Origin of the sequence: Inhella proteolytica (assembly GCF_016093275.1) — a bacterium.
GTDB lineage: Bacteria > Pseudomonadota > Gammaproteobacteria > Burkholderiales > Burkholderiaceae_C > Inhella > Inhella proteolytica.
The window spans coordinates 1-46,896 of the sequence record NZ_JAEDAK010000023.1; the positions used below are offsets into that span (position 1 = coordinate 1).

The window sequence follows — 46,896 nt, forward strand, 5'->3', positions numbered from 1 at the left end:
CTGTCAACACCTGGATCGAAAATTTCTTCGCAACCCAAACTCAACATCCTTTACCAACCGACCTCCATCAGGAGTTGCCCGAGGGCGTTTCGATCAGCGAAGCCCGCCACTATAGCAAGGATTTTGAGAACGGCGCAAGCGCTCTCCGAATGCTGCGCTCGAATGCCTGGCATCAGGGGCAGCGAGGGGGTCCTGGCTCAGGGTGAGCCCCTCTCTTTCACAGGCAGGTGCAGCGTGGGGCGATTCGACAGACTCCGGCTTGCGCCGAGCCCGAACGATCACGCTTCTTTATAAGCAAGCACGCCGCCCTCAGCCCGATCGCGCGTTGTCGATCAGCGCCAGGATGCGGCGATTGGCATTCAAGGGCACCAGTTCCACGCTGCGGTGGTTCATGCCGAACACGCGGAAGAGCTCGTCGGCAAACGCGTGCCCGATGTCGGGCACGCCATCGAAGTCAATCTCTGCGCGCTTGAAGCGCTCCAGGCGCGCGGTGACGCGGCGCGCCTGCGCCCGGCTGTCGAGCGCCTGGCCGGGGCCGGCCAGCAGGCGCAAGCTGATGACCGTGCGGTCGAAGGCAATGCCGCTGCCGTCCAAACTCCAGGCACCCAGCACCTGATCCAAGGTGCGCGTGGTGTCGAGCGCCACCGCAAAGTAGATGCTGGTGCCTTGGCGCGGCAGCGCCTTGCCAGGACGCCAGCCGCTGCTGTCCCAGGCGCGGCGCTGGTAGGCCGTGCCGTTGGCGTGCAGATCAAATACGTCGGCCAGCTGGCTGCTGAAGAACAGCCCACGGCCGGTGTGCTCCTGCGGCGCGGTGGTCAGGCGGCCCTTGCTGAGCTCCAGCATGGCCAGGCTGGGGTCTGCGATGTCGTACGTGCCAGCGATCTTTTGGAAGACGCCACAGCCGTCATCGCTGACCAGCAGCTGCACGTGGGTGGGGGTCTGGCGCAGGCTGACGGTGACCGAAGTTCCTCCGCTGTGATCAATCGCGTTGTTCAGCAACTCGGTGAAGGCGTGCTGAACCATGCGGCCGACATGCGCTGGCAGGCTGAAGTTGGGGGCGTAGTCGCGCTGCCAGGGCAAGTCTTCCTGCAGCCCGTACAGGGGATAGCTGCGCACCACCTGGCGCAGCGCGCCCGGGCTGTAGACCGGCCGGCTGAAGCCGCCCTCGCGCTGCAGCCAGCCGGCATCCACCAGGCGCTTGAGCATGGCTTGGGCAGCGCGCCGGCTCGCGCCCGTCCGTTCGACCACATGGTCTGCCAGCTGGTGCGAATGCTCGCGCGCCGCGGCGGTGATCCATTGGGTGAAGTGGTCGAAGTTCAGGCGTGTGCTCATGCCGGCAGCCTAGCCCGGCGCGGCGCCGGGCGGCAATTGGTTCTTGTGCCGGTCCAGCCAGGCCCGAAATTCGCTGGCCGGAATGGCGGGGGCCAGGTGGTGCCCCTGCAGCGCGCCCACACCCAGACTGATCAGCATGCGCGCCTGCACCGCGGTCTCTACCCCTTTGGCCACGGTGTTCAGGCCACAGGTTCCGGCCAGCTGTACCAGGGCGGCGAGCCAATCGGCTTCGCGGCTGCCTGGCCGCAGATCGGCCAGGAGCTCGCGTGAGAACTTGAGCTGGCTCAGGCCGGGATGGCGCAGGCTGTGCAGCATGCTGTCGCCGGCGCCGAAGTCGTCCAGCGCCAGGCCGATGCCGGCGGCGCGCAGCGCGGGGAGCTGCATGAGCCCGCGGATCTGCGGGTCGCGCAGCTGGGCTTCGCGCAGGTCCAGCACCAGGCCGGAGCCCGGCACTCCCAGGCGCAACAGGCGCGCCGCCCAGTCCGTAACGCTGCAGCCCCATTCGCGCAGCTGCGTGCCGGACAGGTTCACTGCCAGGCTGAGCTCGGGTTGCAGCTCCCGCCGCCAGGCCTTGAGTTGCGCCGCCGCGTCCTGCAACACCCAGGCGCCGATCTCGCAAATCAGACCGCTGCTCTCGGCAAGCGCGAGAAAGGAGCCTGGGCCCAGCAGGCCCAGCACCGGGTGGCGCCAACGGAGCAAGACCTCGGCCTGCGTGCAGGCCCCGCCGTCGGCCGGCAGCACCGGCTGGAAATGCAGGCAGAACTCCTGGCGCTCCAGCGCTAGTCGCAGTTCGGCGCCAAGCCGGCTGCGTGCCTGGGCGGCCTCATGCACGGCCCGCCCCGCAAAGCGGTAGCCATTGCGCCCAGCATGCTTGGCGGCATAGAGGGCCTGATCGGCGCGCTTGAAGAGATGCTGGGCATCGTCCGCGTCCGCCGGAAAGAGGGCGATGCCCACGCTGACCGAAACGGTCTGCTGGCTGTCGGCCAGCGCGAAGGGCTGCGCAAGACTGTTCACCAGGGCGTTGGCCACGCGCTCCACGCTGCTGGGCTCACCCTGCAGATCGGCCAGCAGCACGATGAACTCGTCACCCCCCAGGCGCGCCACCATGTCCACCTCCCGGATGCAGTTGGCGATGCGCCGGGCCGCCTGGCGCAGCAGTTCGTCGCCGGCGTCATGTCCGAGGCGGTCGTTCACTTCTTTGAAGCGGTCCAGGTCCAACGCCAGCAGGGCCAGGTGGCGGCCCTCGCGCCGCACCTTTTTCATCTCGTTGCCCAGGCGCTCGGCCAACAGGCGCCGGTTGGGCAGGTCGGTGAGGGCGTCGTAGTTGGCCTGTCGCCAGGTCAGCGCCTCGACCCGTTTGCGCTCCGTGATGTCGGTGTGAGTGCCCACCATGCGCAAGGGCCGCCCCTGCTCGTCGCGCGCGATCACCATGCCGCGGGTCTGCACCCACTTCCAGCTGCCGTCCTTGCAGCGCACCCGGTGCTCGTTGCTGTAGACCGGCGTGAGGCCGTCGAAGTGGGCCTGGCGGTCGCGGCTCATCTGCTCGCGGTCGTCGGGGTGGGTGAGCGAATCGATGATGGCCGGGTTGGCCTCCAGATCGTCGGGGCTGTAACCGTAGATCTGCAGGAAGCCGGCCGAGTAGAGCTCGACGCCGGCCTGGATGTACCAGTCCCATACGCCATCGCCGCTGGCCTCCAGGGCGAGCTTCCAGACTTCGTCGGCCGCGTGCAATTGGTGCACGGCGGCCGCCAGCGCGGCCTGAAGCGGATCGGGCTTGCTCACGGTCACGGCGGATGGCGCGGTTTTGCAACCCGGCAAGCGTCGGCCAAGAACCCTCGTCTGGCAAGGCCGGCAACCCGAGCCCGGCCGCGCTAGCGGGAGCGCTGCACCGCCTCGGCTGGCGCCACCCGGGTCAGGTCCAGGCAAGCGCCCGAGGTCCACTGGGTCTCGCAGGCTGCCATCAGCCCCAGCAGTTCGCGCTCCTGGGCGTCCAGTTGTTCGCGCAGCGCCGCAATCTCGTCGCGCCGGCGCTGCAGCTCACGCAGGATCTCTTCCTTCGGCAGCGCGCCAGGCCGGGCGGCGGCAAACAGGCCGCGCAGGGTTTCGAGCGAAAAGCCCAGACGCTGCGCGAGTTGGATCATCTGCAGGCGCTTGAGCGCGGCATCGTCATAGTCGCGATACCCATTCGCGCCGCGCCGCCCCTCGGGCAGCAGACCACTGGCCTCATAGAAGCGAATGGCCGAGGCGCGAATGCCCACTGCAGCCGCCAATTCACCGATGCGCATGGATCCCCCTTGACCTTCAAGCTGGCTTTAATCCTACGCTCGCGGCTTTCCTGCCACGACGCCCGGGGCGCCGCGGCGTAAGGTGCGCCCATGCCCGTCCTTGAAATCAACCGCCACACCCAGGATCTGAACCTGGAACCCGACATGCCCCTGCTCTGGGCGCTGCGCGACGAACTGGGCCTGACGGCCACCAAGTTCGGCTGCGGCGTCGCCGCCTGCGGCGCCTGCACCGTGCACCTGGACGGCGAAGCCGCCCGCAGCTGCATGCTGCCGCTGGGCGGCCTGCAAGGCCGGCAGGTCACCACGCTGGAAGGCTTGCGCGACGACGCGCTGATGCAACGCCTGCAGGCCGCCTGGCTGGCCGAGCAGGTGCCGCAATGCGGCTACTGCCAGAGCGGCATGCTGATGGCGGCGCACGCCTTGCTGCGCCGGCACCCGCAGCCGAGCGAAGCGCAGATCGAAGCGGCTATGACCAATCTCTGCCGCTGCGGCACCTACCCGCGCATCCGCCGTGCCCTGCGGCGCGCTCAGCTGCCATGAAGCGGCGCGGCTTTCTGATTGCCGGTGCGGCGGCAGCCGGTGGCGCCCTGCTCGTGGGGGTGGGCCTGCAGCCGCCCGACGCCCGCAGCCGGCTTGGGACGGGCCGCGGCGCGCCGCAGCCCCCGCAGGGCGACGGCGTGGCGCTAAATGCCTGGGTCCAGATCGGCCGCGATGGGCGGGTCAGCGTGGCCGTGCCGCGCGCCGAAATGGGCCAGGGCGTGCACACCGCGCTGGCGCAACTGCTGGCCGAGGAACTGGACGCGGACTGGGCGCAGGTGGGCGTGCATGACGCCACCGGGGCTCCCGTCTACGCCAACGCGGCCTTGCTGCTGAATGTGCTGCCCCTGCAGCCCGATGACGACGGCGCGCTCGCCCGCTTCGCACGGGGCGCCGCGCAGCGCCTGGGCTACAGCCTGGGCCTGCAGGTCACCGGCGGCAGCAGCAGCGTGCGCGATGCCTGGGAGCCGCTGCGCCTGGCCGGCGCCGCGGCCCGCAACCTGCTGCTGCAGGCCGCCGCGGCGCGCTGGCAGCGGCCCCTGGCGGAGCTCAAGACGGCGGGCGGCTTCGTGCTGCACGGCGAGCGCCGCCTGGGCTATGGCGAGCTCGCCGCCGAGGCGGCGCAACTCAGCCCGGCGCACGAACTGCCGCTCAAGCGCCGCGAAGACTGGAGCCTGATCGGCCGCAGCCCTCCGCGCCTGGACCTGCCGGCCAAGGTGCAGGGACTGGCCCGCTACGGCATCGACGTGCAGCTGCCCGGGCTGCGCCATGCAGCCTTGCGCCAGGCGCCGAGCTTCGGCGGCAGCGTGGTGCGTTTCGAGGTCGAAGCGATCCGGCAGCGACGCGGCGTGTTCGACGCCTTCCTGCTGAATGAAGGCAGCGCCGTCGTCGTGGCCGACAGCTGGTGGCGCGCCGAAGCCGCACTCAAGGCCCATCCCCCACGCTTCCATGCGGGCCCGCGCGCCGGGCTGGACACGGCCGGCATGCGCCAGACGCTGCAGCGCGCGCTGGACCAGCACAGCGGCACCGGTTTTCGCAATGACGGCGACGCGCGCGCCGTGCTGGCGCGGGCCGGTGCGGTGCTGCGCGCCGAGTACGAGGCCCCCTTCCTGGCCCATGCGGCGCTGGAGCCGCTGAACTGCACGGCCCAGGTGAAGGACGGCCAGGTGCATGTCTGGTGCCCGACGCAGGTCGCTTCGCTGGCGCGCTGGAAGGCGGCGCAGGTGGCCGGCGTGGCGCAGGAGCGGGTGACGGTGGAAACGACCTACCTCGGCGGCGGCTTTGGCCGGCGCCTGGAAACGGACGTCATCGAACAGGCGGTCGCCATTGCGATGCGCTGCGGCGGCGCGCCGGTCAAGCTGCTGTGGAACCGCGAGGAGGACTTCACCCACGATGTCTACCGCCCCCTGGCGATGGCGCGCTTCGAGGCCACGCTGGGCCCCGACGGCCTGCCGATGGCCTGGCTGAACCAGGTCGCCGGGCCTTCCGTTGGCACCGACACGGTGGCGCGCCTGCTGCCCGGTCTGGCGGCCGATCTGCCCGACAAGAACCACATCGAGGGGGCGTTCGAGCTGCCCTACGCCATTCCCCATCTGCGCGTGCGCCAGCTGCGCGTGCCGCTGGGCGTGCCGGTGGGCAGTTGGCGCAGCGTGGGCCACAGCCTGAACGCCTTCTTCACCGAATGCTTTCTGGATGAGCTGGCCCACGCCGCCGGGCAGGACCCCTTGCGCTACCGCGAGGCCCTGCTGGCGCGGCACCCGCGCCATCTCGCCGTGCTGCGCCTGGCAGCCACCCAGGCCGGCTGGAGCAGCGCACTGCCCGCCGGCCGGGCGCGCGGCATCGCCCTGCACGAGAGCTTCGGCTCGATCTGCGCCCAGGTGGCCGAGGTCTCGATCGAGGCCGGGCGCCCGCGCGTGCACCGCGTGGTCTGCGCGCTCGACGCCGGCACCCTCGTGCACCCGGACACGGTGCGGGCGCAGATGGAGGGCTCGATCCTGTTCGGCCTGACGGCCGCACTGCATGGCGAGATCACGATCGCGAACGGCGCCGTGCAGCAGCGCAACTTCCCCGAACAGCCCCTGCTGAGCCTGGCCGAGACGCCGCAGATCGACGTGCACCTGGTGCCCAGCACGGCGCCACCCGGCGGCGTGGGCGAACCCGGCACCCCGCCGACCGCGCCAGCCGTCTGCAACGCCCTGGCCACGCTCACCGGCCGCAGGATCCGCCAGCTGCCGATCCGGCTTTGAAATCGATACTGCAGGGATGCAAGCCCATGAATCCCTGCAAGTCCAAACCGATGCGCGCGGCGTCGCCACGCTGACCATGCACCGGCCGGAACGCTTCAATGCCTTCGACGAAGCCCTGATCCAGGCCCTGCACCAGGCCGTGCAGGCCTGTGTTGCCGACCCCGCCGTGCGCGTGCTGGTGCTGGCCGGCGCCGGCAAGCACTTCAGCGCCGGCGCCGACATCGGCTGGATGCGCCGCGCCGCCGCCGCGCCCGAAGACGTGAACCGCGCCGACGCCCAGGCCTTTGCCGCCATGTTGGCCGCGCTGGCCGCCTGCCCCAAACCCACCGTTGCGCGCGTGCAGGGCTTGGCCCTGGGTGGCGGCGTGGGTCTGGCCTGCGCCTGCGACATCGCCATCGCCACCGAGGACGCGCAGTTCGCCGTCAGTGAGGCGCGCTTCGGCATCCTGCCCGCCGTCATCGGCCCCTATGTCATTCGCGCTGCCGGCCCGCGCCAGGCGCAACGCCTGGCGCTGATGGCGCACCGCATCGGCGCCGCCGAGGCCCTGCGCCTGGGCCTGGTGCAGCAGACCGTGCCGGCCGCCGAGCTCGACGCCGCCATCGAGGCCACGCTGACCGAGCTGCTGGCCAGCGGCCCGCAGGCGCAGGCCGAGATCAAGGCCCTGTTCGCCCAGCTGCGCCCGGGCGACTTCGGACCCGAGGCGCAAGCGCTCACCGCCGCCACCATCGCCCGCGTGCGCAGCACGCCCGAAGCGCGCGAGGGCTTTGCCGCATTCACTGAAAAGCGCCCCGCCACCTGGAGCATCCAGCCATGAGTGAATTTCACGTTCTGGCCGGCGCCTGCGTCGGCATCGTCGGCGCCGGGGTCATGGGCATCGGCATCGCCCAGATCGCCGCACTGGCCGGCCATCCGGTCAAGCTGCTGGATGCCCGCGAGGGCTTTGCGGCCAGCAGCATCGCCCGCTTAAGCGAGACGCTGGCCGGCCTCGTCGCCAAGGGCAAGCTGGAAGCCGACGCGCGCACGGCCGCGCTGGCGCGCCTGCAGCCCGCGGGCAGCGTGGCCGAGCTGGCCGACTGCGCGCTGGTGGTGGAGGTCATCGTCGAGCTGCTCGAACCCAAGCGGGCGCTGCTGCGCGAGCTCGACGCCCTGCTGCCGCCCGGCGCCATCCTGGCCTCCAACACCTCGTCGATCAGCATCACGGCGCTGGGCAATGGGCTGGCTCACCCCGAGCGCTTGGTGGGCATGCACTTCTTCAACCCGGTGCCGCTGATGAAGCTGGTCGAGGTGGTGTCCGGCCTGGAAACGGACCCCGCCGTGGCCGCGGCCACCGAAGAGCTGGCGCGCGCCTGGGGCAAGGTGCCGGTGCGCGCGGCGTCGACGCCGGGCTTCATCGTCAACCGCATCGCCCGGCCCTACTACGCCGAGACCCTGGCCCTGCTGCAGGAACATGCCGGCAGCCCGGCCCAACTGGACGCCTGTCTGCGCGCCGCGGGCTTTCGCATGGGGCCCTGCGAGCTGATGGACCTGATCGGCCAGGACACCAACAACCTCGTCACCCGCTCGGTCTGGGAGGCGAACTTCGGCGACCGCCGCTACCAGCCCAGCGTGGTGCAGCAAGCCCTGGTGGACGGCGGCCGCCTGGGCCGCAAGGTCGGCAAGGGCTTTTATGTGGGCGAGCCGGAGCGCCTGCCCGCCCCGAGCACGCCCGAGCACGCGCCCGCGCTCCAGCTCTACGGCCGCGGCGCCGCGGTGGACGCCCTGGCCCAGCGCCTGCCCGGCGTGGCGCGCCAGGGCGACAGCGAGTGGTCTGGGCTGCGCGTGGGCGACGGCGTCATCGACCTGATGCTGACCGACGGCCGCTGCGCCGTGGAGCGCGCGGCCGGCCACAGCAATCCCATGGCGGTGCTGGATTGGTGCCTGCCCGGCCAAGCCGGCACCGCGCTGGCGCTGGCCTATGGCCCCCATGTGCAGGCCGGCGCCCAACGCGCCGCCCAGGAGGCCCTGGCCGCCGCCGGCTTCCTGGCCGTGCCCCTGCGCGACACCCCGGGCCTGCTGGTGGCGCGCACGCTGGCGATGCTCGTCAACGAGGGCGCCGATGCGGTCTGGCAGGGCGTGTGCAATGAGGCGGGCGCCGACACCGCCATGAAGCTCGGCGTCAACTACCCGGCCGGCCCCTTCGAGTGGCTGAGGCTGCTGGGGGTGGCGCCGGTTTGTCAGTTGTTGGACCGGTTGTGGGAACACACGCGCAGCGAGCGCTACCGCGTCAGTCCCTACTTGCGGCAGCGCTACTGGTTGAACGAGTCGCGCTGATGCCGGGCCCGGGTGCGGCACTCAGCCCACCCAGATGGCCCGGAAGTCATTGACGTTGGTCCCGGTCGGGCCGGTGAGCAGGCTTTCGCCCAGCGCATGGAAGGCACCGCCAGCGTCATGGCGTTCCAGGGCCGCGGCCAGATCCAGGCCCTGGGCCTGCGCCCGTGCCCAGGTCTCGGGCCCGCAAGTGGCGCCGGCCCAGGGGCTGGCGCCGTCGATGCCATCGGTGTCGGCCATCAAGGCGTGCAGGCCGGGGCGGTCTTGCCAAGCCAGCAGCGCGGCCAGCAGGCATTCGGCATTGCGCCCGCCCTGGCCAGGTTGGGCGTGGCGCAGCGTCACGGTGGTTTCGCCCCCACTCAAATAGAGGCCAGGTGTCAGGCAGCGCCCGGCCAACTCACGGCCAATTTCGCGGGCCTCGCCCTGCAAGGCATCGCCCAGCAGCTCCACGCGCAGGCCCCAGCGCTGCGCGAGCTTCGCGGCGGCCTGCAGCGCCAGGGCCGGCGAGGCCAGCAACTGCGCAGGCTGCGCGGCGGGCAAGGCTTTCGGGGTTTCGAAGGCGCCGCTGCGCAGCCCCTGCTGCGCCGCCTCGGGCAGCGGAATGTCAAAGGTATGCGCCACGTCCAGCGCATCGGTGCAGGAGCTGGGGTCGGCCAGCGTGGGGCCCGAACCAATCAGGTCCAGGCGGTCGCCAGGGATGTCGGAGATCGCCAGCGTCAGCAGCGGCGCGCCGCCACAGGCCGCGGCCAGGCGGCCGCCCTTGAGCGCACACAAATGCTTGCGCAAGGTGTTCATGGCATCGATGGGCGCGCCGCTGGCGAGCAAGGCGCGGTTCACAGCCTGCAGATCGGCCAGGCTCAGGCCCGTCAGCGGCAGCGTCGCCAGGGCCGAGGCGCCGCCCGAGAGCAGCGCGATGACCAGATCGTCCGCGCCCAGGCCCTGGGTGGCCGCCAGCAGGGCCTGGGCGGCGGCCAGGCTGCTGGCATCGGGCACTGGGTGCGCACCCTCCAGCGCCTGCAAGCGCTGCAAGGCCGGACGAGTGCTGCCGCGTGGCGCCACCAGCACGCCGCTCAAGGGACGGTCCGCCGGCCAAGCGGCTTCGAGCGCCGCGCCCATGGCCCAGGCGCCCTTGCCCAGGCCCAGCACCACGGTGCGCCCGCGCGGTGGCGGTGGCAGCGCGGCGGGCAACACGCGCGCCGGCAGCGCGGCAGCCACCGCCGCCTCAAAGAGCTGGCGCAGGCCGGCGCGCGGCGCGGGGCTCACAGCCGCTCGATGGCGAGCGCGATGCCCTGGCCGACGCCGATGCACATGGTGCACAGCGCCCGTCGGCCGCCCGCGGCCTCCAGTTGGTTCAGCGCCGTGGTCACCAGGCGGGCACCGCTCATGCCCAGCGGATGGCCGAGCGCGATGGCCCCGCCGTTCGGGTTGACGCGCGGATCATCGTCGGCAATTTCCAACTGACGCAGCACCGCCAGGCCCTGTGCGGCAAAGGCCTCGTTGAGCTCGATGAGGTCGAAATCACCGAGCGTCAGACCCAGGCGGGCCAGCAGCTTGCGCGTGGCCGGCACCGGGCCGATGCCCATGATGCGCGGCGCCACGCCGGCCGTGGCCATGCCCAGCACACGGGCACGCGGCGTCAGGCCGTGGATGCGGGCCGCGGTCTCGCTGGCCAGGATCAGCGCACAAGCGCCATCGTTGACGCCGCTGGCATTGCCGGCCGTCACCGTGCCGTCCGGGCGCACGATGGGCTTGAGCTTGGCCAGCGCCTCCAGGCTGGTGGCACGCGGATGCTCGTCCTGGTCGACCAGGATCGCGTCGCCCTTTTTCTGCGGGATGCTGACGGGCACGATCTCGCGGGCGAAGAAACCACGCTCGCGTGCCGCCAGGGTCTTGTTCTGGCTGGCCAGGGCGAAGCGGTCCTGGTCCTGGCGGGAGATGCCGAAGTCCGTGGCGACGTTCTCGGCCGTCTCGGGCATGGCGTCAACGCCGAACAGCGCCTTCATCAAGGGGTTGACGAAGCGCCAGCCGATCGTCGTGTCGTAGACCGCATTGCTGCGCGCGAAGGCCTCGGTCGCCTTGGGCATCACGAACGGGGCGCGGCTCATGCTCTCCACGCCGCCGGCAATCATCAGGTCGGCGTCGCCGGCTCTGATGGAACGGGCCGCCAGACCCACGGCATCCAGGCCCGAGCCGCAGAGCCGGTTCACGGTGGTGCCGGGCACATCCAGCGGCAGGCCGGCCAGCAAGGCGGCCATGCGGGCGACGTTGCGGTTGTCCTCGCCGGCCTGGTTGGCGCAGCCCAGGATCACATCGTCCACGGCCGACCAATCCAGGTTCGGCTGACGCTCGCGCAGGGCCAGCAATACATGGGCCGCCAGGTCATCGGCACGCACGGCAGACAAGGCCCCCGCATAGCGCCCGATGGGCGTGCGCAGGGCCTCACAGAGATAGGCTTGGGTCATTGGGGTCTCCAGAGTGCCGCCATTGTGGTTGGGACGGGTGATACTTCCCTCCCGACTCCCCTCGTTCACGCGCATGGCCAGCGAAGAACTGATCGACATCGCGCAGCTCAAAGTAGGCATGTTCATCCACCTGGACGTGGGCTGGATGCGGCATCCCTTCCCGCTCTCCAGCTTCCGCATCAGCTCGGAAGACCAGCTGGTGGTGTTGCGCCGTCTCGGTCTGAAGCAGGTGCGCTGGAGCCCCGCCAAGAGCCTGCTGGAAGAACCGGCCCCCGCCGCGCCCGAAGCCGTCGCGACCCCATCAACCGCCACCGAAGCAGCCCCGCCGGACCCCGCCGAGCAGGTGGCCCAGGCACGCCGCGCCGCGCTCAAGGCCCAGCAGGACCAACTGGCCCAGTGCGAAGCCCAGTACGGTGAAGCCGCCCAGGCCCTGACCGAGCTGATGGGTCTGGTTTTCTCCGATCCGCGCGCAGCCGGGCAGCAGGCGATGCTGCTCACGCGCAGCTTGCTCGACAAGATGCTGGTGGCCGGTGATCTGAACCTGCGCCTGCTCAACGAGGCGGCCGGTGACCGCGCCACCGCGCACGCCCTGAACGTGAGCCTGGTGGCCCTGCTGCTGGGCCGCGCCTGCGGCCTGGGCGAAGAAGAACTGCTGGCCCTGGGCACCGGCGCGCTGCTGCACGATGTGGGCAAGCTCGAGGTGGAAAGCCGCTTCCGCCACCGTGGCGAGCAGTTCAACTCGATCGAGCTGCTGGCCTACCAGGAGCACGTGGCCAAGGGCGTCAAGCTGGCGCAGAACATGCTGCTGGGCCCCGATGCACTGGCCGTGATCGCCCAGCACCATGAGCATGCCGATGGCACCGGCTTCCCGCAGAAGCTCAGTGGGGAGCGCATGCACCCGCTGGCCCGCGTGGTGGCCCTGGTGAACCGCTTCGACGGTCTGTGCAATCCGGCCGTCAGCTCCAAGAGCCTGACGCCGCACGAGGCCCTGTCGCTGATGTTTGCCCAGGGCCGCAGCCGATTCGACGCCACCATGCTGAACGCCTTCATCCGCATGATGGGCGTCTACCCGCCCGGCTCGATCGTGCAGCTGACCGACGACCGCTACGCCCTGGTGGTGGCGGTGAACTCCAGCCGCCCCCTCAAGCCGCGCGTGATGGTCTACGACGCCCATGTGCCGTCGGACCAGGCGCTGTCGCTCAATCTGGAAGAGAGCCCCACGCTGGGCATCCGGCGCAGCCTCAAGTCGGTCGACCTGCCGCGGGCCGCGACGCTCTACCTGCGCCCGCGGGCCCGCTTCGCCTATTACTTTCACGCCAGCGAAGCCAGCCCCCTGGACGCCTGAGGCCCGATGCTGCGCTTCCACTCCAAGGCGGGCGCCGATGTGCTGATGCTCGGCGCGCATGCCGACTTGGTCTTGCGCGCGCTCGGGCGCGAGCCGGCGCCCCAGGGCATCTTCCTGCCCGAGCAGATTGCCGCCGCGCTGCACCGCCTGGACCGCGCCGAACAATTGCCCGTGTCCCTGCCCGTGCCCGGCGCCGAACCGGACGAGGGCGAGGCAAACGATGGCTTGCCCGACCCGCAGTTGCGCCAGCGCGCCTGGCCCCTGCGGGAGCTCTTGCAGCGGGCCGCGCACAAGGATTGCCCCGTGTTGTGGGAGACGCTTTGACGGCCCCAAAGATGGCCGAAGTCACGGTGTTGCAATTACGCGTCGAAGGCGGGAATGCGCGAAAACCCGCTGCCTATACTGCCCCGACCTTGAATCAGGTGCCCCATTCCGGAGCACCCTCTCAACCCCAAACGTAAGGCCAATGATGAAGAAATTCACTCTGTCCGCCATCGCTCTGGTGGCTGCCGCTGTCGCAGCTCCGGCGTTCGCTCAAAGCTCGGTCACCCTGTACGGCCGTCTGAACACCACGGTCGAGAATCAAAAAGAAAACAATCAGGCCCGCAAGTGGGTGGTGCAGAACAACTCTTCGCGTATCGGCTTCAAGGGCACCGAAGACATGGGCGGCGGTCTGAAGGCCAGCTTCCAGCTGGAGCATGGCTTCGCGTCGGACACCGGCGCTGCCAACGCCACCTTCTGGGGCCGTGAGGCTTGGGTTCAGCTGGCGGGTTCTTTTGGCGCCATCCGCCTGGGCAACATCACCCCCGAGTCGTACTTCGCCACCGCCGACTACGTGAGCATGCACAACCATGACACGGGCACCTCGGCTGACTACCTGTACGGTGGCCCCTTCCTGAACAAGAACAAGGTCATGTACATGACCCCGACCATGGGCGGCTTCAGCGCCTCGATCGCCGGCACCGCGGGCGAAAAGGTCGAGAAGAACGGCACCGATTTCGCCATGAACTACGACGCCGGCCCCTTCCACGGCGGCTTCGGCTACAGCAAGCAGGGCGACATGAACCAGTGGGCCGTGCGCGCCCTGGTGGAAGCCGGCCCGTTTGTGGTGGGCGGCTACTACCAGAAGGACGATGTGGGTGCAGACACTCGTGACGTGTGGCGTTTGGCTGCCATGTACGCCATGGGCGCCAGCGAGTTCCACGTGAACGTCGGCCAGGCCAGCCAGGCCAAGAACGGCGCCACCGTGCTGTCGCCCAAGCAGGATCAGTGGACCCTGGGCTACAACTACAACCTGAGCAAGCGCACCAAGGTCTACGCCTTCTACACGAAGCGCGATCTGAACAAGAACACCTCCGCGGCCGATGCTGAGTTCAGCTCGCTGGCCATGGGCGTGCGCCACAACTTCTGATCCTTCCGGATCTGAAGCAAAAAGCCACCTTCGGGTGGCTTTTTTCATGCCTGTGCGGCCCCCACACGGGGCGGGGGCCTGGCGGAATCAGAGCTTGACCGGACCGCTGACGCTGCCGGCCACCGCGTCCTTGGCCTGCTGCTGGCGCACGCGGTCGATGTAGGCCTCGGAGCGCTGCAGCTGTTCGGCGATCAGCTTGTTGTTCTGGCCCATGGTTTCGATGGCCTTGGAGCGGAAGTTGTCCATCGCGTCCATGGCCTGGAAGGTCTGGTCGAACATCGACTGGATCTGCTCGATGCCCAGCATGGGGTTGGCGGCGAACTCCGCCGTCTGGTCGACATGCTGGTTCAGCTGGCGGCCGGTTTCCTGGATCAGGTTGCCGATGGTGGCGTTGACGCCCTGCAGCATCTGCATCACCTGGATCTGGTTGCCGGTGGCGCGCGCCACCGTCTGGGCCACGGCCAGGGCGCTCATGCCGGTGGTGGCCACGCGGTCGCAGCCATTCATCATTTCGCGCCCGGTCTTCTTCAGCACGTCCAGCGCCAGGTAGCCGTTCACGCACACGGCCTGCTGAGTCTGGATGTCGGTGAGGTTCTGGCGTGCGTAGAACAGCACTTCCTGCTCCAGCGCCTTGGCCTTCATGGGGTCGGTGGGCTTGAGGGCATTGACGCGCTCTTCCAGGCGCTGGTCCAGCACCTTGGCAAAGCGGGCCGCCGCTGCGAGCGACTGCATGGCCTCCCACAGCTTGCCGCGCGTGGCCTCGATGTCGATGACATCCTTCTGGATGCCGTCCTTGGCCGCGTAGAGCTGGGTCATCGAGGTCTGCAGCTGCGAGGCCGCGCTCTCGAACTTGCGGAAATAGGCTTCGAGCTTGTTGCCGAAGGGGATCAGGCCGAGCAGCTTGCGCGGCTGGAACAGATCGCCCTCCTTGCCGGGATTGAGGTCGTCAAGCTGCGCACGGATGGCCGAAATGGCCTTGTAGGCCGGCGTGTCCTCGGCGCCAACGAAGTTGCGCTGCATCAGGCTGCTCTGCATCAGGCTGGCGGCCACGCTGATCTCCTGGCGGCCGAGCTGGAAGGCGGAATCCAGGCGCTGCTTGAAGGGCTCGCTGTGCAGGTCTTCCTGCTCCAGCGCCTCGATGAAGCGCTGCACCTGCTCGTCCACCTTGTCGGCCACCTCGGGCTTCAGGGGCACGACTTCAGTGGCGGCCTCGGGCTGCACCGGGGTGATGACCTCGGGCGGCTCCAGCGTGAAGACGGGTTTGACAGCAGTTTTGGTTTCGCTCATGGGGCTCCCCAGGGGTGGGTTCAGGACTGGATGCGTTCGGTCGTTTGACCAAACTTCTGCTTCAGGAATTCGCTGTGCGTCAGGAAGGCTTGGGCGTCCTGCCCGGCCAGGTCGTCGCCAAGCTGCACCACCTTGGCCTCCAGCTCGCCCAACACCCCCTCGAAGGTGGCCTGGGCGGTCTTGCCATTGCCGAGCAGCTTGGTGGTGGCGAACTGCGCCGGAATGCTCAGGTAGGTGTTCAAGGCCTCGGGCAGGTAGCTGATGGCGATGTGGCGGGCATGGAAGGTCTCCTGCAGCGAGAGTTGGCCGCGGCTGCGCTCCCATTGATCCAGCAGGGCTTCGAGCGATTCGCACAGCGAGAGGATGCGCTGGCGCAGCGGCGGCGGGATGCGCTGGCCGGGGTTGTGCTCGGTCAGGCGGCGCACGCCGCTCAGCGCACGGCCCATGGCCTCGCGGGCATCGCCCTCGTCCTTGAAGACCAGGGCCTCGAAGGGGGCCTCTCGCATGCTGGGCCAACCCCACCACAGCCCCCCAACCACCAAGCCAGCCGCATAACCGATGGCCGCCACGCCAATACCCAGGCTACCCAGGAAACCGAGCGCCTTGAGCACCAGCACCAGGGTGGCGGTGCCAAAGCCCAGCCAGTTGGCCGGGGCGTTCAACCAACGAAACAGACCTTGCATCACTGGTAGGCGCGGATGTCTTTGAACACGGCATACAGCGGGGTCTTGCGCGCATCGAACACCTTGCCGCCGGTCAGCTCCACCACGGCCTTCAGTTCGCCCTCGGCGGCCTCGCCGAACAGCACCATGAAGACCGGGATGGCCTTGACGTCCTCGGGCAGGGCCTCGTAGTCGCGCTTGAAACGCTCGAGGTTGCGGCCGTTGTTGTTCATGCCGTCGGTGAAGGCGACCACCGAGTACTGGTACTCGGGGTTGCGCTTGCGCTCCTGCATCAGGTGCTTGAGGGCCTCGTACACGGCGTCGTAGAGCGCGGTGCCACCGTCCATGTGGAGGGCGTCGGCCGCATCGCGCACGCGCCGCAGTTCGGCCAGCTTGGCCTCGGTGTCGGCCTGCAGGGCCACCCCCTTCTTCATCGGCGAGCCGGCCGGGATCTCAAACAGCTCGGGCTTGCCCACGGTGCCGGAGAAGGGCACGAACCAGAGCCGCTCGCGATTGGTGAGCTTGGCCACGCGCCCGGTCAGGCTGTTGTCGGCCCCGGCCAGGTAGTGGATGGCCTCGATCAGCTGCTGGCGGCGGCCTTCCTTGTGCATGCTGCCGCTGGTGTCCAGCACGAAGGCGCTGGCGATCGGGCGGCGGAACTCGTTCAGGTAGGCATCGATCAGGCCGTCGGCCAGCTGGCGCTCGGGCGAGAAGGGCAGCTCCACCTGCATGCCGCGCGCCGGCAGCAGGTCTTCCACCTGCTGGGCCAGCTCGGCCTTGATGGGGCGGCGCAGGGTCTGGCGCGCCAGCCATAGCTGGGCCTTGTCGCCCTTCAGGTACTCCACCACCTTGACGTAGTCGGTGCGGCGCGCCTCGTTCAGCAGCATCAGCGGGTAGTCGGCCGTGCTGACACCCTCGTGCGGGTAGATCAGGTGCAGCTTCTCGCGCAGCTTGCCGCTGTTGTTCAGGGTCAGCAGCCAACTCTCGTAGTTGATGAAGGCGTTGGCGCGCGTGCCCTGGTACTTGGCGAACTGCTCGGCCAGGTAGGTGGAGTTGTCACCCACCAGCTTGTAGCCCTTCAGAAAGTCGGCAATCGCGCCGCGGTCCACATCGGCGGCGGTCAGCGCCTCGGGGCTGCCGCTGGCCGCTGCCACCACGCCCAGCAAGGCCATGAAGCCCTGGTTGCTGGTGGCGGGGTTGGAAAGCGCATACGTCAGCTGCCCCGCCTTGGCCGCGGCGGTGATGTCGGCCCAGGTCATCTGCTTGCCGACCCAGCCGTACTTCTTGGCGTCGGACTCGCTCACGCCGATGGCGATGGGCGACAGCATGATCTTTTCCTGCACCTTGACGCGTGACTGGCCGACGCGGTCGCTGAGCAGGTACTTGGCGTTGGCGAACCAGGCGGCATCGGCCTTGCTCTCGCCGCTCAGTACCTCCTGCGTGCTTTCCATCGTGCCGCCGAAGCGGAACTTGACGTTCACGCCGGTGGCTTCGCGAATCAGCGGTACCAGGGGCTCCAGGTCCTTCAGATCGCTGGTGGCCAGGATCTGCAGCGGCGGAGTGGTGTCCACCACGGCCGGCGCGGCCGGTGCGGCGGTCTCTTCCTTGCTGCAGGCAGCCAGCAGCAGTCCCAGACCCATCACACAGAGGATGCGGCGCATCGGCTTCATTGGTTCATCTCCCGGCTCACCACGTCGATCATCTCGAACATCAACTCGAAGCTGGGTGGGTCCACCACGTTGTTCAGCTGCTGATCCACCGCCAGCCCGGCGCGCTGGGCGGCGGCGGCAAAGGCCGCCGGATCACCGGTGCGGAAGCCCAGCTCCAAGGCCACGGCCTGCAGCTCCTTGTTCGTGGCCAGCAGCTCGCCCAGGCGCTTGGCGCGCTCGTTCATCGCCACCCACACCACCTTGTTGACGATGGTGGGCTGGGGCACCAGCAGCACCATGTCCTTGCGCACGCCGTTCTTCAGCGCGTGCGCCAGCATCTGGTTCTCGTAGATGAAGGCCATCGGCGTCTTGCCCATGCCGATGGAGAGGTAGTCGTCGAAGGCGCCGTTGACGTAGTTCTCCTGGTAGCCCTGGCGCTTGAACAGCTCGGCCAGTTGCGCGGCCTGCTGCTGGGCGGCAGCACGGTCGGTCACCACCTCGCCGCTCAGGGCCTGGGAGGTCAGCGCGAGGTACATCGCCGCCGAGTTGGAACGCCGGATGTCGGTGGTCGAGACCAGCACGCTGCGCGAGACGTCATAGGCCGCGCTGGCCTTCAGGTCCTTCCAGCGCTGCTTGGCCAGCATGGCCTTGGTCAGCGCCGCCATGTCCAGCTCGTAGTAGCCGGCCGCGTTCGGCTTGGCCATCTGGTTGGCCACCAGGATCTTGGCGATCGGCTCCCAGCTCGCCACCACCAGCGGGGTGTGGAAGGGTGAGCTCTGCGTGGCATTGATCTTGGTGCGGCGCGCCGCGTCCAGGATCATGTTGGCCGCCACCACGCCGCTGGAGAAGAAGAAGTCCGGCCCGCCGCTGGCCGTGACCTTGCTCGCCATGTCGCGGCTGCCCACGCGCGCCACCTGCACCGGCAGCTTGTGGGCGGCCAGCACCTTCTGCACGCGCTCGTCCTTGAAGAAGGGCTCGGCGTCGACGGCGATCAGGCCCTTCAGCGGCTCGGCCGAGGCGATCTCGGCCTGCTCTTGCGCGGCCTGCTTTTCGACCTTGCCATCGCGCAGCGCCCAGAACAGCGCCGCGCCAAAAACGCCCAGCACCACCAGGGTGCCGAGCGTGCGGGTTGCGGTATTCATCCTGACCAACTCTCCCACGCCGCATCGGGCGACGCGGGGGCAGTCTAGGGCTTGGGGGCGCCGGTTTTCAGGGCCGTCGACAGCGTCATCAGGCGCAGCGCCTCGGCACGGTGGCCATAGGCGTCCTCCCCCACCGCCGTGCGCGCCAGGCTCAGGGCCTGCTGGCCGTCGAAACCGCCGATCTGGGTGCTGCCGCGCAGCCATTGGCCCCAGCCCGCCACGGCCGCAGCCCAGCGCAGTTCGGCATCGGCCTGCTGCGCCAGCACCAGAGCCCGCACAGGTACCGGCAGCTGGTGCAGCACGCTCTCGCTCTGGCCCGGGTGCTTGAAGCGCAGCTTCAACCAGGCCAGTTCGTTGGCCGGGCCGCCGGCCTTCTTCTCGCCTTGGTAGCGCAGCGGGTCCACCGTGCCCGCGCCGCCCTTGGGCACCCATTCGTACAGCGCGGTAACGCGATGGCCGGCACCGATCTCGCCGGCATCGACGCGGTCGTTGTTGAAGTCCTCGCGCTGCAGCTGGTGCAGCTCGTAGCCGATCAACCGGTACTCATCGGCCACCGCGGGGTTGAACTCGATCTGCAGCTTCAGGTCCTTGGCGATCACCTCCAGCGTGGAGCGCATCTGCTGCACCAGCACCTTGTGCGCCTCCTGCAGCGAATCGAGGTAGTGGTAGCTGCCATCGCCGGCGTCGGCCAGCTGCTTCATCAGGGCTTCGTTGTAGTTGCTGTCGCCCACGCCCAGGGTGGTCAGGCCGATGCCGGCCTGGCGCTGTTCCTCCACCAGGGCTTTCAGCTGCTTGGGGTCGGTGACGCCGATGTTCAGGTCGCCATCGGTGGCCAGCAGCACGCGGTTGATGCCGTTCTTGATGAAGCCGGCGCACGCCTGGGCATAGGCCAGGCGGATGCCGGCCTCGCCATAGGTGCCGCCCCCCGCCGCCAGCTGCTGGATGGCGGCGCGGATGGCCTCTTGCCGATCCCCCGCCGTGGCCGGCAGCACCACCTGGGTGCCATTGGCATAGCTGACCAGGCTGACCCGGTCCTGCGGCCGCAGTTGCTGGGCCAGCAATTGCAGCGAGGAACGCACCAGCGGCAGGCGGTCCGGCGGGCCCATCGAGCCCGAGACATCGACGAGGAAGACCAGGTTCGCCGGCGGCAAGGTGGCGCGCGCGGTGTCGCGGCCCTGGATGCCGATGCGCAGCAGGCCGCGCTCCGGGTGCCAGGGCGAGCGCGATTGCTGCAGGGTCACGCGCAGCGGCAGGGCATCACCTGCTGCCGGCAGCGGGTCGGCATAGCCGAAGTAGTTGACCAGCTCTTCCACCCGCACCGCATCGCGCGGCGGCAGCTGGCCGCGGTTCAGGAAGCGCCGCACATTGGCGTAGGAGCCCGTGTCCACGCTGGCACTGAAGGTCGAAACCGGCTGCTCGGCCACGCGCTGCCAGGGGTTGTCCTGGAAGCCGGTGTACTTGGCGGTGTCGGGCTGGGGTGGCGGCATCGGTGGGCGCGGGGCCATCAACGCGTGGCTGCCCTGGGCCATCAGCTTGGCCGGGGCGGCAGGAGGCGGCGCCGGCCGCAGCTCCTGGGCGCGTGGGGCATCGGCCAGCGCGGACTTGCCGAGGTCGGCGCGCGGCGGGGGGGCGGCGGGCACGGGTGCCGCGCTGACCATGGGCACCGACTCCAGCACCGGCTGGGCCGCCGCTTCCTGGCGGACCGGCGGCGAGGGGGTGGGGCCTTCGGGCTGGGAGCCGGGGGCGCTGCAGGCCCAGAGCAGGCTGGCGGTCAGCAGGCCCAGGGCCTGGCGCCAGGGATTGAATCGCTGCATGGAAGGTCTCCGTGAGGTCCGCCGGAGGGCGGTTGCAGGGCTTTTACGCCCGGCCGGTGCAAACGGGGTGAAACCCACCTCGCCCGCGCCCCCTCAGCCCCGGTACCGCCCCAACTCCTGCTTCGCAATCGACACCCGATGCACCTCATCCGGCCCATCGGCCAACCGCAGGGTGCGCGCCGCCCCGTAGAGCTCGGCCAGCGGCGTCACGTCGCTCACACCCGCCCCACCCCAGGCCTGGATGGCCCAGTCGATCACCTGGGTGGCGACGTTCGGTGCCACCACCTTGATCATGGCGATCTCCTGCTTGGCGACCTTGTTGCCCACGGTGTCCATCATGTGGGCGGCGTTCAGCGTCAGCAGGCGCGCCTGGTCGATCAGGATGCGGCTTTGCGCGATGCGCTCGTGCCACACGCCCTGCGTGGCCAGCGGCTTGCCGAAGGCGACGCGGCTGGAGAGGCGCTCGCACATCAGGCGCAGCGCGCGCTCGCTCATGCCGATCAGGCGCATGCAGTGGTGGATGCGGCCCGGGCCCAGGCGGCCCTGGGCGATCTCGAAGCCGCGGCCTTCGCCCAGCAGCAGGTTCTCGACCGGCACGCGCACGTTCTCGAACAGCATCTCGCAATGGCCGTGCGGGGCGTCGTCGTTGCCGAACACGGGCAGCGCGCGCACGACCTTCACGCCCGGCGCATCGGCCGGCACCAGGATCATGGACTGCTGCTCGTGCTTGCCGGCCTCGGGGTTGGAGCGGCCCATGACGATGTAGACGGCGCAGCGCGGGTCGCCGGCGCCGCTGGTCCACCACTTGCGACCGTTGATGACGTAGGCGTCACCGTCGCGCTCGATGCGGGTGGCGATGTTGGTGGCATCGCTGCTGGCCACCTCGGGCTCGGTCATCGCGAAGCCGGAGCGGATCTCGCCCGCCAGCAGCGGCTTGAGCCAGCGCTCCTGCTGGGCCGGCGTGCCGTAGCGGGCCAGCACTTCCATGTTGCCGGTGTCGGGGGCGCTGCAGTTGAAGACTTCGGAGGCCCAGAGCACATGGCCCATGCGTTCGGCCAGCGGGGCGTACTCGAAGTTCGTCAGGCCGGCGCCTTGGTCGCTGTCCGGCAGGAAGAGGTTCCACAGGCCCTCGGCCTTGGCCTGCTGCTTCAGGTTCTGAATCGTTTGCAGCGGCGTCCAGCGGCGCCCGGCCGCAGTGTTGGCGGCCAGTTCCTCGCGTGCGGCCTGCTCCTGGGGCTCGATGCGCTCGCGCATGAAGGCGTCCACACGAGCCCAGAGTTCACGGCCGCGCGGGGTGGTGTCGAAGTTCATATCGCAATTCCTTGTTGAGCCAGTTGCCACCCCAGTGCCGCCACCTGCGGCGCCAGCGCGCCCTGGGCCACGGCCTGGGCGCTGCTGGCCGTGCCCTGGCGGGCGCGCGCCGCCACGCCCTGCATGATGGCGGCCAGGCGGAAGAGGTTGTAGGCGAAGTAGAAGTTCCAGCGCCCGTCCACCTTCAGTCCGCTGCGCTGCTCGTAGCGCGCGCAGTAGGCGGCCAGGCTGGGGATGCCGGCCGCGGCCAGGTCCACGCCGGCCAGGCCACGCATCGGCCCCGGTGGGGCCACCCAGGCCAGGGCGTGGTAGGCGAAGTCGGCCAGCGGGTCGCCCAGGGTGGAGAGCTCCCAGTCCAGCACGCCGATGACGCGCGGGCTGCCGCGCTCCCACACCAGGTTGTCGAGCCGGTAGTCGCCGTGCACCAGGCGGGTCTGCACAGTCTCGGGCGCGGGGGCGTTGGCGGGCAGCCACTCGATCAGGCGCTCCATGGCCTCGCAGGGCGCTTCCTTGAATTCGGAGGCGCGGTACTGCTTGGTCCAGCGGCCGAGCTGGCGGTCGTAGTAGTTGCCGGGAGCGCCGTAGTCACGCAAGCCCGCTGCGTCCAGGTCCACGCTGTGGATGGCGGCGATGGTGGCGTTCATGGCGTCGAAGATCGCGGCGCGCTGCTCGGGCGTGTGGTCCTTCAGGCGCGGGTCCCAGTGCACCTCGCCGTCCAGGCACTCCATCACGTAGAAGGCACGGCCCAGCAGGGCTTCGTCTTCGTGCAGCAGATGGATGCGCGGCACCGGCACCGCCGTACCGGCCAGTGCGCTCTGCACCCGCACCTCGCGCTCGATGGCATGGGCCGAGGGCAGCAGCTGCGCCACCGGGCCGGGCTTGCAGCGCATCACATAGGCGCGGCCGGGGGTCAGCAGCTTGAAGGTCGGATTGCTCTGGCCGCCATTGAAGCGCTCGGCACTCAAGGGTCCTTCGAAGCCCGGCAGCTCCCGCCGCAGCAGGGCTTCGAGCGCGGACAGATCCAGCCAGGCTTCATCGGCGGCACGGGTACCGGCAAAGGAACTCATGCGGGTCTCCTTCAGGCGTCGAAGAAATAGGCCGCCACGATCAGGCCGTCACGCACCTCGTAGCTGGCCACCACCTCGAAGGGCTCGGGGCGCACGCCGTGAACGCGCTCGTGGTCGAACACCTTGCTGCCCACCACCAGCCGGCCCAGCAGCTCGGCATGCAGGCCGGGCAGGTTGAAGCGGTTGTTGGCGTAGTGCGCGGCCAGCGCGGCCTTGCCACGCAGCACGGGCTCGGCGGCAGGCGGGCGGTAGAGCGCGAAGTCCTCGGCGTAGCAGGCGAGGAAGCGGTCCAGATTGCGCTCGTTGTAGGCAATCAGCTGCTCTTGGGCGAGTTGGGCGGGCGTCATGGGGGCCAGCGTAACGCGGGCCGGTCCGTCCTGCGGCTAGAGAGCCCCGCCCATTCCGGCGCGGCGCTACAGCCCGAGCTGCTCGATGTGCCGACGCTCGCGCGTCAGCGCCTGATCCAGCTGCGCCAGCAAGCTGCGCCAGCGGCTCTCAACCCCGGTGACGAAGTGCAGGGCGGTGTCCCCCAGATGCCGCGGCAGCAGCTCCAGGCCCTCGATGGGCATGCCCACCTCCAGCAGCAGGCGGCGCACCCGCTCGGGTTGGCGGCCCGGCAGGGTGACGAGCGCGGCGTCGCAGCGCCGCGCCCTGACCATGCGCAGGGCGCCCGGGTCGCCCTGGTCGGACTCCAGCCACTGCCCCACGGCAATGCCCTGCGCCCGCAGGGTGTCGGGGTAGGACGAAGCACGCGCCATGCACACGGTGCGCTCCCGCAGGCTCTGCGGCGCGGCCAGGGCGGCCCCTTCGCCGGCGCGCACCAGCGCCCAGGTGTGGACCAAGGCCGCCGGCTGGCTGAACACGAAACGCTGCGCACGCGCGGGCGTGTGCGCCAGGCCGAACATCAGGCCGCCGCCCTGCTCGGCGAAGCTCTGCGCGCGTGGCCAGGGCATGGGGCGCAGGTCCCACTCGATGCCCAGGGCCTGCGCCAGCAGGGCAAAGAGCGGCAACCAATGCCGGTGGCCGCCATGCTCGCCCACCGCCAGCGGCACGCGCGGGGCCGCCCGGGCCGGCAGGGCGGCACCGAGGGGCAGCAGGAGCAGGGGGCGGCGGCGCATGGCCTGATCTTGACAGGCCCGGCCGCCGCGGCAAGGCTCAGCAGCAGCGCCCCAGGCGGGCGCCGTAGCGCGCCTCCTGGCGCTCGCGGAAGAAGGCCTCGTAGCTCATCGGCTCCTGCCCCGGGTGGGTGGCCTGCATGTGCGCCACATAGGCGCCGTAGTCGGGCAGGCCCACCATCAGGCGCAGGCTCTGGGCCAGGCCGCGGCCGAAGCCCGCGGCCTGCTCACCGAGCTCGCGCAGCTCAAGCATGGGCCTGGGCCGGCAGTGCCTGGAAGGGCAGCTCCTGGCTGTGCGGCGCCCGCTCGGCACGCGCCTTCCGCACCGCCTTGACGCTGTACACCGCGATGCTGACGACGACCCCCATGAAGAGTGCGCACAGCGCGGCATCCAGGCGGTCGTTGAAGACGATGCGCCCCATCGCCTCCAGGCTCTTGGCGGGCGCCAGCAGCTGGCCCTGCGCCAGGGCGTCGCTGAACTTCGCGGCGTGGGCCAGGAAGCCGACCTTGGGGTCGGCCGAGAAGAGCTTCAGCCCGCCGGCGGTGAGCGTGCAGGCCAGCAGCCAGAGCGCCGGCAGCAGGGTGACCCAGGCATAGCGGTCCTTCTTCATCTTGAACAGCACCACGGTGCCCAGCATCAGCGCCACGGCGGCGAGCATCTGGTTGGCGATGCCGAACAGCGGCCACAGGGTGTTGATGCCGCCGAGCGGATCCACAACGCCCTGGTACAGGAAGTAGCCCCAAGCCGCCACGCAGAGTCCGGTGGCAATCAGGTTCGCCGGCAGCGATTCGGTGCGCTTGAGCGCGGGCACGAAGCTGCCCAGCAGATCCTGCAGCATGAAGCGGCCGGCGCGGGTGCCGGCGTCCACCGCAGTCAGGATGAACAGGGCCTCGAACAGGATGGCGAAGTGGTACCAGAAGGCCATCAGGGCCTTGCCACCCACCACCTGCTGCAGGATCTCCGCCATGCCCACGGCCAGCGTGGGCGCGCCGCCGGTGCGGCTCAGGATGGTGGTCTCGCCCACATCCTTCGCGGTCTGCACCAGCATCTCGGGCGTGATCACGAAACCCCAGGTGGACAGCGTGGCCGACACCGCCTCCGGCGTGCTGCCGATCAACGCCGCCGGGCTGTTCATGGCGAAGTAGACGCCGGGGTTGATGCAGGAGGCGGCGACGAGCGCCATCACCGCCACGAAGCTCTCGGCCAGCATGCCGCCGTAGCCGATGAAGCGGGCGTGCGTCTCGTTCTCCAGCATCTTGGGCGTGGTGCCCGAAGCGATCAACGCGTGGAAGCCCGAGACCGCGCCGCAGGCGATGGTGATGAAGAGGAAGGGGAAGAGATCGCCCGACCACACCGGCCCATTGCCGGCGGCGAACTGCGTGAAGGCCGGCATCTGCAACGGCGGCGCCACGATGACGATGCCGATGGCCAGCGCGACGATGGTGCCGATCTTCAGGAAGGTGGACAGGTAGTCGCGCGGCGCCAGCAGCAGCCACACGGGGATGGAGGCGGCGATGAAACCGTAGCCGATCAGCATCCACACCAGAGTCTTGCCCTCGAAGGTGAACAACGGGGCCAGCGTGGGGTTTTCGTGCACCCATTGGCCGCCGAGGATGGACAACATCAGCAGCACGAAGCCGATGACCGACACCTCGCCGATGCGACCCGGCCGGATATAGCGCAGGTAGACGCCCATGAAGAGCGCCACCGGAATGGTGGCCGCCACCGTGAAGGTGCCCCAGGGCGAGTGCGCCAGCGCCTTGACGACGATGAGGGACAGCACCGCCAGGATGATGATCATGATCATGAAGGCGCCGAACAGCGCGATCAGGCCCGGCACCGTGCCCATCTCCTGCTTGATCAGGTCGCCCAGCGACCGGCCGTCGCGGCGGGTGGAGATGAAGAGGACGATGAAGTCCTGCACCGCGCCAGCGAACACCACGCCGGCCAGGATCCACAACAGGCCAGGCAGATAGCCCATCTGCGCCGCCAGCACCGGGCCCACCAGGGGGCCGGCACCGGCAATGGCCGCGAAGTGGTGGCCGTAGAGCACGTATTTGTGCGTGGGCACGTAGTCCAGGCCGTCGTTGTGGCGCCAGGCCGGCGTCATGCGCTTGCCATCCAGCCCGAAGACCCGGGTGGCGAGGAACAGGCTGTAGTAGCGGTAGGCGATCAGGTACACACAGACCGCGGCCACCACCACCCAGAGCGCGCTGACGGCCTCGCCGCGCCCCAGGGCCACGGCCGCCAGCGCACCGGCGCCGAGCAAGGCCACGATGAGCCACACGAGGTGGCGTCCCAAAACTTGCATGAGGGTCTCCTGGTTTTCAGGGCCGACGGGGGACGGCCATGACGGGGACGCTCAGCTTCGGGTTTTACGCGCCGCGCCGCTTCCGTTGCAGCGCGGGTGGGGCCACGCGGGACTACGCAAGGGTTAACCCAGACCCCTACCCCAGATCCCGCGCATGCTCGACCGCGTACTTGATCAGCTCGGCCTGGCCCTCAAGGTTCAGCTTGCGCTTGATGCTCTGGCGGTGCGTCTCGACCGTGCGCACCGAGAGTTCCAAATCCTTGGCGATTTGCTTGCTCGATGCACCGCGCGCCAGCGCCGCCAGGATCTGGCTCTCGCGCGCCGACAGCAGCGGCCGCGGCGCCTGGTTGCGGAACAGGCGTTTGGACACCGCCGGGCTCAGGAAGGTGCCGCCCGCCATCACGGCATCCAGCGCGGCCAGGATCTCGGCCGCCGGCGCCGACTTCAGCACATAGGCGCTGGCCCCGGCCTGCAGCGCGCGCTGCACGTACTCGGGGTTGTCGTACATGCTGTACATCAGCACGCGCAGGTCCGGGCGCAGGGCCAGCAGCTGCTCGATCAGCTCAATGCCATTGCCCTGCTGCAGGCCGACGTCCTGCAGCACCACATCGGGCTGCAGCAGGCTCACGGCCTGAAGGGCCTCGGCGGCGTCACCGGCCTCGCCCACCACCTCCAGATGGGCGACGCTGGACAGACGTGCGCGCAGGCCCTCGCGCACCATCGGGTGGTCGTCGACGAGCAGGATGCGGATCGGCTTCATGTGGTGCTCAGCATGGCCAGCAGGGTGGTGCCGGCGCCCGCTTCGGATTGGATCTCGAAGTGCCCGCCCAGCGCCGCCAGGCGCTCGCGCATATTGCGCAGGCCGATGCCCTGCTCTGGGTGCAGGCGCACCGCGCGCTCGTCGAAGCCGCGTCCGTCGTCGCGAATCTGCAGCCGCACCGCCCCGGGCTCGAAGCCCAGCTGCAATTCGATGTGCGCCGCCTGCGCATGCTTGACGGCGTTCGTCAGCCCCTCCTGGGCAACGCGGAACAGCGCTGTCTTCAGCTCGGCCGGCAGCTCGCGTGCGGCCCCGTCCAGCCGCAGCTCAACCGGCAGGCCGGCCGCCTCCTCGATCTCGCCAGCCAGGTGCTGCAGCGCCGCGGGCAGGCCGAGCGTGTCCAGCAGCGCCGGGCGCAGGCGGTGCGAGAGGTGCCGCACCTCGTCCAGACAGGCCTCCAGGCGCTCCAGCGCCCGCCCCAGCGGCTCGGTGGCGCCGCTGGCCTGGGCCGCTTCCACCAGCAGCTTGGTGGACACCAGGGTCTGGCTGACGCCATCGTGCAGCTCGCGCGCCAGCCGCGTGCGCTCCTCCTCCTGCGAGGCCTGCACCTGGCGCGCCAGCAGGCGCAGCTTGCTTTCGGCCACGCGGTGCTCGCTCAGGTTCAGCGCCAGCGCCCCGGCGCTGACGGCGGCAATGCCCAGGGCGGCAATGCCGGCGATGGCCAGCAGGGTGGTGGCGATGTTGCGATTGGCCTGGCGGCCCAGCTCGGCCAGCGTGGCCTGGATGTCGTCGGTGTAGAGGCCGGTGCCGATCATCCAGCCCCAGCGCTCCAGCGCGATCACGTAGCCCAGCTTGGGCGCGGCCTCGCCGCTGCTGGGCTTGGGCCAGGGGTAGTCCACGAAGCCGCCGCCGGCCTTGGCCTGCGCAATCAGGCGCTGGATGGTGGGGCGGCCCTGCGGGTCGCGCAGCTCCCACAGGTTGCGGCCCACCAGCTCGGGCTGGCGCGCGTGCATCAGCACGGTGCCCTGCAGGTCGTAGACAAAGAAGTAGCCGTCGCGGCCGTAGTCCAGCGAGGCCAGCAGGCGCAGCGCCTGCTCGCGCAGGGCCGGGTCGGCGTCGGCGCGCGCGTACAGCGGCGCGATGGTGCTGGCCGCCAGCGCGACGTAGTTGCGCAGTTCGGCGCGGCGTGCGTCCAGGTAGGCGCGTTCCACCAGCTCATGCTCGCTGCGGGCCAGGCTGCGTTCCTGGTGCTGCACGGCCAGGGCGATCAGGCCCAGGGCCGCGAGCAGCGGCAGGATGGCCAGCAGCAAGATCTTGGAGCGCAGTCGCATGGCCGCGCCCCCGGGTTCAGCCGACCCGGCAGACCTTCAGCATGTTGGTGCCACCCGGGTAGCCCATCGGCTCGCCGCAGGTGATGGCGTAGGTGTCGCCCGGCATCAGCACGCCGCGCTCGATCAGGAGCCTTTCGGCTGCCAGCAGGGCGGCATCGCGGTCGTCCATGCGCGGCATCAGCAGCGGGTAGACGTTGCGGTACAGGCCCATCTTGCGCTGGCTGATGGCCTGGGTGGTGAGCGCGTAGATTGGCACATGGATGCGGTGGCGGCTCATCCACAGCGCGGTCGAACCCGACTCGGTCAGCGCCACGATGGCCTTGCAACCCAGGTGGTGGGCGGTGAACAGAGCGCCCATGGCGATGGACTGGTCGATGCGCGCGAAGCGGCGGTCGGCGAAGTCCGTTTCCAGGCTGACGAACTCGGCGCGCTCGGCTTCCAGCGCAATGGCCGCCATCTGTTCGATGGTCTCGACCGGGAACTTGCCGGCCGCGGTTTCGGCGCTGAGCATCACGGCGTCGGTGCCGTCCAGCACGGCATTGGCCACGTCGCTGACCTCGGCGCGCGTGGGCACCGGGTTGACGATCATGGACTCCATCATCTGCGTGGCGGTGATGGTCAGCTTGTCCATCTCCAGCGCCATCTTGATCATGCGCTTTTGCAGCGCCGGCACGGCCGCGTTGCCCACTTCCACCGCCAAGTCGCCGCGCGCCACCATGATGCCGTCGCTGGCCTTGAGGATGGCCTCGAGCTGCGGAATCGCCTCGCTGCGCTCGATCTTGGCGATGAGCCCGGGCTTGTGGCGGTAGGGCTCGCCGGCCACGTTCGCCAGCTGGCGCGCCAGCTCCATGTCGGTGGCGCTCTTGGGGAAGCTCACCGCCAGGTATTCGCACTGGAAGGACATCGCGGTCTTGATGTCCTCCATGTCCTTGCCGGTCAGGGCCGGGGCGGTCAGGCCACCGCCCTGCTTGTTGATGCCCTTGTTGTTGCTGAGTTCGCCGCCCACCTTGACGGTGGTGAACACCGCGCTACCGCGCACCGCGTCCACGGTCAGCACGATCATGCCGTCGTTCAGCAGCAGGGTGTCGCCGGGCTTCACGTCGCGCGGCAGCTCCTTGTAGTCCAGGCCCACGGCCTCCACCGTGCCGAGCTCGGTGCGGTCGGCATCCAGCACGAAGGGCATGCCGTTTTCCAGCTGCACCTTGCCGCCCTCGAACTTGCCGACGCGGATCTTCGGGCCCTGCAGGTCGGCCATGATGGCCACCGCCTTGCCGGCCCGCAGCGCCGCTTCGCGCACCATCTGCGCGCGGTCGATGTGGTCCTGCGCCTTGCCATGGCTGAAGTTCAGGCGCACCACGTCGACCCCGGCGCGGATCATGCGCTCCAGGATTTCGGGCGTGTTGGAGGCGGGGCCGAGGGTGGCGACGATCTTGGTGGCACGGCTCATGGATGTAACTCGATTACTTGATTTGCGGATGATACGGTTACAGAGCCGTGCCTGGGAACAGCTCGGTTTCAGCCGGCCGCGCGCTCGGCCAAGATCTCGAAGGCCGGCAGGGTCTTGCCCTCCAGCACTTCCAGGAAGGCGCCGCCGCCGGTGCTGATGTAGCCGACCTGGTCCGTGATGCCGTACTTGGCGATCGCCGCCAGGGTGTCACCACCGCCGGCGATCGAGAAGGCGTCCGACTCGGCAATCGCACGTGCCAGGGTTTCGGTGCCCTTGGCGAAGGCGTCGAACTCGAACACGCCCACCGGGCCGTTCCAGACGATGGTGCCGGCGGCCTTGAGCTGGGCGGCCAGCTGCGCCGCGGTCTGCGGGCCGATGTCGAGGATCAGGTCGTCGTCGGCCACCTCGGTGGCAGCCTTGACGGTGGCCGGGGCGTCGGCCGCGAAGGCCTTGGCGCACACCACGTCCACCGGGATGGGCACGGCCGCGCCGCGCGCCTTCATGGCCTCGATCACGGCCATGGCCTCACCCAGCAGATCGGGCTCGGCCAGGCTCTTGCCGATCTTCAGGCCCGCCGCCAGCATGAAGGTGTTGGCGATGCCGCCGCCAACGATCAGGCCATCGACCTTGCTGGCCAGGGCCTGCAGGATGGTCAGCTTGGTGCTGACCTTGGAGCCGGCCACGATGGCCACCAGCGGACGCTTGGGCGTGGCCAGGGCCTTGGTGAGGGCGTCGATCTCGGCCGCCAGCAGCGGGCCGGCGCAGGCGATGGGCGCGAACTGGGCGATGCCGTAGGTCGTGCCCTCGGCGCGGTGCGCCGTGCCGAAGGCGTCGTGCACAAAGATGTCGCACAGCGCGGCCAGCTTCTTCGCCAGCTCCTCGCTGTTCTTCTTCTCGCCCTTGTTGACGCGGCAGTTCTCCAGCAGCACCAGCTCGCCCGGCGCCACCTGCACGCCATCCACCCAGTTCGCCACCAGCTTGACCTCGCGGCCCAGCAATTCGGCCATGCGCGCGGCCACCGGGGCGAGCGAGTCCTCGGGTTTGAACTCACCCTCGGTGGGACGGCCCAGGTGCGAGGTGACCATCACCGCCGCGCCGGCTTCGAGCGCCATGCGGATGGCGGGCAGCGAGGCCCGGATGCGCGTGTCTTCGGTGATGCGGCCGGCGTCGTCCTGCGGCACGTTCAGGTCGGCGCGGATGAAGACGCGCTTGCCGGCCACCTGGCCTTGCGCAATCAGGTCGGAGAAGCGAAGAACTTTCATGGTCTTGTGAGAGAAAGGAGAAGGAATGGATTCAGCTTACCAACCGAGGCCCAGGCGCAGGCCCAGCAGCACGGCCATGCCGACGAGGATGGTGCCCAGGATGCTGCGCTGCCAGAAGAAGTAGGCCGTGGCGGCCAGCACCGCCGGCCAGCGTGGGTCGCGCCAGGTGGTGATGAGTTCGCCCTGGCTCATCAGCACCTCGGGGGCGATCACCGCCACCAAGGCCGCCAGCGGCGCCACCTTGAGCAGCTCGCGCAGCCATTCCGGCAGCGGCCAGGGCCGGTCGCTCAGCATGAAGAAGCCGCGTGCCACCACGGTGATGCCGGCCAGACCGGCGATGGCGAGCCAGATCTGCGCGTCGCTCATCGCGCCGCCAGACGTTTGAGCAGCCAGGCGAACAGCCCGGCCGCGGCGATGGCCGCCACGATGTGCAGGCGCAGCGGCAGCTGATAGGCCGCGATCGACACCGCCCCCGCCACCAGGGCGGTCCACCACAGGCGGCGCTCGTTCAGCAGCGAGTAGCTCAGGCCCAGCAGCGCGAGCACACCGGCAAAGCCCAGACCCCATTGCGTGGGAATGGCATGCGCGGCCAGGATGCCGACGATAGAGGCCAACTGCCAGGAGCTCCAGTTCACCGCCACCGTGCCCAGGAAATAGGCGAGTTGGCCGGGGGCGGGCTGCGGCTCGGGAAAGCGCTGAACGAAGTAGACGAAGTTCAGGTCACCCGCAAAGTAGCCCAGTGCCAGGCGCTGGCGACGCGGCAGGTGGCCGAAGTAGTGGCGCCACTGCGCGCTGAAGATGACGAAGCGCAGATTGACGCAGAAGGCCGTGGCCAGCAGCACCCAGAGCGGCGCGCCTGCGGCCATCAGCGGCATGGCGGCCAGTTGGGCGCTGCCGGCAAACACCAGCAGGGTCATGCCCAGGGCCTGGGCCAGCGTCAGGCCGCTCTTGACCATCGCCACGCCCGTCACCAGACCCCAGGCCGCAATGCCAAGCGCGGGGCCCGACATCTCGCGGGCCCCGCGCTGAAATTCTGGGTCGCGCCACAGCGCGGCGAGCGAGGCTTTCACGGGGCGGCCATTCTCGCCGCCCCGGGTTCACCCGGAGTTCGCCAGGCGATTAGCGACGCTTGACGCTGCCGCTGCCGGCGATCGACGTCGACGGTTCGGCGCTGCCGGTGTAGACCACATCGCCGCTGCCGGCGATCGAAACCTTGAGCTTCTTGTTGGCCTGCACCTGCGCATCGCCGCTGCCGGCGATCGAGACCTTGACCTCGTCCCCCGCCAGATCGAATGCCTTGACATCGCCGCTGCCGGCGATCGAGACATCCACTTCAGCGGCCTTGCCGCCGGCAAGGATGTCCCCCGCGCCCGCCACGCTCATCTTGACCGAGCCAGCATCCAGCTGCGGCGCCAGCACGGTGCCCGCACCGGCGACACTGAAATCAAGCTTCTCGGTCTTCAGGGACCCGATCTCTGCCTTGCCCGAACCGGCGATGGCCAGACGGCGCAAGGTGGCGGCATCCACAGCAATGCGCAGCGGCTGCTTGGAATAGACCGAGTAGCCCTTCTTGACCTGCACCTCCAGGGTCTTGCCCTTGGAGCCCGAGATCACGCGCGTTTCGACCAGGGGCAGCAGATTGCTGTCGGCCTCCAGCTCCACGCGCTGCGTGTCGGACTGGCGCAGCTTGAGCTCGAAGGGGCCCGCCAGGGCGATGCCGTCAAAGCTCTCGAGCTGGCGCGCTTCCTTGACGATCTTGCCGTCCCCCTTGACCTGCTCCTGGCCCCAGGCCAGAGCGCCGGCGCTGAGGGTGGCGGCCGCGGCAGCGGCCAGGGTGGCGGTGAGAAGACTGCGGCGAACCAGGCTCATGGTGGGGCTCCGAAGGGGTTGTCGATGGGACTCATCGTCCCGCAGCCCCTCGGGCCGACCAAGCTCGCTGCGACGAAGCGCAGTTCGGTGCGGCCGAACTGCTTCAGGCCGAGGCTGCCTTGCCGCCCTTCTTCATCGCCGGCGCAGGCGCCGACGCCGGCTCCTCTTCCTCGTCGGCCGGCTTGGCCTTCTTGGGCTCGGCGCGTGGCAGCGCGGGCGCCACGCCTTCGAGCTTGTTCTCGCGCATGTACTCGTCCATCTCGCGCCAACCGGCGTACACCGCGGCCTTGCTGGCCTTGGGGTTCAGGGTGTAGCAGTCCTCGATGGCGCGCATGGCATGGCGGCAGGCGCTGCCAATGGCCTTGCCCTCGGCCTCCTTTACCGCCGCCACTTTGGCCGGGTCCTCAATACCCAACTGCTCACAGCCGGTGAGCGCGATCAGCAGGGGCAGGATGACAAGACGCATGGCCTTCATTTCGGAGCGCGGGGGGCGCACTTGAGCGGGAACAGCGCCGGCTTCAGCGCCCAGTTCGGGCCATGGCCAGCAGGCGCTCGATGCGCTCCTCGGTGCTCGGGTGGGTGCTGAACAGGCCACGCAGGCCGCCTCCGGAGAGCGGATTCATGATCATCATCTGCGCCGTCTCAGGGTGGGCCTCGGCGGCCGGCAGCGGGATGCCGCTGGCGTAGCGGCGAATCTTGTCGAGCGCGCTGGCCAGGGCCTCGGGGTCGCCGCTGATCTCGGCGCCGCCGCGGTCCGCCTCGAATTCGCGCGAGCGGCTGATGGCCATCTGGATCAGGCTGGCGGCCAGCGGCGCCAGGATGGCCACAGCGATGGCGGCGATCGGGTTGACTGGCCGCCCGTCCTCGTCGCGGCCCCCAAAGATCATGGCGAAATTGGCCAGGGCCGAGATGGCACCGGCCATGGTGGCGCTGATGGTGGAGATCAGTATGTCCCGATGCTTCACATGGGCCAGCTCATGCGCCATCACGCCCCGCAGTTCGCGCTCGCTGAGCACGCGCAGGATGCCGGTGGTGGCCGCCACCGCCGCGTGGCTGGGGTTGCGGCCGGTGGCGAAGGCGTTCGGCGCCTGCTCCTCGATCAGGTAGACGCGCGGCATCGGCAGTTGGGCCTTGGCCGCCAGCTCCTGCACCATGGCGTAGAAGCGCGGCGCCGAGCGGGCGTCGACTTCCTGCGCGTTGTACATCTTCAGCACCAGCTTGTCGGAGAACCAGTAGCTGAAGAAGTTCATCGCCAGCGCGAACAGCAATGCCAGGATCATGCCGTTCTGCCCACCCAGCAGCTGGCCGCAGACCATGAAGAGCGCCGTGATGGCCGCCATCAGGATGGCGGTCTTCATCAGATTGAACATGGCAGCAGTCCTCCGGGGAGAGTGGATTCAGGCACCAGATGGGCGCGCGGGGCCGGATTTCAAGTCTGCCCCAGTCGCAGACCGGGGCTCAGACCCAGGCTGCCCGCTGGGGCACGGCGCCCGCCTGGCCGCTGCAGCTCGGTCAGCACCAGGCTGCCCTGGCCGCAAGCCACTTCCGGGCCGTCCGGGTGCAAGGCCAGCACCGTGCCGGGCTCGCCCTGGCCTTGCGCGGCCCGGCCGCGCCAGACCTTGAGGATCTCGCCCTGCCAGCTGGTCTGACCGCCCGGGAAGGGGTCGAAGGCGCGCAGCCGGCGCTCGATCTGCGCAGCGTCCTGACTCCAGTCGATCTGCGCTTCGCGCTTCTCGATCTTGGCAGCGTAGCTGACACCCGTCTCGGGCTGGGCCCGCAGCGGCAAATCGTCCAGCTGCGCCAGGGCCTGCACGATCAGCCGCGCGCCTTGCTCGGCCAGGCGGTCGTGCAGGCTGGCTGCGGTCTCGTCGGCGGCCAGGTCCAGGCTCTCGATCAGGCGCATGGCACCGGTGTCCAGGCCTTCGTCCATCTGCATGATGGTCACGCCGGTCTGCGCATCGCCGGCCTCGATGCAGCGCTGGATGGGTGCCGCGCCGCGCCAGCGCGGCAGCAGCGAGGCATGGATGTTCAAACAGCCGCGCGCCGGCAACTGCAGCACCCAGCGCGGCAGGATCAGGCCGTAGGCGGCCACCACCATCAACTTGGGCGCCCAGGCCAGCAGTTGCTGCTGGGCTGCCGCGGCGTCTTCGGCATAACGCCCATCCAGGCGCAGGCCCTGGGGCTGGGCCACGGGAATGCCGGCAGCCAGGGCGCGCTGCTTGACCGGCGAGGCCTGCAGCTTCATGCCGCGGCCCGCCGGGCGGTCGGGCTGGGTCAGCACGCCCACCACCTCGTGGCCGGCCACCAGCAGCGCATCCAGCGCGCGCGCGGCGAATTCGGGGGTGCCCGCAAAGACCAGACACATCGCCGGCCGCCCTCAGAAGGCGCGCCGCGGCGCCTGCTGTTGTTCCTCGCGGGCCTTCTTCAGCATCTTGGTCTTGATGCGATCGCGTTTGAGCGGGCTCAGGTACTCGACGAAGACCTTGCCCATCAGGTGATCTAGCTCGTGCTGCACGCACACGGCCAGCAGGCCATCGGCCTCGAACTCGTAAGTCTGGCCCTCGCGGTTCAGCGCCCGCACGGTGACCTGCTTGTGGCGCATCACCTTGTCGTAAGTCTGCGGCACCGACAGGCAGCCCTCCTCGCCTTCGCACATCTCGGCGCTGGTGGCGATGATTTCCGGGTTGATCAGCACGCGCGGCTGCTTGCGGTCTTCGGAGACATCGATCACTACCACGCGCTCATGCACATCCACCTGGGTAGCCGCCAGGCCCACGCCTTCGGCCGCATACATGGTGTCCAGCATGTCATCGACCAGCTGACGGATGCGCTCATCCACGGCAGCGACCGGCTTGGCGACGGTGTGCAGGCGGGGATCGGGGAATCGCAGGATGTTCAGGCGGGCCATAGAGACTGTGTACGGGTGTGACGATGCAGGAAGGCTGTGGGCGGTGCGCAACGTGGCGCGGGTCTGCCCCAGGTGCGCCCCGGCGGACGGAGCGCGGCAATGCGTGGCGATGACGGCAGAATGCCAAGCAGCCCAGGGGCGCGGATTGTCTCCCAGCCCCATGGACCTTGTCGGCGCCCAGGCCATGCCGGCGCGCGCACCGGGAGAACCTGTTGAAGAGCCTACGCCTGAGTCTGACCGCCGCCGCCCTGGCCTGTGCCTATGCCCTGCCGGCTGGCGCCAATCCCTACCCCATCACGGAAGACCAGCGCGCCACCGCCGAACGCGTGGCCCAGGCCGGCGTGCCGCTGGATGAGCTGGCCCCGAACGCACCGGACAGCCACACCGTCAAGCGCGGTGACACGCTCTGGGCCATTTCGTCGATCTTCCTCAAGAGCCCCTGGCGCTGGCCCGAGCTCTGGGGCATGAACAGGCAGCAGATCGCCAACCCGCATCTGATCTACCCGGGGCAGACGCTCTACCTGGTCAAGCGCGATGGCCGTGCCACGCTGCAGATGAGCCCAGGGGGGAGCAGCGCCGCGGCAGGTGAAAGTGGCGACGTCGTGCTCACGCCGCGCGTTCGCACCACCGACCTGGCCGACAACCCAGTGGCCGCCATTCCGCAGCACTTGATCGAGCCTTTCCTCAATGAAGCCATCGTGCTGGACAGCGACGAGCTGGCGGCGGCGCCGCGCATCGTCGCTGCGCAGGAGGGGCGGGTGATGCTGTCGCAGGGCGAGAGCGCCTACGTGCGTGGCATCCAGCAGCCGATGTCCAGCTACCGCGTGTTCCGCAGCGCCAAACCGCTGCGCGACTTCGAAACCAAGGAAGTTCTGGGCTACGAGTCGGTCTACCTCGGCACTGCCGACCTGACCCGTCTGGGCGGCGAGACGCTGAACCAGGGCGACAAGCTGGAAGTGCCGGCCACCATCACCGTCCGCCAGATGCGGCAGGAGATTGGCGTGGGTGACCGCTTGGCACCCGTGCCGACGCGTAACTACTCCCGCTATGTACCCCATGCCCCGGGCAAGCCGCTCGGCGGACGCATCATTTCCGTGTACGGCGACGCCATCACGGCCGGACAGAACCAGATCGTGGCGCTAAACCGGGGCAGCGCGGATGGCCTGGAGCGCGGCCACGTGCTCAGCCTGTGGCGCGCCGGTCGCGTGGTGAAGGACCGTACCGACAACCGCAATGAGGCAGTGCAGTTGCCGGACGAGGCCCACGGCGTGCTGTTCGTGTTCCAGACCTTCAAGCGGGTTTCCTACGCGCTGATCATCTCCGTCAAGGAGCCGGTCAGCACCGGGGACCGTTTCAGCGAACCGCGCTGACCGTGGCAGCCACGGCTGACCAGCTTGAACTGGCAGCCTGGCTGCGACTGAGCGGCGAACTGGGACGCACCCAGGCGCGCCGGCTTTTGCAGGCCTGTGCTTGCGATGCCCGGCGCGCTCAGGCCCATTTGCCCGCCCCCACGGCGGAGCAGCAGCGGCGCCTCGAACAGGCGCTCAATTGGCTGGAGGAGCCGGGCCATAGCCTCCTCAGGCTCGGCGATGCCGACTATCCGCAGCAACTGCTAAACAGTCCGGACCCACCGCTCGCCTTGTTCCTGGACGGACAGCGCGAGCAGCTCTTGCGTCCCGCTTTGGCCATCGTGGGCACCCGGCACCCTACACCCAGCGGACTGGAACTGGCTCGGCAATTTGCCGAGGACATCGTGCAAGCCGGTTGGGTCGTCGTGTCCGGGCTGGCACTGGGCATCGACGGTGCCGCCCATGCCGCCGCTTTGCAGCGGGGCAGTACCTGGGCCGTACTGGGTTGCGGCCTGGATCAGATTTACCCACCCCGGCATCGCAGCTTGGCGGCTCGAATCCGCGAGCAAGGCCTGCTGATCAGCGAGCATGCGCCGGGCGAACCGCCGCTGCCCGCCAACTTTCCGGTGCGCAACCGCATCATTGCAGGCCTCAGTGAGGGCTGCCTGGTGGTCGAAGCCGCGCTGCGTTCGGGCTCGCTGATCACCGCCAGATTGGCCAGCGAAGCTGGCCGCGAGGTGTTCGCACTTCCCGGCCCAATCAGATCCCTGCAGGCTCAGGGCTGCCACCAGCTGATCCAGCAGGGCGCCAAGCTGGTGCAAAGCCTCCAGGACATCCTGGACGAGCTGCCTGCGCCCGCTCCCCAGCCGCCATCGCCGGCGCCGCTTTCAACCCCCGTTGCAGAGTCTGCGGATCCCCTGTTGCAAGCCCTCGGCTTCGAGCCCGTGGGGCTGGACAGCCTGCAGCAGCGCCTGGGCTGGGGCACGGCCGAAGTGCTGACTCAAATGTTCCAGCTTGAATTGCAAGGCCAGGTGCAACGCCTACCGGGCGAGCGCTTTGTGCGCACGAATGCGGGGTCGCAGCCCCCCTGATTCGGAGCCGGTGGCCCGAGGCCCCTCGGCTATCATCGATCGCATGTTTGATGTGCTCGTCTACCTCTACGAGACCTACTGGCGCCCCGACGCCTGCCCGGACGCAGCCCAGCTGCACCGCAAGCTGTCGGCTGTAGGCTTCGAGCGCGATGACATTCGCGACGCGCTCAACTGGCTCGACGGCTTGGCGGCCGCAGCCCAGTCGGTGGGTGAGCAGACGCAGGCGCACAGCCTACGGGTCTACACAGCCGATGAACTGGCTCAATTGGGCCCGGCATCCATCGAGTTCATCAGCTTCCTGGCCAGCGCGGGCGTCCTGCCGCCTCCGATGCGCGAGGTCGTGCTGGATCGCGCCATGGCCATCGAAGGCGGGCCGGTCGACCTTGAAGACCTGAAGATCATCGTGCTGATGGTGTTCTGGAGCCTGGGCGAGGAACCGGACGCCCTGATCCTGGACGAGCTCTTCGTCGCTCCGGAAGAACGCCTGATCCACTGAACGGCTCGCAGCCGTCGTCATGGCTCGGCCTTCAGCGCAGCAGCTGCTCCGGATCACTCTCCAGTCGGGCCAGCGCATCACGCGTGGCCTTGACCGTCACGGATTCGTCCTGAGCCGGCTGCATCAGGCTGGCCTGCAGGAAGGCCGCCAGGCGCTGCAACGGGAAGAGCACCGCGCGGCCCTGGGGCGACACGAACAGCAGCAATTGATGGCGGGCACCGGCCCAGGCCAATTGCACGGTTTCCGAGCGCCCCCGGAATTGCAGTCGGTACCAGCTGCCCACCGGCAGCTCGCGCGCCCAGGCCAGCATAGCCGGCGATGGGGGTGAACCGCCCTCTCCCACCACTTCGAGCCCTTCGGTCTCGTGGCCGGAGATGTCGCGCAGCAGGCCCTCGTCCAGCTCGATGTCGCTCAAGCCGGGCAGCATCGATTCCAGCGTCTGCAAACGGTCCATCAGCTCTTCAAGGCGATCGCGCGGGATCGGCGCGGCCTTGGCGGTAAAGGCAGCCGCCAGCGTATTGTTCAGGCGCCGGATGTGTTCATCCTGCTTCTTGGGGGCGATGCCGGCATGGCTCATGCCGTCCCGCAGGGTCTTGAGCAGGACCGGCAGACGCCGGATGACCTCCGCCCGCTCTTCCGGAGAGCCCTTGGCCCCCGCGGACCAGATCAGATCGGCAGCCGCACGCTTCATCAGCCGCGTGACCTCGGCCTGGCTGCCCTCACGGACCGCCGTGACGGCCAGCACATCGGCCCAGACCTGGAACAGGAAATCACGCAGGCTGTCGTCGACCGGCATGTCGGCCAGCATCTTGCGCAGCTCGATCGTGTACTGGATCGCCAAGGTTTCGCGCTGCTCCACCTGCTGAGCCAGCGACACCCCCTTGCGGCTGAGCGGATTCTCCTTCTCGAAGAAGTTGGAGAGGAACTGCTCGAACTCGGTCAGCACGGTCTGGAACACGCGCCGGCCGGTGTCCGGGTACGCCTCGACCACCTGCACCACGCGTTTGATCTCGCGCTCCAAAACCTCGCCAACGGCATCGACGCTGTCGAAGCCCAGCACGCAGGCGCCCATGCGATCGATCAACAAGCGGGCCGGATGGTCGTTGGCGGCGAAAAAATCCGGCTCGGCCACGGCCACGCGGAGCACCGGCATCTGCAGACGCGCAAACCAGACCCGCACCGTGGCGGGCAGCCGGTCATCCTGCAGGATGCTCTGGAACATCATGGCCACGATTTCGATCGTGGCGCGCTCCTCCGGCGTGCCCGCGGCCTGCTTCAAGACCTGCTTGAAGGCTTGGCTGCGTGCGCGCATCTCCTCGAGCACGGCAGCACCGGAGCCCTCTGCGGCAGGCGGGCGCTGCAGGGCCCCTTGGGCGCGCTGAATCACCGCCTGCAGGCGCGGTGTCAGGCTGGCGGCGGTGGGTGGGGGCACCACCTCTGGGCCCGCAGCCGGGACGGGCTGCGCCATGACCTGCGCCAGACTCGGCACCTGCCGGCGCAGCACTTCATGCAACTGCTCCAGCACCTGGAAGGCCTGCTGACTCTGCGGGCTGCCAGCGGCCTGCAGTGGCTGCGCACTGCCGCCCAAAGCCAATGCGGCAGGCGCGCTGCTTGGCCGGCCGGCGGGCACCGGCGCACTGGATCCACCGCCAAACTCGGCCGTTCTGCGGTTGGTGGATTCGAGGAAGCTCCCGCCCAGCTGAACTCCCGTGCGGATGCCGACGGAACGAATGATGAAGGGGCGAAGGTCCACCTCCGGCAGCACCCCCTGCTCCAGCAGCCAACGGTTCGTCAGGTGGTAGGCGCTGCCCATCCAATGGCCAAACTCGTCGTGCAGCACGTCCTGCAACTGCTGCCAATCGACATGGCCAAGGTCAGCCTCGCGCCAAGCGTCGACCCACAATCGCGCCATCACGGCAGGCCGCATCTTGTCGTCAGGCGCCAGGTCAGGATGCCCTTCCAGCACCTGCATGCGAGTACGCAGATCAGTCAGCTGCCACTGGGTCTCGCCCTGAATGGACAAGGCCAGTCGCGAAGCCAGGATTTCACGCTCGATCGTGTCGTCCTCCACCAGGCTCAAGGCCTTGGCAGGGCGCGCGGCAAGGTGCGGGTCGGGCACTTCCTGGCTCTTGCTCAGTCGGCGCAGGCGCGCAATCAAGCCCATTTGCCAGGTGGCACCGTGCTGCTGCAGTGCCGCCAGCGTGTCGCGCCAAGCGCGGATCTTCGGTGGCTCGGCCGGCTTCAACAGGCGCTGTTGCAGTGCCTCCACCAGGGCCGCAGGCACCGCCGCCGACCCTTTGACCAAGGCCTCCACATACACGCGCCGCGCAGCCTGGGCCAGCGCGGGGGCGGCGGAAGGGGAAGTCATGGAGGGCAAGCGCGGCGGGCCGAGGTCGGTGGGATGGACCTTACACCACCGCTCCAGCGTTCGGGTCGTCGGGATCCTCGGTCTTGGCCGCGATCTTCACCAGGTCTTCGCGCTTGACGCCCAACCACATGGCAATGGCGGCCGCCACAAAGACCGATGAGTAGATGCCGAACAGGATGCCGATGGTCAGCGCCACAGCGAAATACTTCAGCGTGGGCCCACCGAAGACCAGCATGGACAGCACCATCAACTGCGTGCTCCCGTGCGTGATGACAGTGCGGCTCATGGTGGAGGTGATGGCGTGGTCGATGACCTCGTGCGTGCTGAGCTTGCGGTACTTGCGGAAGGCTTCGCGCACGCGATCGAAGATCACCACCGACTCGTTCACCGAGTAGCCAAGAACCGCCAACACGGCCGCCAGCACGGACAGCGAGAACTCCCACTGGAAGTAGGCAAAGAAACCCAGGATGATGACCACGTCATGCAGGTTGGCAATGATGCCGGCCACCGAGAACTTCCATTCGAACCGGAACGCCAAGTACACCATGATGCCCAGGACGGTGAAGGCGAGCGCCTTCGCTGCATCGGCCGCCAGTTCGGCTCCCACCGAAGGGCCCACCACTTCGCTGCGCGTGAGCTTCAAGGGCTCGGCCGCCTGCGCGTTCACGCAGACCGTCTTGGTGACCGCCTCGCCCTTGTCGCTGACATAGGACTTCTGCTGCAACTGCCCCGTTTCGGCCTTGCAGAGCACGGCAAACACCTCGTCCACGACCTCGGTCTGCTTCTTGCCCGGGCGCACCGGCAGCCGCAGCATGACGTCATGTGAACTGCCGAACTTCTGCACCTGGATTTCGCCAAAGCCCATCGGCTCGATCAGTTCACGCACGTGCTGGACGTCGGCCGCGTGGTCATATTCGATCTCCATCACCGTGCCCCCGGTGAACTCGATCGAGTAGTTCAAGCCACGAGTGACCAAGAAGAACACCGCAGCGGCAAAGGTGAGAAAGGACACGACGTTGAAGACCAACGCGTGCTTCATGAACGGGATGTCCCGCTTGATTCGGAAGAATTCCATCTCGGCCTCCCCTTATTGCGCGTCGGCCGGTGCCGCGGCCTGCTGGCGCCAAACCTGGCCGATCGCCACCGTCTGCAATTTGCGCTTGCGCCCATACCAAAGGTTCACGAGCGCACGCGAGAACATCACGGACGAGAACATCGAGGTCATGATGCCCAGGCAGTGCACCACGGCAAAGCCTTTGACCGGCCCGGACCCGAAGGCCAGCAGGGCCAGACCGGCGATCAGGGTCGTGACGTTTGAATCCAGGATGGTGGCGAAGGCGCGCTCGTAACCCAAGTGGATGGCCGTCTGCGGTGCAACACCCCCGCGCAATTCCTCGCGAATGCGCTCGTTGATCAGCACGTTCGAGTCAATCGCCATGCCAAGCACCAGGGCAATGGCCGCCATGCCGGGCAGACTCAAGGTGGCCTGCAGCATGGACAACACCGCCACCAGCATCAGCAGATTGAAGCCCAGGGCCAGTGACGAGAACAGACCAAAAAGCATGTAGTACACGCACATGAAGCCCGCCACCGCGGCAAAGCCCCACAGCACCGACTGGAAGCCCCGGTCAATGTTCTCCTTGCCCAGCGTCGGACCGATCGTGCGCTCTTCGATGATTTCCATGGGCGCCGCCAGCGAACCGGCGCGCAGCAGCAGCGCGGTATCAGCCGCCTCGGTCGAAGTCATCGCACCCGAGATCTGGACGCGCCCGCCGCCAATCTCGCCTCGGATCACCGGCGCGGTCACCACCTCACCCTTGCCCTTTTCGAACAGGATGATGGCCATGCGCTTGTTGATGTTCTCGCGCGTCACATCCTTGAAGATGCGTGCACCACGCGCATCCAGCGTGAGGTGGACGGCTGGGCTGTGCTGATCGTCAAACCCGGCCTGAGCATCGTTGAGGTTCTCACCCGTCAGCACCGCCTGGCGCTTGACGATCAAGGCCTGGCCGCCACGCTCCTGGAAGCGCTCCGTCCCGAAGGGCACCGGGCCGGAACCACTCAAGGCCGCCAGGGCCTCGGCACTGTCGTCCACCAGCCGGACCTCCAAGGTTGCGGTGCGCCCAATGATGTCTTTGGCCTTGGCGGTGTCTTGCACACCCGGCAGTTGCACCACCACACGGTTCAAACCCTGCTGCTGAATCACCGGTTCGGCAACGCCCAACTCGTTGATGCGGTTGTGCAGCGTGTTGATGTTTTGCTTGAGCGCGCCTTCCTGCACCGCAATACGGGCCGCGGGCTTGAGCTGACCCACGAGTTGGAGCTCAGTGCCGCTGCCGGTGGTCTGCCACTCCAGGTCCGCCAGCTTTTCGAGCAGATGGTTGCGTGCCGCCTCCAGGGTTGCACCGTCGCGGAACGCGACTTGCAGGCGCTCGCCGTCTTTGCTGACGCCCGCATGCCGGATGCCCTTGTCGCGCAGCAGCGTGCGCACGTCCCCAACCAAGGCATCGTTCTTCTTGGCCAATGCCGCCTTCATGTCCACTTCCATGAGGAAATGGACACCTCCGCGCAGGTCCAGGCCGAGGTACATCGGGAAGGCATGCAGCTTGGCAAGCCATTGCGGCGACCTGGAGATCAGGTTCAGCGCCACCACGAAGTCGGGGTTGGCTGGGTCGGGATTCAGAGCCTTGGCTATGGCGTCCTTGGCCTTGATCTGCACGTCGGTGTCGTTGAAGCGTGCGCGCACCGAGTTGCCCTCGAACTGCACGAAGTCCGACGCGATCCCGGCGGAACTGAGCGCCTGCGCAACGCGTGCACGCACGTCATCGGTCACCTTGACCGTGGCTCGTCCGCTCGAAACCTGGACGGCCGGCGCCTCACCAAACCAGTTGGGCAGGGTGTAGATGACCCCGATCATCAGTGCCGCCACCAGCACCAGGTATTTCCAGAACGGATAACGATTCATGGCCCCTCCCAGGGGCGGCGGGCGCCCAAGGGCGCCCGCGGCAAAGTGCTAGCCCCTGCAGCGGGGCCGGCCGGTTTACTTCAGCGTGCCCTTGGGCAGCACCTGCACAACCGCCGAGCGCTGCATCTGCACCTCGACACCGGTTGCCAGTTCCACGTGAATGGTGCTGTCACCCATCTTGGCCACGCGACCCAGCAGACCGCCAGCGGTCACCACTTCATCGCCTTTGGCGAGGGCTTCGATCATGGCTTTGTGCTCCTTCTGCCGCTTCATCTGGGGGCGGATCATGATGAAGTAAAGGACCACGAACATCGCCACCAAGGGCAGCAGGCTCATCAGGCTCGATTCGGGCGTGGCGGCGGGCGCAGCGGCCTGGGCAAAGGCGTTGGAAATCAGCACAGGGGGACTCGTTCCATGAGCGGCGGAAGCCGCGAATTGACAGTATCAGGGCAAGCCTGACCGGTGGAGCGCAGGATTCTAGGGCGCCGAGAATGCTTCCCCATGCAGCCTTCTGAATCTCCGGATCTGCGTGTGGAGGGGGCCCTGGCCACCATCACATTGCGAAGACCCAAGCAAGCCAACCGACTGGAGTTGGACGACCTCGCTGCCCTTGAGGCACACATGCAGGCTCTTCGGGGGGCTGAAGCGGTACGGGTGGTGGTGTTACAGGCAGAGGGTCGTCACTTCTGCAGCGGCTTTCATATCGATGCGGTGCCCGGCGTTGACGCACCAGCTCTCTTTGAGCGCCTGTGTGATGCCTGGGAGTGCCTTCCGCAGATCACCGTGGCAGCGTTGCATGCGGGGCTCTGGGGCGGCGCCACCGATCTTGCTCTTGCGAGCGACTTCCGCTTTGGCACGCGCGAGTGCGTGATTGCCGTGCCAGCCGCCCGCCTGGGCCTGCATTACCACCTCGGAGGAATGCGCCGTTTGGTCACACGACTCGGATTGGGGCCCGCCAAGCGGCTTCTTTTGGGCGGCCAAACCCTGGATGCCAAAGAGATGCTGCGCATCGGCTTCCTCGATGAACTGGTTGCCGATGAACCCGCATTGCGCGCGCTGATAGCGCGATGTAGCCGGGAGATTGCCACCTTGGCACCTCTTGCGCTTCGCGGGATGAAGCTCCACCTGAATCGGATCGCCGCGAACACGATAGTGCTTGATGATCTGTTGGCCGATCAACAGCGCTGCCTCCAATCCGGCGATTTGCTCGAAGGCGTGCGGGCCTGGGCAGAGAGGCGCCCCCCCTGCTTCGAAGGCTCATGACGCCTCTTCGGGTTCAGCGGCTGTTTACGGCTAGCCCTCGTGCGGCAGCTTGAGCGACAATTGCCGCTTCGCCGCGGTACCGATCTGCGGCACCCTACCAACGAACCAGACTACAGGCAGGAACAGCGTGGCGAAGGAAACCACCAAAACCTTGATCGAGGCCGATGGCCTGCGCTACAAGTCCAAAGCCCCGGGCTCGCCGTTTGCGGCGACCTCGTCCTTCGGCGCCGCAACGATGTCGTGCTTCTTGTGCGGCAAGCATCGTCCTCGGGCGATGTTGAAGTCACGAAAGCTGCTTGGCAAGAGTCAACCTGTTTGCGCGCCCTCTTGCAAGGAGCTCGAGGAACAACTGGCAACCAAAAAGCCTTAACGCTTTTTGCTTCAGTACAAAAGAGAGCGCCCTCAGTCGAGGGCGCTTTTATTTTGGTGCCCGTAATCGCATCGTGCGGTACACGGGCAAATCGGTAGTGGCACCGTCATTTTCGGCGCCTAGTATTCCGGCGTCCCAACTGCCAAGCAGACGCCCCATGCTCCAGGACACCCAAACGGCCGTGCGCGATGACGGTTTGCGTTACGAGTCGAAGGTTGGTGGATCTCCCTTTTTCGGCAGTGGCCACATGCGGTCCTGCTTCAAATGCGGGAAACACCGGCTACCAAGCAACCTGCGGAGTTTGAAGGTTCTTGGCCGCAACGAGAGGGTCTGCAATCCGGGCTGTGACAGCCGCTGATCAGCGGGGTTTCGAATGGGGCGCGGCGGGTCTTTTCTCCCGCTCCCGCTCCCTCACTGGACGGGCCAGTTGAGTATTTGTCTTTTGTAGAGCGCTCGCCTCCGTCTTGGCCTGTTCCAAGATCGGTTCCAGCGCCTCTTCTGCGATGCCCTTCAGTGCGCAAAAGTTGGCTCGCGAGAGGTTGGTGCTCGACCAATCTCGCAAGAATTCCGCCCGCCAACGGCGAGCCGCTTCCACCTCGGCATCTCGCGCACGAAGCCGTGCCTTGCGCTCAGCAAGCGCCTCACGGGCGGCGGTCTTGTGTTCGATGCTGAGTTCAGCTACTGGTTGGCCGTCCAAATCGAAGCGATGCGTCGCTCTCGTCATGGCGGCCAAGTACGCAGTCGTAGCAGTGTATCGACGCAAGAATGTGGTCAGAGCCGAGCGGGTAAACCGTCCGGGGGCGCGCAACGCGATATCCGCTTGAATGCGGAGCTTCAACGGCTTGATTGCGCTGGAGAAGAGCGCGGGGAATAGTTGCTTGAGAAGAACACCGGCTGCCGCCCCGTCCTTCACCACCGCTGCATGGGCAAGGGGCTGTGAGCCCGAACCTGGCGAATCAGTCATTGATCACAACTCCGTGGCTGGCGTTACGGGCCGGATCAGACCCATCTACGGCAAATTCGCGGCTACGCTTTAATGAGCGCACTGTTAGAGCGGACCCAAAAATAGCAAAACCCCCCGCATGTTACTGCGAGGGGTTTTGGGGATTAATAGCCTGACGATGTCCTACTTTCAC

The 46,896-nt window shown here is 68.3% G+C and carries 45 protein-coding genes; 13 read left to right on the top strand and 32 right to left on the bottom strand.

What is annotated here, in order from left to right; translation table 11 throughout:
* Positions 1 to 206: hypothetical protein (locus I7X39_RS23435; RefSeq protein WP_232352113.1), on the top strand; the 206-nt coding region annotated here is incomplete at its 5' end.
* A gap of 103 nt (positions 207 to 309) precedes the next feature.
* Here I7X39_RS23435 and I7X39_RS21355 read toward each other — a convergent pair.
* The 3 genes from I7X39_RS21355 to I7X39_RS21365 all read right to left on the bottom strand — a co-directional run bounded on the left by I7X39_RS21355 (position 310) and on the right by I7X39_RS21365 (position 3,617).
* A complete protein-coding gene (locus I7X39_RS21355) occupies positions 310 to 1,332 on the bottom strand; it encodes an STAS-like domain-containing protein (protein ID WP_198113385.1) in 1,023 nt (340 codons plus the stop codon).
* 9 nt (positions 1,333 to 1,341) lie between these two features.
* Positions 1,342 to 3,114: a putative bifunctional diguanylate cyclase/phosphodiesterase gene (locus I7X39_RS21360; RefSeq protein ID WP_198113388.1), complete on the bottom strand. Its 1,773-nt coding sequence runs from the start codon at positions 3,112 to 3,114 to the stop codon at positions 1,342 to 1,344.
* An 89-nt stretch (positions 3,115 to 3,203) separates the two neighbouring features.
* On the bottom strand, positions 3,204 to 3,617 hold the full coding sequence (locus I7X39_RS21365) for a MerR family transcriptional regulator (protein WP_198113390.1): 414 nt from the start codon (positions 3,615 to 3,617) through the stop codon (positions 3,204 to 3,206).
* A gap of 90 nt (positions 3,618 to 3,707) precedes the next feature.
* Between I7X39_RS21365 and I7X39_RS21370 the strand changes: the two genes are divergently transcribed.
* Genes I7X39_RS21370 through I7X39_RS21385 form a run of 4 tightly spaced genes read left to right on the top strand, consistent with a single transcriptional unit; the run spans position 3,708 to position 8,710 of the window.
* Positions 3,708 to 4,157, top strand: coding sequence for a (2Fe-2S)-binding protein (locus I7X39_RS21370; RefSeq protein ID WP_198113392.1), 450 nt, complete (start codon positions 3,708 to 3,710; stop codon positions 4,155 to 4,157).
* Positions 4,154 to 6,400: a xanthine dehydrogenase family protein molybdopterin-binding subunit gene (locus tag I7X39_RS21375; RefSeq protein ID WP_198113394.1), complete on the top strand. Its 2,247-nt coding sequence runs from the start codon at positions 4,154 to 4,156 to the stop codon at positions 6,398 to 6,400. Before I7X39_RS21370 ends, I7X39_RS21375 begins: the two co-directional genes overlap by 4 nt.
* 16 nt (positions 6,401 to 6,416) lie before the next feature.
* Positions 6,417 to 7,214 (top strand): enoyl-CoA hydratase-related protein, encoded by a 798-nt coding sequence (locus I7X39_RS21380; protein WP_198113395.1) that lies wholly within the window; start codon positions 6,417 to 6,419, stop codon positions 7,212 to 7,214.
* Positions 7,211 to 8,710: a 3-hydroxyacyl-CoA dehydrogenase gene (locus I7X39_RS21385; RefSeq protein WP_198113397.1), complete on the top strand. Its 1,500-nt coding sequence runs from the start codon at positions 7,211 to 7,213 to the stop codon at positions 8,708 to 8,710. Before I7X39_RS21380 ends, I7X39_RS21385 begins: the two co-directional genes overlap by 4 nt.
* Before the next feature lie 21 nt (positions 8,711 to 8,731).
* Here I7X39_RS21385 and I7X39_RS21390 read toward each other — a convergent pair whose 3' ends face one another.
* Together I7X39_RS21390 and pcaF are read right to left on the bottom strand one after the other, a co-directional pair.
* Complete coding sequence (locus tag I7X39_RS21390) at positions 8,732 to 9,970, bottom strand: glycerate kinase type-2 family protein (RefSeq protein ID WP_198113399.1); 1,239 nt, start codon at positions 9,968 to 9,970, stop codon at positions 8,732 to 8,734.
* Positions 9,967 to 11,169 (bottom strand): 3-oxoadipyl-CoA thiolase, encoded by a 1,203-nt coding sequence (gene pcaF, locus I7X39_RS21395; protein WP_198113401.1) that lies wholly within the window; start codon positions 11,167 to 11,169, stop codon positions 9,967 to 9,969. Before pcaF ends, I7X39_RS21390 begins: the two co-directional genes overlap by 4 nt.
* A gap of 73 nt (positions 11,170 to 11,242) precedes the next feature.
* Here pcaF and I7X39_RS21400 point away from each other — a divergent pair, with 73 nt between their 5' ends.
* The 3 genes from I7X39_RS21400 to I7X39_RS21410 all read left to right on the top strand — a co-directional run bounded on the left by I7X39_RS21400 (position 11,243) and on the right by I7X39_RS21410 (position 13,925).
* Complete coding sequence (locus I7X39_RS21400; RefSeq protein ID WP_198113403.1) at positions 11,243 to 12,514, top strand: cyclic di-GMP phosphodiesterase; 1,272 nt, start codon at positions 11,243 to 11,245, stop codon at positions 12,512 to 12,514.
* 6 nt (positions 12,515 to 12,520) lie between these two features.
* The gene (locus I7X39_RS21405; RefSeq protein WP_198113405.1) at positions 12,521 to 12,838 is read left to right on the top strand and encodes a DUF1840 domain-containing protein; all 318 of its coding nucleotides are present in this window, start codon (positions 12,521 to 12,523) and stop codon (positions 12,836 to 12,838) included.
* Positions 12,839 to 12,983: 145 nt separating this feature from the next.
* Positions 12,984 to 13,925 (top strand): porin, encoded by a 942-nt coding sequence (locus tag I7X39_RS21410; protein WP_198113407.1) that lies wholly within the window; start codon positions 12,984 to 12,986, stop codon positions 13,923 to 13,925.
* A gap of 87 nt (positions 13,926 to 14,012) precedes the next feature.
* Here the strand turns inward: I7X39_RS21410 and I7X39_RS21415 are convergent, their stop codons facing one another.
* The 22 genes from I7X39_RS21415 to def all read right to left on the bottom strand — a co-directional run bounded on the left by I7X39_RS21415 (position 14,013) and on the right by def (position 35,858).
* Positions 14,013 to 15,212: a toxic anion resistance protein gene (locus I7X39_RS21415; RefSeq protein ID WP_198113409.1), complete on the bottom strand. Its 1,200-nt coding sequence runs from the start codon at positions 15,210 to 15,212 to the stop codon at positions 14,013 to 14,015.
* Between the two features lie 20 nt (positions 15,213 to 15,232).
* Complete coding sequence (locus I7X39_RS21420) at positions 15,233 to 15,895, bottom strand: hypothetical protein (RefSeq protein WP_198113411.1); 663 nt, start codon at positions 15,893 to 15,895, stop codon at positions 15,233 to 15,235.
* Complete coding sequence (locus I7X39_RS21425) at positions 15,895 to 17,544, bottom strand: vWA domain-containing protein (protein ID WP_198113413.1); 1,650 nt, start codon at positions 17,542 to 17,544, stop codon at positions 15,895 to 15,897. The genes I7X39_RS21420 and I7X39_RS21425 overlap by 1 nt, the downstream gene beginning before the upstream one ends.
* Entirely contained in the window at positions 17,541 to 18,665 is a 1,125-nt protein-coding gene (locus tag I7X39_RS21430; protein WP_198113415.1) for a hypothetical protein, read from the bottom strand. Before I7X39_RS21430 ends, I7X39_RS21425 begins: the two co-directional genes overlap by 4 nt.
* Positions 18,666 to 18,709: 44 nt before the next feature.
* Positions 18,710 to 20,479, bottom strand: a complete 1,770-nt coding sequence (locus tag I7X39_RS21435) for a vWA domain-containing protein (RefSeq protein WP_198113417.1) — start codon at positions 20,477 to 20,479, stop codon at positions 18,710 to 18,712.
* A 93-nt stretch (positions 20,480 to 20,572) separates the two neighbouring features.
* On the bottom strand, positions 20,573 to 21,790 hold the full coding sequence (locus tag I7X39_RS21440; RefSeq protein ID WP_198113419.1) for an acyl-CoA dehydrogenase family protein: 1,218 nt from the start codon (positions 21,788 to 21,790) through the stop codon (positions 20,573 to 20,575).
* Positions 21,787 to 22,857, bottom strand: a complete 1,071-nt coding sequence (locus I7X39_RS21445; protein ID WP_198113421.1) for a phosphotransferase family protein — start codon at positions 22,855 to 22,857, stop codon at positions 21,787 to 21,789. Before I7X39_RS21445 ends, I7X39_RS21440 begins: the two co-directional genes overlap by 4 nt.
* An 11-nt stretch (positions 22,858 to 22,868) precedes the next feature.
* Entirely contained in the window at positions 22,869 to 23,204 is a 336-nt protein-coding gene (locus I7X39_RS21450; RefSeq protein WP_198113422.1) for a nuclear transport factor 2 family protein, read from the bottom strand.
* Positions 23,205 to 23,270: 66 nt separating this feature from the next.
* Positions 23,271 to 23,975 (bottom strand): substrate-binding periplasmic protein, encoded by a 705-nt coding sequence (locus I7X39_RS21455; protein ID WP_198113423.1) that lies wholly within the window; start codon positions 23,973 to 23,975, stop codon positions 23,271 to 23,273.
* Between the two features lie 37 nt (positions 23,976 to 24,012).
* Entirely contained in the window at positions 24,013 to 24,225 is a 213-nt protein-coding gene (locus tag I7X39_RS21460) for a YbdD/YjiX family protein (protein WP_198113424.1), read from the bottom strand.
* On the bottom strand, positions 24,218 to 26,284 hold the full coding sequence (locus tag I7X39_RS21465; RefSeq protein ID WP_198113425.1) for a carbon starvation CstA family protein: 2,067 nt from the start codon (positions 26,282 to 26,284) through the stop codon (positions 24,218 to 24,220). Before I7X39_RS21465 ends, I7X39_RS21460 begins: the two co-directional genes overlap by 8 nt.
* A 136-nt stretch (positions 26,285 to 26,420) precedes the next feature.
* Positions 26,421 to 27,044, bottom strand: coding sequence for a response regulator (locus I7X39_RS21470; RefSeq protein WP_198113426.1), 624 nt, complete (start codon positions 27,042 to 27,044; stop codon positions 26,421 to 26,423).
* Positions 27,041 to 28,372 carry a cache domain-containing protein gene (locus I7X39_RS21475; protein ID WP_198113427.1) on the bottom strand — a complete coding sequence of 444 codons (1,332 nt, stop codon included), beginning with the start codon at positions 28,370 to 28,372 and terminating at the stop codon, positions 27,041 to 27,043. Before I7X39_RS21475 ends, I7X39_RS21470 begins: the two co-directional genes overlap by 4 nt.
* Before the next feature lie 16 nt (positions 28,373 to 28,388).
* The gene (gene pyk, locus I7X39_RS21480; RefSeq protein WP_198113428.1) at positions 28,389 to 29,819 is read right to left on the bottom strand and encodes a pyruvate kinase; all 1,431 of its coding nucleotides are present in this window, start codon (positions 29,817 to 29,819) and stop codon (positions 28,389 to 28,391) included.
* A gap of 68 nt (positions 29,820 to 29,887) precedes the next feature.
* Positions 29,888 to 31,081, bottom strand: a complete 1,194-nt coding sequence (locus I7X39_RS21485) for a phosphoglycerate kinase (RefSeq protein WP_198113429.1) — start codon at positions 31,079 to 31,081, stop codon at positions 29,888 to 29,890.
* A 36-nt stretch (positions 31,082 to 31,117) separates the two neighbouring features.
* Positions 31,118 to 31,447, bottom strand: coding sequence for a branched-chain amino acid transport AzlD family protein (locus I7X39_RS21490; RefSeq protein ID WP_198113430.1), 330 nt, complete (start codon positions 31,445 to 31,447; stop codon positions 31,118 to 31,120).
* Positions 31,444 to 32,091: an AzlC family ABC transporter permease gene (locus I7X39_RS21495; protein WP_198113443.1), complete on the bottom strand. Its 648-nt coding sequence runs from the start codon at positions 32,089 to 32,091 to the stop codon at positions 31,444 to 31,446. The genes I7X39_RS21490 and I7X39_RS21495 overlap by 4 nt, the downstream gene beginning before the upstream one ends.
* Before the next feature lie 109 nt (positions 32,092 to 32,200).
* Positions 32,201 to 32,950, bottom strand: a complete 750-nt coding sequence (locus I7X39_RS21500; RefSeq protein ID WP_198113431.1) for a head GIN domain-containing protein — start codon at positions 32,948 to 32,950, stop codon at positions 32,201 to 32,203.
* Between the two features lie 103 nt (positions 32,951 to 33,053).
* A complete protein-coding gene (locus I7X39_RS21505; RefSeq protein ID WP_375140808.1) occupies positions 33,054 to 33,416 on the bottom strand; it encodes a hypothetical protein in 363 nt (120 codons plus the stop codon).
* Between the two features lie 52 nt (positions 33,417 to 33,468).
* Positions 33,469 to 34,320 (bottom strand): zinc metalloprotease HtpX, encoded by an 852-nt coding sequence (gene htpX / locus I7X39_RS21510; protein ID WP_198113433.1) that lies wholly within the window; start codon positions 34,318 to 34,320, stop codon positions 33,469 to 33,471.
* Positions 34,321 to 34,379: 59 nt separating this feature from the next.
* Entirely contained in the window at positions 34,380 to 35,315 is a 936-nt protein-coding gene (fmt, locus tag I7X39_RS21515; RefSeq protein ID WP_198113434.1) for a methionyl-tRNA formyltransferase, read from the bottom strand.
* 12 nt (positions 35,316 to 35,327) lie between these two features.
* Positions 35,328 to 35,858, bottom strand: a complete 531-nt coding sequence (def, locus tag I7X39_RS21520) for a peptide deformylase (protein WP_198113435.1) — start codon at positions 35,856 to 35,858, stop codon at positions 35,328 to 35,330.
* Between the two features lie 212 nt (positions 35,859 to 36,070).
* Here def and I7X39_RS21525 point away from each other — a divergent pair, with 212 nt between their 5' ends.
* The 3 genes from I7X39_RS21525 to I7X39_RS21535 all read left to right on the top strand — a co-directional run bounded on the left by I7X39_RS21525 (position 36,071) and on the right by I7X39_RS21535 (position 38,794).
* Complete coding sequence (locus I7X39_RS21525) at positions 36,071 to 37,228, top strand: LysM peptidoglycan-binding domain-containing protein (RefSeq protein ID WP_232352114.1); 1,158 nt, start codon at positions 36,071 to 36,073, stop codon at positions 37,226 to 37,228.
* Positions 37,229 to 37,356: 128 nt separating this feature from the next.
* On the top strand, positions 37,357 to 38,298 hold the full coding sequence (dprA, locus tag I7X39_RS21530; RefSeq protein ID WP_232352115.1) for a DNA-processing protein DprA: 942 nt from the start codon (positions 37,357 to 37,359) through the stop codon (positions 38,296 to 38,298).
* A 43-nt stretch (positions 38,299 to 38,341) separates the two neighbouring features.
* Entirely contained in the window at positions 38,342 to 38,794 is a 453-nt protein-coding gene (locus I7X39_RS21535) for a Smg family protein (RefSeq protein WP_198113436.1), read from the top strand.
* Between the two features lie 31 nt (positions 38,795 to 38,825).
* Here I7X39_RS21535 and I7X39_RS21540 read toward each other — a convergent pair whose 3' ends face one another.
* The 4 genes from I7X39_RS21540 to yajC all read right to left on the bottom strand — a co-directional run bounded on the left by I7X39_RS21540 (position 38,826) and on the right by yajC (position 44,526).
* Positions 38,826 to 41,162: a DUF1631 family protein gene (locus I7X39_RS21540; RefSeq protein ID WP_198113437.1), complete on the bottom strand. Its 2,337-nt coding sequence runs from the start codon at positions 41,160 to 41,162 to the stop codon at positions 38,826 to 38,828.
* A gap of 40 nt (positions 41,163 to 41,202) precedes the next feature.
* Positions 41,203 to 42,237: a protein translocase subunit SecF gene (gene secF / locus I7X39_RS21545; RefSeq protein WP_198113438.1), complete on the bottom strand. Its 1,035-nt coding sequence runs from the start codon at positions 42,235 to 42,237 to the stop codon at positions 41,203 to 41,205.
* Between the two features lie 12 nt (positions 42,238 to 42,249).
* Positions 42,250 to 44,127 (bottom strand): protein translocase subunit SecD, encoded by a 1,878-nt coding sequence (secD, locus tag I7X39_RS21550; protein ID WP_198113439.1) that lies wholly within the window; start codon positions 44,125 to 44,127, stop codon positions 42,250 to 42,252.
* A 75-nt stretch (positions 44,128 to 44,202) separates the two neighbouring features.
* Positions 44,203 to 44,526, bottom strand: a complete 324-nt coding sequence (yajC, locus tag I7X39_RS21555; RefSeq protein WP_198113440.1) for a preprotein translocase subunit YajC — start codon at positions 44,524 to 44,526, stop codon at positions 44,203 to 44,205.
* Between the two features lie 102 nt (positions 44,527 to 44,628).
* Between yajC and I7X39_RS21560 the strand changes: the two genes are divergently transcribed.
* Together I7X39_RS21560 and I7X39_RS21565 are read left to right on the top strand one after the other, a co-directional pair.
* Positions 44,629 to 45,390, top strand: coding sequence for an enoyl-CoA hydratase/isomerase family protein (locus tag I7X39_RS21560; protein ID WP_198113441.1), 762 nt, complete (start codon positions 44,629 to 44,631; stop codon positions 45,388 to 45,390).
* Positions 45,391 to 45,517: 127 nt separating this feature from the next.
* Positions 45,518 to 45,760: a hypothetical protein gene (locus I7X39_RS21565; RefSeq protein ID WP_198101564.1), complete on the top strand. Its 243-nt coding sequence runs from the start codon at positions 45,518 to 45,520 to the stop codon at positions 45,758 to 45,760.
* A 358-nt stretch (positions 45,761 to 46,118) separates the two neighbouring features.
* On the opposite strand, the gene I7X39_RS21570 is transcribed toward I7X39_RS21565, so the two are convergent.
* Positions 46,119 to 46,724 (bottom strand): ProQ/FINO family protein, encoded by a 606-nt coding sequence (locus I7X39_RS21570; RefSeq protein WP_198113442.1) that lies wholly within the window; start codon positions 46,722 to 46,724, stop codon positions 46,119 to 46,121.
* Positions 46,725 to 46,896: the final 172 nt, after the last annotated feature.

Excerpts from the sequence above, each read along its gene's own strand:
- I7X39_RS21355 (WP_198113385.1), bottom strand. The coding sequence starts at position 1,332 with ATGAGCACACGCCTGAACTTCGACCACTTCACCCAATGGATCACCGCC.
- I7X39_RS21365 (WP_198113390.1), bottom strand. The coding sequence starts at position 3,617 with ATGCGCATCGGTGAATTGGCGGCTGCAGTGGGCATTCGCGCCTCGGCC.
- I7X39_RS21370 (WP_198113392.1), top strand. The coding sequence starts at position 3,708 with ATGCCCGTCCTTGAAATCAACCGCCACACCCAGGATCTGAACCTGGAA.
- I7X39_RS21375 (WP_198113394.1), top strand. The coding sequence starts at position 4,154 with ATGAAGCGGCGCGGCTTTCTGATTGCCGGTGCGGCGGCAGCCGGTGGC.
- I7X39_RS21380 (WP_198113395.1), top strand. The coding sequence starts at position 6,417 with ATGCAAGCCCATGAATCCCTGCAAGTCCAAACCGATGCGCGCGGCGTC.
- I7X39_RS21385 (WP_198113397.1), top strand. The coding sequence starts at position 7,211 with ATGAGTGAATTTCACGTTCTGGCCGGCGCCTGCGTCGGCATCGTCGGC.
- pcaF (WP_198113401.1), bottom strand. The coding sequence starts at position 11,169 with ATGACCCAAGCCTATCTCTGTGAGGCCCTGCGCACGCCCATCGGGCGC.
- I7X39_RS21400 (WP_198113403.1), top strand. The coding sequence starts at position 11,243 with ATGGCCAGCGAAGAACTGATCGACATCGCGCAGCTCAAAGTAGGCATG.
- I7X39_RS21405 (WP_198113405.1), top strand. The coding sequence starts at position 12,521 with ATGCTGCGCTTCCACTCCAAGGCGGGCGCCGATGTGCTGATGCTCGGC.
- I7X39_RS21410 (WP_198113407.1), top strand. The coding sequence starts at position 12,984 with ATGAAGAAATTCACTCTGTCCGCCATCGCTCTGGTGGCTGCCGCTGTC.
- I7X39_RS21415 (WP_198113409.1), bottom strand. The coding sequence starts at position 15,212 with ATGAGCGAAACCAAAACTGCTGTCAAACCCGTCTTCACGCTGGAGCCG.
- I7X39_RS21420 (WP_198113411.1), bottom strand. The coding sequence starts at position 15,895 with ATGCAAGGTCTGTTTCGTTGGTTGAACGCCCCGGCCAACTGGCTGGGC.
- I7X39_RS21425 (WP_198113413.1), bottom strand. The coding sequence starts at position 17,544 with ATGAAGCCGATGCGCCGCATCCTCTGTGTGATGGGTCTGGGACTGCTG.
- I7X39_RS21430 (WP_198113415.1), bottom strand. The coding sequence starts at position 18,665 with ATGAATACCGCAACCCGCACGCTCGGCACCCTGGTGGTGCTGGGCGTT.
- I7X39_RS21435 (WP_198113417.1), bottom strand. The coding sequence starts at position 20,479 with ATGCAGCGATTCAATCCCTGGCGCCAGGCCCTGGGCCTGCTGACCGCC.
- I7X39_RS21440 (WP_198113419.1), bottom strand. The coding sequence starts at position 21,790 with ATGAACTTCGACACCACCCCGCGCGGCCGTGAACTCTGGGCTCGTGTG.
- I7X39_RS21445 (WP_198113421.1), bottom strand. The coding sequence starts at position 22,857 with ATGAGTTCCTTTGCCGGTACCCGTGCCGCCGATGAAGCCTGGCTGGAT.
- I7X39_RS21450 (WP_198113422.1), bottom strand. The coding sequence starts at position 23,204 with ATGACGCCCGCCCAACTCGCCCAAGAGCAGCTGATTGCCTACAACGAG.
- I7X39_RS21455 (WP_198113423.1), bottom strand. The coding sequence starts at position 23,975 with ATGCGCCGCCGCCCCCTGCTCCTGCTGCCCCTCGGTGCCGCCCTGCCG.
- I7X39_RS21460 (WP_198113424.1), bottom strand. The coding sequence starts at position 24,225 with ATGCTTGAGCTGCGCGAGCTCGGTGAGCAGGCCGCGGGCTTCGGCCGC.
- I7X39_RS21465 (WP_198113425.1), bottom strand. The coding sequence starts at position 26,284 with ATGCAAGTTTTGGGACGCCACCTCGTGTGGCTCATCGTGGCCTTGCTC.
- I7X39_RS21470 (WP_198113426.1), bottom strand. The coding sequence starts at position 27,044 with ATGAAGCCGATCCGCATCCTGCTCGTCGACGACCACCCGATGGTGCGC.
- I7X39_RS21475 (WP_198113427.1), bottom strand. The coding sequence starts at position 28,372 with ATGCGACTGCGCTCCAAGATCTTGCTGCTGGCCATCCTGCCGCTGCTC.
- pyk (WP_198113428.1), bottom strand. The coding sequence starts at position 29,819 with ATGAGCCGTGCCACCAAGATCGTCGCCACCCTCGGCCCCGCCTCCAAC.
- I7X39_RS21485 (WP_198113429.1), bottom strand. The coding sequence starts at position 31,081 with ATGAAAGTTCTTCGCTTCTCCGACCTGATTGCGCAAGGCCAGGTGGCC.
- I7X39_RS21490 (WP_198113430.1), bottom strand. The coding sequence starts at position 31,447 with ATGAGCGACGCGCAGATCTGGCTCGCCATCGCCGGTCTGGCCGGCATC.
- I7X39_RS21495 (WP_198113443.1), bottom strand. The coding sequence starts at position 32,091 with ATGTCGGGCCCCGCGCTTGGCATTGCGGCCTGGGGTCTGGTGACGGGC.
- I7X39_RS21500 (WP_198113431.1), bottom strand. The coding sequence starts at position 32,950 with ATGAGCCTGGTTCGCCGCAGTCTTCTCACCGCCACCCTGGCCGCTGCC.
- I7X39_RS21505 (WP_375140808.1), bottom strand. The coding sequence starts at position 33,416 with ATGCGTCTTGTCATCCTGCCCCTGCTGATCGCGCTCACCGGCTGTGAG.
- htpX (WP_198113433.1), bottom strand. The coding sequence starts at position 34,320 with ATGTTCAATCTGATGAAGACCGCCATCCTGATGGCGGCCATCACGGCG.
- fmt (WP_198113434.1), bottom strand. The coding sequence starts at position 35,315 with ATGTGTCTGGTCTTTGCGGGCACCCCCGAATTCGCCGCGCGCGCGCTG.
- def (WP_198113435.1), bottom strand. The coding sequence starts at position 35,858 with ATGGCCCGCCTGAACATCCTGCGATTCCCCGATCCCCGCCTGCACACC.
- I7X39_RS21535 (WP_198113436.1), top strand. The coding sequence starts at position 38,342 with ATGTTTGATGTGCTCGTCTACCTCTACGAGACCTACTGGCGCCCCGAC.
- I7X39_RS21540 (WP_198113437.1), bottom strand. The coding sequence starts at position 41,162 with ATGACTTCCCCTTCCGCCGCCCCCGCGCTGGCCCAGGCTGCGCGGCGC.
- secF (WP_198113438.1), bottom strand. The coding sequence starts at position 42,237 with ATGGAATTCTTCCGAATCAAGCGGGACATCCCGTTCATGAAGCACGCG.
- secD (WP_198113439.1), bottom strand. The coding sequence starts at position 44,127 with ATGAATCGTTATCCGTTCTGGAAATACCTGGTGCTGGTGGCGGCACTG.
- I7X39_RS21560 (WP_198113441.1), top strand. The coding sequence starts at position 44,629 with ATGCAGCCTTCTGAATCTCCGGATCTGCGTGTGGAGGGGGCCCTGGCC.
- I7X39_RS21570 (WP_198113442.1), bottom strand. The coding sequence starts at position 46,724 with ATGACTGATTCGCCAGGTTCGGGCTCACAGCCCCTTGCCCATGCAGCG.